This window comes from Clostridium puniceum (assembly GCF_002006345.1).
GTDB classification, from domain to species: domain Bacteria; phylum Bacillota; class Clostridia; order Clostridiales; family Clostridiaceae; genus Clostridium; species Clostridium puniceum.
This window is the reverse complement of the sequence record NZ_LZZM01000153.1, coordinates 1-57,671: the sequence shown is the minus strand read 5'-3', so window position 1 is coordinate 57,671 and position 57,671 is coordinate 1. Positions and strand designations below refer to the sequence as shown.

Genomic DNA, 57,671 nt, shown 5'->3' with positions numbered 1-57,671 from the left:
CCTAAAACTCCTGCAATAGCAAATATAATTGCTAAAACAATAATTCTACTTCTGTCTTCTCTAGTCATAACTACTCCTTATCTGCATTATCTGCAGCTACTTCATCTTTATTCTTATAATGATATGTTGGCACAATTTTTTGCATTTGATGTTTAATTTCTGCTATATCATCTAATCCTAATAAATTTTCTAACTGCTCAAGTTTTTCTTTTAACGTATCCATATCTTCAAAGGTTGGTTTACCTACATATATTTTTTTATGAACTGTATCTTCTAAACCTTCTTCACTCATAAGAAGTTCTTCATATAACTTTTCTCCAGGCCTAAGCCCTGTAAATACAATTTTAATGTCTTTATTTGGCTCAAGACCTGAAAGTTTAATTAAATCACATGCTAAATCATAAATTTTAACTGGTTTACCCATATCCAAGACAAATATTTCTCCACCTTTAGCAAAGGCGCCTGCTTGAAGTACTAATTGAGCTGCTTCTGGAATCAACATAAAATACCTAATTATTTTTTTATGAGTTACAGTTACAGGTCCGCCACTTGCAATTTGTTTTTTAAATAAAGGTATTACAGAACCATTACTTCCAAGCACGTTACCAAATCTAACTGCAACAAATTCGGTTTTTGATTGCTTATCCATAGCTTGAATAATCATTTCACATAATCTCTTTGTTGCTCCCATAATGTTAGTTGGATTAACAGCTTTATCTGTTGAAATCATAACAAATCTTTCTATATTAGCTTCACTTGCTTCCAAAGCTAAATTTAATGTTCCAAATACATTATTTTTTACAGCTTCTTTAGGACTATCTTCCATTAACGGTACATGTTTATGAGCAGCTGCATGGAATACAACATTCACTTTATATTTTGTAAATATTTCATGTAACCTTTTCCTATCTCTAACAGAACCAATTAATACAGTAAGGTTCATATCTGGGAAATCTTCCTTAATTTCATTTTGAATGTCATATACATTATTCTCATAAATATCAAATATTATAAGTCTTTTAGGATTATATATAGCTATTTGTCTACAAAGCTCTGACCCAATAGATCCGCCTCCGCCAGTAACTAATATAGTTTTTCCTTCTATATAATCAGAAATCCCCTTACTGTCTAATTGAATAGGATCTCTTCCAAGTAAATCTTCTAAATCAACATCTTTAATTCTACTAACAGTTGCATCACCACTTAGAATTTCATACATCCCAGGTATTATTTGCAATCTACAATTAGTATTTTTACATATCTCAATTATTTCTGATTTATTTTTAGCATCAAGAGACGGAATAGCAATTAAAATCAAATCAATTTCTTGATCTCTAACAATATAAGGAATATCATGTCTATTCCCTTCTATTTTAACGCCAGATATCCTTTTCCCAAGCTTATTTTTATCATCATCTATAAGCACTATAGGATTATACTTTAATTCCCTTCTTGCCATCATTTCATTAATAATCATGGTACCAGCTGACCCTGCTCCAACTATCATTACTCTTCTTTGATCTGATGAATATTTAAATGGTATATATAAAAGTGTTCTTCTATATACTCTATAAAGTATCCTATAGCCTAGTACAAAGAAAATACTCAATAATATTCCTACTACCGAAACGTTTAATGGTATAACTGAGCCAAAAAACCTAGTATAGCCAATAGATACTATACCAGCTAAAATATTTCCTCCAACACCTAATAAAAATTCATCTGTGCCAGTTAGATGCCAAAGGCTTTCGTACATTTTAAATAAGTAAAAACATATTAAATAAATTAAACTTACAACTATACAATCATCAGTATATATCTTTGCAATTAGTGTAAATTTCCCACTATCTGTTATATTTATAGAAAAAAGATAAGCCAAATTTACCATAAACATATCAATTATCATAATTATCAATGTTTTCCAGCTTTTCACTATAATTCCCTCCAATCTAAGAATCCTTATTAATCAATAAATGTTAAATTTTGATTATCACCTTATCTTATTAAAGATTCCAATTAATGCCTTAGGGAAGTAAATCATCCCTTTACATTGAATAAAATATCTAACATTATTTTTATCAATTTTTTGCATTTTGTAGTTCTTTAAATATTCTCTCACATCATTTCTATTTAAAAATTCAAAAAGATCCTTATGAAAATTTAAATCTCTTCCAAGTACAGAAAAAATATGTGATATTGAATACGGAATCTTAAATTCAAGTAAAAACTTTTCTATTTCATTTAAGTTTCCATATTTTCTTATATACTCTAATAAATCAACATATGAGTAATAACAATCAAGATGCTTTAATGATACATTTTGGGTAACTGAGTTTCCCCAGATAACATAATATGCTAAAATTTCATTTACACTTACTACTTTATTAGCATACAATAATGCTTTTACAATAAAGATCATATCTTCTCCATATTTTCTTTCACTATCAAAAAAGAGATTATTCTCCTTAACAATTGAAGTTTTATATATAGCACTTCTCATTCCTATAGTTATATCATCACTTAATTGTTTTAATGCTGCTTTTTTTCCACTAATGAATTCACTTAAACATTTCGTTCTATTTTTCACTAAAACTTCTCCATCTGCATCAACTTCACTATAATCACAAAAAACGATCTCAGCTTGTGTTCCTTCAGCTTTTTCATACATAAGCTCAATAAATCTAGAATCAATATAATCATCTGAATCTAAAAATGTTATATACTCACCAGCAACTTCTTCAATTCCTTTGTTTCTTGCTACACTAACTCCTGAATTATTTTGAGTTATAATTTTATAATTTACATCTGTTTTTTCAAGCAGGTCTTTTGCTATATCAATACTTCTATCTTTAGAACCATCATCTACAAGTAAAAGTTCGAAGTCTTTATTGGTTTGATTTATAACAGACTTTATACTTCTTTCAATGCATTCTTCTACATTATAAACAGGAGTAATTATAGATACCTTTATCAAAACTATTCGCTCCTTTTATTTGTCTATAGGTTTTATCCTACAATTTGTTTACAAAATTTCAACAGTTTATATATTAAACTATTTAAAATTTTGCAATACTACTTGAATTATACTAATATTAACACCTATATGCAATATTTAGTCATTTTTCTTAATTAAAATTTCATATTATATAGAAGTTTTCAACTTCTTAATTGTCTTAGCATGCCATACTCTATCTTCTTCTTTAGGAAGTGTCATGTAATCTCCATATAACTGAGTTAAAATAGCATCATAATTTTTAGGAGCATTAAAATAATCTCCTTCAAATTCAACTTTTATTAACTCAAAAAAATCCTCTTTTTTATATATGTATTGACTCCAAACAGTGTCTAATCCATATCCCATATGTTCAGAATTTTTATCATTCCATCTAATTAAAAAATCAAATAATTTTTGTCTTCTTTTTGTTGGTAAAATTAAAACTACAACTTTATAAATAGAATGTGTAAGCTTATTTTTTAAAGTTAATTCCTCTGGTTTTTCCCTGCACCTTACAAAACTTTTTAAAACAAAATTGCTGATTTTTCTTTGTAGATTATACACCCACATTTTCTTAGGCAAGCTATCATAAGGCAAAACATCTACAAATAATCCATTATGCATCTTCTCATTTTCCACAATTTTTTCTTCTATATATAAAGTATTATTATATCTAATTTTACAAGGCACTTGATAAATATCATAATCAAAATCATTTTCATGAGTTTGTAAAAATAAATGTGTTGGTAATTCGGTCTTAACTACACTTAAAAACTTTTCATAATCTTCCCTAAGCATTCCTATGTCAATATCATCATCCCAAGGAATAAATCCTTTATGCCTTACTGCACCTATAAGTGTTCCTGCATCTAGAAAATATCTAATATTATGTTTATCACAAATAATTGCTATGTCTTTTAAAATGCTTTTCATTATTAATTGGGCATCCCTTAAGCCTAAGTCTTCATAATTTGAATAATCGTTGTTCATTTTTTTCTCCTTATAATATACATACTACCCTTTATTATATCAATGTAATTCCAAAACTCAACAAGTACATATACTATTCCTTCTAAATTGATATATAATCTAGAGTAAATTAATAATAATATGCTGCTTAATTAATTTGTTATTTTTTGAATATGATTAATTTGTATGTTATAATTTATTACGCATTAACCATATATATATTCCAATTAATAATATACAGTTAACAATTAAATTGTGAGATTCTTTTAGAATTTTATTAAATTTATCCACTAACTTTGTATAGATTTTTAATTAGAACTTATATGTTAAATAAAATTTTTTTAAAGATTATAAAAGATTGGAGAATATACGAATGGAAAATACCAACGATTTAATCAGTGTTATTATACCTGTATATAATGTTGAGAAATATTTGTCTCAATGTATAAATAGCATTTTAAATCAAACTATTAAAAACCTTGAAATTATTTTAGTTGATGATGGTTCCTTAGATGATTCTGGCAACATATGTGATGAATTTTCTAAAAAAGATAATAGAATTGTTGTTATTCATAAAGAAAATAATGGATTAAGTTCTGCTAGAAATGCTGGACTTGAGATAGCTAAGGGAAACTATGTTGGTTTCGTAGACAGCGACGACTGGTTAGACGAAAATATGTATGAAACTCTACTAAAATTAATAAAAGATACTAATTCAGACATATCTTGTTGTAGATTCTTTAAAACTGCTGATTCCGAAGAAAAAATCCCATCTATTAATGATGAAATAATTCAATCTTTCAATAATATTGAAGGCTTAAGTAATTTTTATACGGATTTATATACTCAAACAGTGGTTGCTTGGAATAAATTATATGCACGAAAACTTTTTGATAATGTAATTTACCCAATAGGTAAGATTCATGAAGACGAAGGGACTACTTATAAGTTATTTTATAAAGCAAATAAAATAACTTATACTAATAAATCTCTATACTATTACAGAACAACACCTAACAGCATAACAACTAGTAAATTTAATAAGAAAAGGTTAGCTATTATAGATATTTATGATGAAAAGATTAAATTTATTAAAAACATAAATAATGATAATCTTTACGCTAAAACACTTAAGTGGTATTTATTCACGCTTATTAATTGTTATTTGGAATGTTCTAATAATATGGAAGATGGTAGAGAATATTTAAACTCTATAAAAGTGAAAATTTCTGAAGCTTATAAAAGTTATAGTAAAACAAATGAAAAGCAGCTTCATTGGATAATTTTATTTTCTGTCTTTAGATTTAATCCTAAACTATATAAAACCATTTTAAGTTATATAAAGTCTTAAAATAATTTATGCAAATATGGATATTTCATAATTAAAAAATTAAACTGAATATATATTACTAAAATTACGAAATTGTATTGATATAATATGATGAATGGATAAAATATGAAATTTCTAAAATATATATGCTACAAATAATCTATATACAACTAAGTCTCACGACTTAATTTTCACAGAACATTTATATTCTCAATATAAATGTTGGAATATATGAATTTTATACGTAGTAAATTTATGGGGGTACTATTCATGTTAAAAAAATTTTTTAAAACTTTTATTCTATTTTCAATGATTCTTCTATTTAGTAGTTCTATTATTAAAACTACAGCATATGCCGTAGAAGAAAATCTAAGTACTAGTTCAACTCCTTCTACTCAAAAAAACACTGAAACTTCTAAAGCTACAAAAGATACAGTGTCTTCTAATGACAATTTAAATAAAAACTCTAGTAATTCATCCTCTACAACTAATACTGATATTAATAAAGACTATAACTCAAATAATAAAGCAAATACCGAAATAGTAACTGAAGAAAAAAAAGAAGAAGTTATAGATTATGACTGGAAAACTATAGATAACAAAATATATTACATAGTTAATAATAAAATTTTAGAAACTACTGGTTGGTTTATGGAAAAGGATATTAATCCAAATATCACTCGAAAAGACAAGAATTACAAAGCTAAATATTATTTAGATAAAGACTTTTCTGTAGTGATTGGATGGAAGCAAATAGAAAATATTTGGTATTACTTCGATGTTCAAGGCATAATGCAAACTGGCTGGATTTTTAATAATGGCTGGTATTATCTAGATTCTTCTGGAGAGATGAAAACTGGCTGGAATAAAATTGGTATGGATACTTATTATTTTAATAAATACGGACAAGCTACTGTTGGTAAAAAATTAATAGATTCTAAATGGTATTTTTTTGATGAAAGAGGACGTCTTGAAAAAGGTTTTTTCGATTATAATGGAAAAACTTATTATTCTGATAATTCTGGAATAATGGTTACGAATCAATGGATAAATAAGGGTAGTCATAAATTTTATATTAAATCTGATAGCACTATTGCTATTGGAGATATATTCATAAATGGACTTATGGAAAACTTTGATGAACGTGGTTATTTAAAAGGCTATGATAGTGATGCTAAAAATGATTTATATGTACATTTTTTAGATGTTGGAAATGCTGATTGTGAATTCATAAAATTACCTAGTGGCGAAACTGTTTTAATCGATACTGGTGATACAATAACAACTAAAACACTAATAGATTTCTTAAATACTCAGAATCTGAAAACCGAATTTTTGGAGTCAAAAAATGATGGACAAACTTCAATAAATAATGAAATTGATAATGATAAAACAACTAACATTCTTAAAACTATTGATAGTAATACTAATAATAATGTTGCTAATAATACATCAACTTCTACTAAACTTAATAATGGTAAGGGTGTAATAGACTATGTAATTCTTACACATCCACATTCAGACCATATAGGTGGTATGATTGAATTAATGAAAAATTTTAATATAGGAAAAGTAATAACACCTAAATATTTTGAATTGAAAGACTATTCTCCTGGTACTACTTCTATAGATCAATCAAAAATGGATATTATCAAATATGATTATCAAATATATAAAAATACAATGGATAATATATCAAAAAATGGATTGACTGTAGTCCAAGCTGAACCTGATTCTTATATCGACAGTGAACATATTTTACAATTTCTTCACCTTGATAAAGATTATTCTAAGCTTGAATCAGATCCTTACTATACAGAATACAATGCTTTCAATGATAATTCTGCTATTGTATATTTAAATTATTATGATTTTCAATGTCTTTTTACAGCAGACATTCAATGGAAGGCTGAAAATGATTTTTTCAATCGCAAAGCTTTAAAAGGTAATACAGTAGATATATTAAAAGTTCCTCACCATGGTAATGTAGGTTCTTCCTCTTATACGTTTGTCGGTTATGTAAATCCTGCCATAGGTATTATTCCTAGAGCTAAGGAAAGAATTAATACTACTAATGAACCTTATGATGTTTTAACTACTTGTGGTGTTAATATATATGAAACAAGTTTAACAAATGGAGTTTCAGTATATGTTACTAAAGATAATTGGAATATTGAAACTAAATAAATTCTTAAAATATAAGGATATTAGAAAATTATTAACTTGTTACTTTTCTAATATTCCTTATTGCTTTACTGATTAATAAAATTAATTAAATGTCTTATTGTAATATATGAAACTATTGTCCATAAAATTAATCCCAGCAAGAAAGACTTAATAGGTTTTCCTGCTGGTGTATTTTGAATTATTATATAGTTAAATAAAAGTATTAATTTGATTCTTATATCTGATAGAAGCTTCCAATTCAATAAATATTCTTTCTAACCCTTAACTCCACTATCACTTACCCCCTGCATAAACCACTTTTGAGCTATAAAAAATAATATTAATAATGGCAATACAGTAATTGTGCTTGCTCCCATTATTTCGGGCCATTTTATTCCGTAAGCTCCCCCCTGAATAAAGAATTGCCTAAGTCCTGCTGAGACTAAAAAGTTTTCTGGACTTTTAGTTATAAGAGATGGATACATATATTCATTATAATATGTTACAAAGCTTATTAAACCAAACGTTATAAATGTTGGCTTTGTTAATGGAAACATAATCTTTAAAAGTATTTTTAAATGAGATGCTCCATCCATTCTTGCTGCTTCTACCAAACTTCTGTCTACTTGTAAAAATGCCTGTCTAATTAGAAATATTCCAAATACATTTACAAGATTGCTTATTATAAGTCCAGTTAAGGTATCAATTAAATTTATCTGCGCAAGTATCATATAACATGGCACGTATGTGACTGCTGAAGGTAGCATATATGTTGCCATTATTAATGCAAACAAAACTTTCTTTCCTATAAACTTAAACTGAGTTAAAGCATATGCAATCATAGCTGCACTAATCACTTGAAACACAACTTCTATAGACGCAACAAATAAACTATTTCCAAGATATATTTCAAAAGGTGCTTCTTTAAATACTTGAACAAAATTACTCCACTGTGGTAATTCTGGAATCAACACTGGTGGAAAATTAAACATTTCGTCTTTAGTTTTAAGTGCACTACTTATCATCCACAAAAAAGGAAAAAATGTAATTATACTTATACCAGTCAATATTAAATGTTTTGTACATTTTATTAAAGTTTGTATTAAGGTTGTTTTATTTATAATTTTTAAACTGATTTCCAGATCTTCCATTTCTCCAAGATTCTTCTTAACATTTGTATCCATTATTCTCTATTCCCTTCCCCAATAAAATTTAAATAAATACACTAAAAGACTTCACTTAACAATTTACAATAAAAATCGAACACTATTTTATAAAATTACTTTTATATTTAAAACTGTATAATTTCTATATTTATGAGTTTTTATTAAAGCAGCTTAATAATGAACCCATTTTCTCGAAGCAATAAATTGAATTCCTGAAAGTATACTTATTATTACCAATATGACAGTAGCCATAGCTGTTGCTTGTCCCATATTAAAATTTTCAAAGGCAGTTTGATAATACATATATAGTATAGTTCTTGTACTCCCTGCTGGTCCTCCTTGTGTTAAAACTTGAATTTGGTCATAAGCTTGAAGTGAATTAATTGTTGTTATTATACTTAAGAAAAATGTAGTCGGTGATATAAGTGGCAATGTTATGCTTATAAATTTATTCCACATATTTGCTCCATCAATTGCTGATGCTTCATATAAATGCTTTGGAACCTTCTCTAAGGCTGTCAAATAAAATACCATCGCCCAGCCAAAGCCTTTCCAAACTGTAACAATTATAACTGCTAGCATTGCTGTATCTGAACTCTGTAACCATTGTGATTTAGGGAAGTTAAACAATTGCAATATATAATTAGCGAAACCATATTTAGGTTCAAAAATCCAGCTCCAAACTATAGATATAGCAACTGTTGGCGTTATCCAAGGAGAAAATATTATGGCTTTGTATAGAGCTGCTCCTTTAATATTCTTCTTTAATATCATAGCAATAGCCAATCCCCCAACAATTGTTGGTACTAAAGTTCCAAGTGTAAATATAAAAGTGTTTTTTAATACACTATAAAATGCACTATCAGAAAACAAAGCTTTATAATTATTGAATCCAACCATATCATAAGTAGAACTCATATAATCCCAATCAGTAAAACTCATAAATATAGCCTTAATCATTGGCCATATCCAAAACACTCCAAGAGGAATTACAGCCGGTAAAATAAACATTAAAACACATGAAGTTTTGCTAATTTTTCTTTTGATACTACTTTTAATTCCCACGAACATCACCACCTTTTAATTCAGTTAATAGTTATGGATTAAACTTCGCTGGAAAAGTTCTTCTAACAAAATATGAGACGAAATATCACTTTTCAAAAGAAGTTTCTTTATCTTTTTATAATGTAAATTGTTCTTACATCCTTTTCACTTTTTTCATCTATGATTTTATAAAGCTTCTCACTTCTTTCTTCTGTATATATTTTCACAACACCAAACAATTTATTTCTTTAATGTTAACTATTAACTGTTACTTGTTAACTGTTTGAATTGCCTCTTGAGCAATTTTTTGAGCTTGATCTAAAGCTTCTTTAGCTGAAACATTTTCTATTTCAACTTTATCTGCTGCATTCTTAAGAGCATCAATAATTTTCCCATCTGTAGGATCTATAAATACTTTTGTAGCATGAATTGCTTGAGCTATTGGAACTGCTGCTTGAGGATTTTTCTTTACATATTCCGTAAACTCAGGAGTAGATGCGCTTCCTTTATTTACTGAAATATATCCTGAAGCTATTGCCCATTCTGCACTTACCTTTGCAGATGTGAAATACTTAATAAATTCATATGCACCTTCCTTTTCTTCATCACTAACACCTTTAGGAATAACTAAAAGTCTTGCTTCTGCAACTGGTTTTGATTGTTTACCTACTTTAAATGCTGGCTGTTCATATGCACCTAATTTATTAAAATCAAGGTCACCTTGATCTCCTGATGAACCAGTATATCCAGCTGCTTTATCTTTCATAACATCATCTACTGTTGAGTACCAATACTCCCAACCTTGTCCACCAGAATGAATTTTCATAACTTTATCTTCATGAATCCACTTTCTAAAACTGTCCCAAACTTCAATCCATTCTTCTGAATTGATTAATACTTGTTTTCCATCATCACTTAATATTTTTCCACCATTACTTAAAGCTGCATCAATTAAATTCTCTTCACCCCACATAGGTTCCCATCCATAAAATGAAACTTCTATTCCATCCTTTTTAGTAAGCTTTTTAGCCACCTCTGCAAGTCCTGTCCATGTCTTTAATGAATCTTCATTAATTCCAGCTTCCTTGAAGGCCTGCTTATTATAATATAAAACTTGTGTCGTACCGTATATAGGAAATGCAAATAATCCATCATCTTTCTTACCACTTTCTAAAAATGATTCTAAGTAATTTTCTTCTTTAAAATCTGTATCCTTACTTGTATAATCACTTATATTTGTTAATAAATCTTTCTTTCCAAGCATATACGCTTTATCTGCTTCTAATAAAGCAAGTGCTGGACTTTTCTTAGCAGCTATTCCAGCTTGTAAATTTTTAAATGTGGTCTTGTAATCATCTTGAGCTACACCTTTAACTTCATACTTATCTTGAGAATTATTAAAATTAGTAATTATCTTTTTCATATTTTCATCAAGCTTACCACCAAGACCGTACCAATATTCAATTTCAATTTTTCCACTAGCAGTTTTTTTAGGTTTCTGAGCTGCACTTGCACCTCCACATGCAACTATACTTCCTGCTAAAAGTGAAACTAATCCAATAATACAAATTTTTTTTATAAATTTATTCATAAACTTACCTCCGTTTTTATTATTCAATTGGAAATATATCGAAAATATATAGTAACTCACTGACCAAAGTTCATTTTTTGAACAAATTTATATTAGCATTGTTCATAGTTCAACTCAATATGTTCAATGAAAATTTCCATAAAAAACACTTAATTTATATTATTCAAATTTAATACAAATATTTTTATTTAAGATAATTTAAGTATTTATTCTCTAGTCTAGTTTAAATAAAATGTTAAAAAACAATATCTTCACTGTAATTTTCTTATTTATGTATTTCCATATATGGTCAATAACATTTCTAAATTTGATGTAATGATTAGTTTCTCAAATAAATTATTCCAATTTTTTATACTACAAAAAGAAAGAAGTCCAATATCTATAATATTATAAATACTGAACTTCAATCTTGATTCATTGAAATCTTTAGTTTAAATATATTTTAAATTGTTAATAAAAGGGCTAATTAATTAATTTGCTATGCAAACTAAGTTTGATTTAATTTTTATTAAACTTGTGCACCTTCTCCGTGATGTTGAGCGGCTACTTCATCAGCATAAGCCATAGCATCTACCTTCTTGAAGAATGGGAAGTATACTACAAGACCAATTACTAAGAATAATGCTTGTGCAATAGCATAGCTAGGACCACCGATTATAAATCCTGAGAATATAGGTGGAACTGTCCAAGGTGGCATTGTTGCTCCCATTGGCGCAAGAACCTCTGACGCAATTGCTAAATAAAGTAATGTTGCATTTATTACTGGTGTAAGTATAAATGGTACTCCCATTATTGGGTTCATTACTATTGGAGTACCAAATAATATTGGCTCATTTATATTACATAAGTTAGCTGGTAATGCTAATCTACCTAATTGTTTGTATTGAGCAGACTTTGCAAATAACACCATAAGTATAGCAAAACCTAGTGTATGACCACTACCTGCCATATTAATGAAGTTATCATAGAATTGCATAGTTACTATATGAGCTCCATGAGCAATATCTAAAGTTCCTGCTTTTTGTAAAAGTGCATTGTCTGCAGTATTAGCATTTAATAAACCTGTCACTACACCACCAATTGTAGCACCACCATGAATTCCGAAGAACCATAAGAATGGAACAGAGAAAGCTATAAGTATAACTCCTGGTAATGAATCTGATGCACCTTGTAATGGTACTTGAAGAACTTTATAAATGATATCTAGTAAAGAACTGTTAAATGCAAACTTACAAATAGCATAAACTACATCTGCTGCTATTAATATGATTGTAGCTGGAATTAAAGCTGAGAAAGCATTTACAACACCTTGTGGAACACCTTCTGGCATTTTTATTGTGATGTTTCTCTTTACTAATGAACAATAACTTGATGCAACAAGTAAACTTATTATAATTGCAGCAACCATACCTTTTCCATCTAAAACATTTGTTGGAAGAACTCCACTAACTGCAACTGGAGCTGCATCTTTTGCTGGTGAAAACATAACAAAATTATTAGTAAGAAGCACAAATACACTTAATGAAAGTGCTGATGGTGCGAAAGGTTCAATTCCTTCATTTTTAGCATAAACATAAGCCATACCTGTAACTGATACTAACGCCATAATACCCATTGTTGCGTCTTTTACTTTGAATAATGGATCATTCCATGCTGCTCCAAAAGTAGCTGTAAAGAAGTCTGTAACTGCTGGAATTGGGAAGCAAGCAATCAATAAGAAAATAGATCCAATGATATTTAATGGTAAAGTATATAATACACCATCTTTTAATGCTTGAACACCTTTTAAATTAACGAATTTCATTACCACTGGAACTACTTTTTCGTTCAATGTTTGATTCAATGACATAATATTTTTCCCCCTTATAATTAAATTATGATTATAATATGAATAATTACAAACAAAAAATTTGCTATTATTACCTTTTATAAACTCTAGCAATTAATTATTTTTTATTACTACAGTTTTTTGATTAATTTTAATGTATAGGTTTTCTCTAAGGCTGGTGAAATATATTTTCACTGCTATTTCACCAAGTTATATCCATTAATACACGAATTATAATTAATGAATATCTTTTACCGTTCTAAACGATTATCATATTATCTATTTGCTGAACAACATAAACTTTACTTATTTATTAATTTTAATGCTAAATCTAAAACTTTAGCTCCATTCATCATTCCATAATCAACCATTGGTATTACTTCTACCGGGATTCCTTTTGGTTCACAAAGACCCTTTGCTTTTCCTAAAGTATAACCAACTTGTGGTCCAAGTAATGCAACATCCATGCTATCTAAATGTCTGTCCATTTGTGCTTCTGGAAATGCTACAATTTCTGCTTCTATTCCTTTAACTTTGGCTGCTTCCTTCATCTTATTAACTAATACACTTGTTGACATTCCTGATGCACAAAATAATTTAATTGTTACCATAATATTTTCCTCCTCAATTTATAATTACTTTTAAATTTGTACTTGATATTAATTTTTTTCTTAATGTATATAATATCATCACTTACATTATTTGTAAATGACGTTATTCTCGTTATTTGTATTGTTTGCTATTTTATCAAATTGTTTACTACTTTTCTTAATTCAATAATTTGTTCAATTAGATTTTTTTCTGTTATAGATGTCATTAAATGATCTTGCGCATGAACAAATAAAATTGAAAAATCAATTTTTTCTCCCGCAGCCTCTTTTTGAAGCATTTCTGTTTGAGCATCATGTGCCTTTGCCAATGCATCATTTGCTAATCCTATTTCTTTGTCAGCCTCTTTATATTTTCCTTCATTTACCAAATTAAGAGCCATGTAAGCGTGATTTTTGCAATCACCTGCATTGATTATAATATTCATAATTGCCATTTCTAATTGTTCCATTTAAGTTCCTCCATTTATGCTTTATTGCTTTACGCCTTTATATAAAGCAATACACGTGCCAAACACTATCAAACATTTATAAAAAACTTTTGGAACTTATAGATAAATATTTTATAGAAAACTTAAAAAGCCAATACAATAGCCATTTATAACTGATATTCATAAATTTATTTTTATTTCTATTTTTTTATCAATGATCTCATTTTTATTTTTCCTAAATAACTGTTTACTTAAATTTAATAGTGTTTTATAATTTATATGTAGTGTTTTATTTACTATAAATCATATTCAAACACTAAATATGTTATGTTTTATTTGAAATTCAAATAAATTTTATTGTTATTTTTAATATATAATTTAGTTAAAACTGATAATTAGGAGGATAGATAATGACTAAAAAAGAGTTAATTTACCAAAAACTTCTTTACTTAAACTCTTCTGATGGTATAGATACTCAAACTCTAGCATCGTTAGTTAATATGTCTAGAGCAAATTTGAGTCACGAATTAAATGAACTTTGTAAGGAAGGCAAGTTATATAAATCATCTGGAAGACCTGTATTATTTTTTCTTTCCGAAAATAAAATTACAAGCAAGGAATCCCAATTAGACTTACTGGCTAAAAATAATATTTCTCTTAGAGATTCTGTTGAGCAGGCTAAAGCAGCTATTTTATATCCTCCAAAGGGTATGAATTCTTTAATTCTTGGTAGTACAGGCGTTGGAAAATCTATGTTTGCTTCTTTAATGCATAATTACGCTTTAGAAATGAAAGTAAAAACAGAAGATTCTCCATTTATAGTGTTTAACTGCGCTGATTACACTAACAATCCTCAATTGCTCACTTCACAACTTTTTGGTGTAAAAAGAGGAGCTTATACTGGTGCGGAAGTTGATAAGGTTGGCTTAATTGAACAAGCTAATGGTGGAATATTATTTTTAGATGAAATACATAGACTACCGCCAGAAGGACAAGAAGCTCTCTTTATATTTTTAGATAGTGGTACTTTTAGAAGAATTGGAGATTCTGAAAGTAGAACTTCAGATGTGTTAATAATTTCTGCTACAACAGAAGATCCAACTTCTGCTTTATTAAATACTTTTACTAGGAGAATTCCCATTGTAATAACTATTCCTTCTCTTAAAGAAAGAACTTTAGATGAAAGATTGTTTTTAATTAAAAGCTTCTTCAAATATGAAAGTATTCGTTTAGACAAAGAAATATATGTATCCTTAAATTCCCTTAGAGCTTTACTTTCTTATGATTGTCCTAACAATATAGGACAGTTAAAAAGTGATGTTCAGCTTCTCTGTGCAAAAGCGTATTCGGAATTTTTAACAAATTTGAAAACTGATGTGCGAATTCATAGTAAAGTCTTGCCTGCTTACATTAAAGAAGGACTTTACAAAGAAAAAGAACATAGGGTTCTATGGAATAAACTTATGAGTGAAGAAATTGAATATTTTAGATTTAATGGTTCTAATGAAGATACTAATACTATCTTTAATAATGGTGATAACACTATTTATGATTTTATAGAGAATAAACTAGAGAAATTAAAATCTTTAGATATTTCTGACATTGATATTGAAAATATTTTAGAAAAAGATATTGCAAAACATTTCAATAAAAATAATTCTGAAGTGTCTGAAGAAATAAATAGAAAAAATCTATTAACTATTATTGATGAAGACATATTGAACTGTTTTGATAAAATAATAAACTATGTGGTGCAAAAACTTACTATAACTTTTGATAACAATTTATATACAGCCTTTGCTTTGCACATTAATACATTAATAAATAGAATTAATAATGATAAGATAATAATAAATACTAATTTAAATAAAATCAAAGAACTTTATCCTTTAGAATTTTCTATAGCTCTTGAGATAAAAGAAATGATTGAAAACCATATTGACAAGTCGGTCCCAATTGATGAAGCAGGTTACTTAACTTTGTTCTTAATCCAAGATAATACTTTTAATGATGTATCTCATGATAAAGTGCGAGTTATACTTATTGCTCATGGTGAATCTACTGCAACTTCAATGGCTGATGTTTCCAATAGACTTCTAGGTGAAAATTATGTAATACCAATAAATGCATCAATTGATGTTGCTCCATCAACAGTATTAGAAAGTCTAAAGATTGGAATAAAAGAAAATCCAACTTCAGCTGGTTATCTTTTATTAGTTGATATGGGATCTTTAACAACTTTTGCGGATGTAATAAGAACTGAATTTAAAGTTGAAATTAAAGTGATATCTCTTGTTTCAACTTTACATGTATTGGAGGCTGCAAGAAAAGCGCTTCTTGGTTCAACATTAGATGAAATTTATAATGATGTACTTATGGTTAATTCTTATGTAGAAATACATAAGAATTTAAATGGTAAACAAGTAAATGAAAACAAGGTATTAATAGTAACAGCTTGTTTAACAGGAGAAGGTGCTGCTATTGCAATAAAAAACTTTTTAACCAGTAATCTTAGAATAAATAATGATTATTTTGAAATTACTTGTTTAAATTGTTTAGATAAAACCTTCTTCAAACAAAAAATTCTTAATCTTCAAAAAGAAAATGAAATATTATTCATAGTTTCATCTTTCCCTATAGATTCACCAATAAAACAATATACTATGTATGAAGTGTTTAATATGCATGTACTAAAAGAACTTCAAGCAAAAATCGATTCAAAAACTGCTATGCTTAATATACCTAAAATAATAAAAGAAAATATATACAACATAGATGGTGTCGAATTGTTTAATGACGTGACTAGACTTTTAAATACATTGCAAAACAAACTTTCTATTAAATTATCGGACGAAAATCTTGTTGGTGTAATTCTACATTTATCTTTTGTTATAGGACGATTAAGAAATGAGGATAATCCAGCAACTTATCCTATGAAGGATGATTATATTTCTGAAAATCTTGATTTATACAATATAATAAAAGAAAACTTAGCTTTTATTGTTAATAAATATAAAATAAATATTATAGATGACGAAATATGTTACTTAATAAATCTTCTATCAAATTCAGAAGATAAACGTATCTAGAAAAACTTCTTTAAAACGTAAGCGTTATAGTATAAAATTCCAACGCTTACGTTTTATTATTAATTTTCAAGAAACTTATTATGTAATCTCTTTCCTATGCTTTCAATCATATATAATACTGGTATTTGTGTGGTTATATCACTTATTCCCAACTTTTCTTGTTGAACGTAATAAGATATATTTAAATCGGATATTTTAGATATTGTACAATTTTCGCTATTAGTTATACTTACAACAGTACTTCTTTCTCTTTTTAAGTTGCTTATATGGTCAATAATAGAAATTGTTTCTCCTGATACTGATACTGCTATTATTACAGAATCTTCGTAGAACTTATAATTTCGTGGAAAATATGGATCATCTATATACATAGCAAATTTTCCTATTGATGAAAAGTATCTCGCAGCATATTTGCATAATATTCCAGATGTTCCTGCTCCTATAAATATGACATTACTTGCCTCTTTTATTAAATCACATAACGTGTTTAATTTTTTATCTAATTCATCATTATCTAATTTTTTGAAAAAATCTACTATTATAGAGGCGTCATTCTTCACTTTGCTACTTTCATTTTTCTCCATGTTCATCTTCAATTTTACTTTGAATTCTGAATATCCTGCACAATTAACTTTTTTGCAAAATCTTAATATAGTTGTTGTTGATACATGTGCTTCATCTGCCAACTCTCTAATTCTCATGTAAATGACTTTTTCACTATTTTTCATTATGTATCGATATAATGATAATTCTAAATCATTTAAATTTTGAATAATTTCATAATTAAACATCGTTAATTAACACCTCTTCCTTCCTCAATACGTTTACTTAATTATATCCTACTTACTAAGTTTTTTTAAGACATTCTAAAGAAAATAATGCACATTAAATAAGGTATTTTACTTTTAGATTTGAGGCTGTTAATATAATAATTTTCTTAAAATTCTTCTCCATTAGTTGCAATTACTTTTTTATACCAGTAAAATGATTTTTTCTTACTTCTTTCAAGAGTTCCATTTCCATCATTATCTTTATCAACATAGATGAAACCATAACGTTTTTTCATTTCACCAGTCCCAAATGATACTAAATCAATACATCCCCAAGGCGTATAGCCCATTAAATCAACACCATCAATTTCAACTGCTTTTTTCATTTCAGCAATATGTTCAGCTAAGTAATCAATTCTATAATCATCATTACATGAACCATCTTCTTCTTTTACATCAATTGCTCCAAATCCATTTTCAACAATAAATAATGGTTTTTGATAACGTTCATATAATGAATTCAAACCATAACGTAAGCCTACTGGATCGATTTGCCATCCCCAATCACTTGCTTTTACATATGGATTTTTCACTGCTTTAGAATATCCTGACATTCCATCTCCAGCAGATTCATTATCTGATTTTACAGCTGCTGACATATAATAACTAAATCCAATATAATCAACACAACCTTCTTTTAAAATTTCAGCATCCCCTTCTTCCATATTGATATTGTATCCTTTTCTTTGCCAGTCCTTAATTGCATAGCTTGGATAGTATCCCCTACAATGAACATCTCCAAAAAGATATCTATCATGCATTGCTTCTACAGAAAGCATCATATCATCTGGATTACAAGAATATGGGTAAACCGGTACATATGCAACCATACACCCAATTTTGAAATCTGGATTTATTTCATGTCCGCGTTTAACAACTAATGCACTAGCTACAAGTTCATGATGGACAGCTTGATATGTTACTTCTGCTCTGTTTTCGCCTTCTCTAAATACAATTCCTGAACAAGTGAAAGCAAATAAGTCATAACCCGTTTCTGCTTGATTATTTATTTCATTGAAAGTCATCCAATATTTAACCTTATTTTTATAACGTTCCATTACCGTTGTAGCATACCTAACAAAGAATTCTATAACCTTGCGGCTTCTCCATCCACCGTAGTTCTTAACTATCCCATAAGGTATTTCAAAATGTGATAATGTAATTACAGGTTCAATTCTATACTTAAGCATTTCATCAAACATATCATCATAAAATTTTAACCCTTCTTCATTTGGTTCAAGCTCATCACCATTTGGAAATATTCTAGACCAAGCAATTGAAGTTCTAAAGCATTTAAATCCCATTTCTGCAAACAATTTTATATCATCTTTATATCTATGATAAAAATCAATTGCCTCATGATTAGGATAATTTAATCCTTCAATTACTCCATCTGTAATTTGTCTTGGAACTCCATGTGCTCCAGCTGTCATTATATCTGCAGTGCTAGGTCCTTTTCCACCTTGATTCCATCCACCTTCTAATTGATGAGCTGCAACTGCACCCCCCCATAAAAAATCCTTATTAAAAGCCATATTTAAAATTCCTCCTTAAATTTGCATTATAATAACTTTTGCTTTATTATCCCTATTTAGTAACATATGAAACTTGATAGGTATTTATTTTTTTAGAAACATATTATTTTTTACCTTTATAATTTTTGCAATTAAGATATTTTTTATTACTATTATTTTACGCTAATTATTTATGATGAAATAATACAAGTTAATCAATACTGTTATAATTACTCTTCAAACCCAAATTTATAAATTTAAGCTCTTATAAATTGCTTTAGCAACTCCATCATTATCATTAGTATCTGTTATATATTTTGCTATTTCTTTTATCTGTTTAACAGCATTTCCCATAGCAAATGATTCTGTAAATTCTGAAAACATAGAATTATCATTAAAACTATCCCCAATAACCATAACTTCCTCTCTTTTTATACCCATTTTATCCGCAACTTTAGCTAATATGAGCCCTTTTTGTGCTTCTTTATTATTTATTTCTATATTTTTAGTAAAGGTCGAAGAAATAGCAAGGCTCCCTATGGCTTCTAATTTCTTTTTTACATTTAATGTAGTTTCTTCATCATTATAAAATGCAACAAATTTTCCTATTCTAATATTACTATTTAAAAATTCATCAATATCTTGAATATATTTTAAATTCACAAAATGTGGATGTGATTCAGCGAATTTTATAGCCTCTTCAAAACTAGTTTTTGGATCATAAGCTTTAATTCTATATGCAACCTCTGTCAACGCTTCTTCCTTATTGTTAACAGTATATAAGCCTTCATTTGTATAAATTTCAGCTATGATATTTTCTTTTATTATCATATCTATAATTTCACGTGCTTCTTCTCTTTCAATATAAATTCCTTCTAAAACTTTTCCTTTTTCATCTATGTATTCTCCACCATTTAAAACTATACATTGACATATTAAGCCACATTCATCAAGCAGTGGCTTCACATCTTCATACATTCTCCCTGTAGCAATTGCAAATTTTATACCCATTTCTTCCGCCTTTTTTATGGCTTCTAAATTTTCTTTGGATATTTTATGTTTACTATTAAGCAATGTTCCATCCATATCTGATGCTATAAGCTTTATCATATTTTAAATTCCTCCATATTAACGCTAAACTATTCCAATATTTATATGAATATATTATATACTAAAATAAATGGTTATTATCATTTTTTAAGTCAATAATATTTTTCTTCTTTTTACACGAAAAAATGCACAACTTAAGATATCTTCTCAAATTGTACACTTAATTTAGTTAAATTAACTTCAATTTAAATGATACTTTCTTATAATAATATCGTAAACAAAATCTACTGCTGAACCTATTGCCAAAGTCAACATTATAGTACCAATACCAATTGGTACTTTTAATATAAAAGCAATTACAATACAAGTTATATCTATTGATAGCTTAGCTTTCCTAATACTGAAATCCTTTTCTATAAGTGCGACCATAAAATCATCTGCTGAAGTTGCTGGCAATTTAGGAATTAAATATATAGCTAATCCGACACACATTAAAAACATTCCTACTATAAATATAATTATTTTACTCAATAAATTTTCAGCATTTAAATCCTTAATCACCTCAACCCACATACTCGTTGATATTGCCATAATAACTGAAGTCACTAAAGTAATAACTCTTGGTAATCCCTTCCTAACAAATGCTGCTAAAATAACTACTATTAGAGATACCCCACTTATAGTTAAGAATATGCTTACACTCAATAAATTACTTAAAGCAAAATTTATTGAATCATATGATCATGCTCCCATACCAGATTTTACTGTTAGTGATACACCTAACGTCAAAAGCAAAATTCCAAGCAAAAAAATTATATATCTTTTGTAATCTAATCTCATTAATCTACTCCTACTCTTAGATATATTAAAATAAAGAATAAGTCAGTATATCTTATCAAATTCTAAAATTTAAGTAAAATGTAACATTTTAAAAAAGACTAGAAAGTTCCCTTTCTAGCCTTTAACATTACTTTTATTAAAGCTCTTCTCCATTGCTTTCAATTACTTTCTTATACCAATAGAAACTCTTCTTTCTTGATCTACTAAAATCACCGTTTCCATCATTGTCTTTGTTAACATATATAAAGCCATATCTCTTTTTCATTTCACCTGTTGATGCACTTACTAAATCTATACATCCCCAAGGTGTGTATCCAATTAACTCAACTCCATCATTTACAGCTTCCTTCATTTCTTCTATATGTGCTTTTAAATAATCAATTCTGTAATCATCATTTATTGAACCATCTGCTTCAACTTCATCCACAGCACCTAATCCATTTTCCACAACCATTAATGGAATTTGATATCTATTGTATATATTATTAAGTGACCATCTTAATCCCTTAGGATCAATTTGCCATCCCCAATCGCTTGCTTTAAGGTATGGATTTTTCACTCCACCCATTATATTTCCAGAAGTTTTTTCTAATTTGGGATCTGCACTTGCACAATTTGACATATAGTAGCTAAATGTATAGAAATCTACACATCCTTCTTTTAATATTTCCTCATCATTTTCTTCCATCTTTATCTCAACATTATTATCTCTAAAATATCTCTTTGCAAAACCTGGATAAGCACCTCTTACTTGAACATCAGAGCATAAGAAATTATTTAAATTATCTCTTTCTTGAGCTAAAAATACATCTTCTGGATTACATGTGTATGGATATGCTGTCATATATGCAATCATACATCCTATTTTAAATTCTTTATTAATTTCATGTCCTAATTTAACAGCTTTGGCACTTGCGATAAATTGATGGTGAAGAGCTTGGAATCTTATTTGTTTACTATCTTCAGTTTCTTTATCAAATGCAAGTTCACCACCATCATTTAATAAAATTCCACCACCCATAAATGCACCAAATGGCATAGTCAAACAATTTATTTCATTAAACGTTAACCAATATTTTACTACATCTTTATATCTTTTAAATATGGTTTCACAATATCTAACATAGCAATCAATAACTTCTCTTGAAGCCCATCCATTATACTTTTTAGTTAATCCAAATGGAGTTTCATAATGAGAAATTGTAACCAATGGCTCAATGTTATATTTTTTTAATTCTGCAAAAACATTATCATAGAATTTTAAACCTTCTTCATTTGGTTCTAAATCATCACCATTTGGGAAGATTCTGCTCCAATTTATTGACATTCTAAAAGTCTTAAAACCCATTTCACCAAATAATTTTATGTCTTCTTTATAATGATGATAGAAATCTATTGCTTCATGACTTGGATAATATGTTCCTTCTTCAAGTTCTGGTGTTATTCTTCTTGGAGTAGTATGAGTACCTCCTGTCATGACATCAGAAGTACTTAGACCTTTTCCATCTTCTTTATATCCACCTTCAAATTGGTTTGCAGCTGTTGCTCCTCCCCATAAAAAATCTTTTGGTAACCCTTGAAATTTACTGTTAATCAATTTTTATTCCTCCCAAATATAGATTCAAAATCTATAATTAAACGATTTATCTCTATTTTTATTTTGTTTTTATTATTCTTTGTCAACTTTAATTTTTTTATTTATTTTTCTAATAAATTTATTGTTTCTTTAAATTGAGGTAAATGTTTTTGATGAGCTACTAACATTTCATTTAATAATTCTTTCGCAATTTTACCGCTTGGGACTAACGGATTTATAGTAAATGCATGAAGTGCTTTATTATAATTTCCTGTAACTGCTGCTGAAATTGTTGTTTCTTCCATCCCCTTCATTATTTGCACCATTCCTCTTGATGCTGGATCAAATTTACCAAAGTTAATCGGCTCTGGCCCATGAGATGTTATTATACTTGAAACTTCTACTATTGAATCATATGGAAGATCTTCTAACGCTCCATTGTTTTTTGTGCTAACTACCATAGTAGTTCTCTTATCATTATAAATTGAAGCAATTAGCTCACATGCAGCATCACTATAGTGAGTTCCTCCACGTTTAGTTAATTGTTCTGGTTTATAATCAAGATTTGGATCTTTATATAATTCAAATAATTCTGCTTCTGTTTTCTTTACTACTTCTGCTCTAGTTTCACCTTTTTCAAATTCTTCTAGTTCAGATTTTAACATATCATCTGTAATATAATAGTATCTATGATATGGACAAGGTAGTATTCCTAAATCTTTAATTTGTTCATAATTAAACTTAATATCTTTTATATTAGCAACACCAGCATCTTTTTTTTCTTCTGCTAAAGCTGGATTATATAACTTTTCAATTACTTCTGTTGTCTTTTCATTACCTTGTTTGTCCCATACTCTATGCCAATGGAAATGATTTAAGCCTGCAAATTTAAAGAACAGTTCACTTGAAGGTACACCTAATTTTTTTGCATCATCTTCTATACAGTTAATTGGAACATTACATAATCCAACAGTTCTATCCCATCCACCATATTTAATAGCAGCTTCTGTTACCATTCCTGATGGATTTGTAAAATTAACAAGCCATGCATCAGGGCATAATTCTCTCATATCATCTATTATGTCTAAAATCACTGGAATTGTTCTAAACGCCTTAAACATCCCACCAGCACCATTAGTTTCTTGTCCAATTATCCCATGACTTAAAGGAATTCTTTCATCCTTTATTCTTGCATCTAAAAGACCTACTCTAAATTGAGTTGATACAAAGTCAGCTCCTTTTAATGCTTTTCTTCTATCTAAAGTTAAATTAACCTTCCAATCAAGACCTGCAGCCTTAACCATTCTTTGAGCCATAGCTCCAACAATTTCTAACTTTTCTTTTCCATCTTCAATATCAACAAGCCATAATTCTTTAATAGGCAATTCATCTTTTCTCTTTATAAATCCCTCTATTAATTCAGGAGTATAACTTGATCCTCCACCAATAGTAACTATTTTAATTTTTTTCTTTTTCATGTCTTATTTCCTCCTTAACATTTTATATTAAATGAATTTTGTACCATAATGACATTTGCAAAGACCAATAATTTTTTATAAATGCTTTAAATGAGTTTTTCTTATGTTATACTCAAAAAAATCTTTAATGAGTCTTTACTTGAAATATATCATAAATAATATTAAATTACTTTACTTTTTAAGTTTTAGTTACACATGCTACTTTTTAGTTACTTGTTTTTTCATAAAACAACTTGTTTTTTCATGATAATATTAAATAGAAGAAGATGGAGCAAAATTAATTAAAAAATTTTGCAACAGCTTCTTCTATGTGTGCCTTAAATATTAATTCATTTTTGATTGAAATTCCAAATTAATTTATCGATAAACGATTATTTTAATATTCTTCTTTATCTAAATCTTTAAATAAATTTTACTGCGCTGAGTTTTTACCTGCTTCTAATTCATTCATATAACTCTTCTTATCAATTATATTAAAGAATGGTAAATATATTAATGCACTTACAACTATTATCAATATTTGCACTAAAGCAACTCTCCACCCATCAACTCCACCTGCTAAAAAACCTGACATTAAAACTGGAGTTCCAAGTGGAACTATTGTTGTTAATCTTGGCACTACATTTATATACGTTAATATATATCCTAATATACTTGCAAGTAGTGGTGTACATATCCATGGAATAGCCATGTAAGGATTAAGAACCATAGGCGTTGCAAATACAATTGGTTCATTTATTCCACAGAAATTAGATAATACAGCTAATCTTCCAAGAGTTTTATATTGCTGACTTTTAGCTTTTAATGCCATATATATACAAAGCCCAAGAGTTGCTCCTGATCCTCCACATAAAGCATATACACTAAAGAAACTTCTATTAATAATATTAGGCAATTCATATAATGACACACCTGCATTCATTGCTTCTATATTAGCAGCAGTCAATGATGTCCATAATGGATAGAAAATAGGAAGTATTACTGCTGATACTCCATGCACACCAAAAAACCATAATATTTGCGCAAGTAATATTGCAAATAGGAATGAGAATATATTGTTACCAATAAAGGCTTCTAATGGCTTTTGAATTAGTGTATATATTAAAGTATGTATTCCATCTATTCCTTGGATAGGTAATAGTGTTACTACCTTGTTTAAAATCATAAATAACATAATTATAGCGAAACCTGGAACTAAGCCCAAAAATGATTTTGTAATTGTTGGTGGAACACCGTTAGGCATTTTAATAGCTAATCCACCATCTATTAATTTATTATAAATAACTGTTGATACTAAGGCTACAATAATAGCAACGAATAAGCCCTTAGCACCTAAATAATCAAAAGTAAACACATTTGCTGCTGGAACCTTTACACCTTCTGGTAATGTAATTTTATTTGCTTTTACAAAATTATTAATTATACCTGATGTATTTGAAATTGGTGTTATTGATAAGAATGTAAATAGAGAAATCATTCCTGCTACACCTGGATCTTTATCAAATTGTTTTGCAAGACTGTATGCTATGAAAAATACAGCATATACTGCAAGCATATCATTTGTAACCATATTCGGTATTGCTAGTATAGATTTTAAACCTATATTTGTTATAAATGCTTGATATGGTGCTATTGATAATGAATTTAATAATGAAAAAATTGCGCCTACTATTATAACTGGCATAATAGTCATAAAACCATCACTTACAGCCTTTAAATATTTATTGGATGCTATCTGATTAGCTTTTGGTATTACCTTTTCTTGTAAATATTCATTCATTTTTTATTCCCCCTAATAATTTATTTTTTCTTAATCTCCTCTTATTCTTATAATTTGATAATTATAAATAAAAACTTCTATGCTATTTCAGATTTTTAAAAACGTTTTCATAAAACTTATATTTAACACATTTGTTTTTATATTATTTATATAAAGCAATATTCATGCCAATTTTTATCTTCTTACAAAATCACTTTATCTTATCCTTTCCTTAGTATTTACAATGGTTTTAGTAAAACAAAAAGTGTTTTTTATAAATTAAAATCTGTTTTATTTATGAAAGATTTCCCAAACACATTACTAATGTGTTTTATTAACAATAATCTGTTATTTCTAGAATTTAAAATTTTTAATAAACAAACCCAATATTTCTTTGCATATATGCATTTAGAAATATTGGGTTTAACTAATTATATAACAAATAAAATATTGTATTTATTGAAAGGTGTTTATTTTTACTTATTAATCTTATGAATTTTGTGCTGCTTTTTCATTTGCAAGATTAATGGCATCTTGTTTCTTGAAGAATGGTAAATAAATAAAGAATGATATTACCATAACTACAATTTGTAATAATGCTGTTCTCCAACCACCTAATATGAATCCTGAAATTACTGGTGGTGTTGTCCATGGAACCATTACTCCTGTAAATAATGGAACTGCTCCTGAAGCAATTGCTAAATAAGTAATTAAACTATTTACCATTGGGGTAACTATAAATGGTATTGCCATAAATGGATTCATTACTATTGGTGTTCCAAATGTAACTGGTTCATTTATATTGAAACATCCCGGTACTACTGCTAATTTACCTAATTCTTTACTTTGTGCTGATTTTCCCAAAACTATCATGCATAATACAAGTCCTATGGTTACACCTGCTCCTGTCATATTAACGAAGTTATCTAAGAATTGTTGTGTTACAATATGACCACCATTTGCTACTGTAAGTTCTTTTCCACTAGTTATTATAGCTTGATTTTCTAATGTATTTGATGTTAATATTCCTGTCATAATTCCACCTACAATTGTTGAACCATGTACTCCGAACCACCATAAGAAAGGAATTAAGAAAGACATAATCAAAATTCCACCTAAAGAATCTGTCATTCCTTGTAATGGTGTTTGTATTGCTTTATATATAAAGTCGATGAATGTTGTATTAAATCCAAATTTGAAAATAGTATAAACTACTGTTGCACCTGTTATTATAACTGCTGCTGGTATTAATGCTGCAAATGAATTTGCAACTCCTTGTGGCACACCTGCTGGCATCTTAATTGTAATCTTTCTAGCCATAAACCATGAATATATTGCACCTACAACTAGACCTACAATAATAGCTGTAACCATACCTTTTCCACCAATAAGATCTTTATTGATAACACCACTTACAACTTCTCCTTTAGGGCTTACAACTGAAGAACTCATTGTTAATAAAAATACTACAATTGCTATGGCTCCTGCTGATAAAGGTTCGTGACCTTCATTTTTAGCATAAGTATAAGCTATACCTATTACCGCAATAAGTGCTATTATTTGGAACGAAGCACCATAAGCTGCAAATAACGGATCTGTCCAGCCTGATCCTAATATGCTAGACACCCAATCATTAAATGGTTGATAAGGAATTTGTGCAAGTAATAAGAATATTGATCCTACCATAATTATAGGTAGTGTGTACAAAATACCATCTTTTAAGGCAACAATACCCTTCATTCCAACGAATTTCATAATTACTGGTATTACTTTTTCATTCATAGTATTTCCGAATGATGACATAATAATTCCCCCTTATATAAATTAATTTGTTGTGTTATTATATTTAGTGTAATAATTACAAATATATCAGATTTATAATTATCACTTTAAAGTTACAGATTTCTATGTGGTTTAACGAATATGATGTTAGTTAGTGAAATCACATAGAAATTGCATAACTAATATAACCATTTTTGATTAAACGTTTTCTTTATTTTCTGTTTTCTATTTAAATTACTAGAAAATTAATTTGAATTATTATTTTCCAGCTAATTTTAATGCAAAATCCAATACTTTTTGTCCATTCATCATTCCATAATCAACCATTGGTATTACATCAACTGGAATTCCTTTTGGTTCACATATTTTTTTTGCTTTTCCTAATGTATATCCAACTTGTGGTCCTAATAATGCAACGTTTACACCATCTAGATTTTTGTCCATTTGACCTTCTGGGAAAGCTTCAATATCAACTTCTACGCCCTTTGCTTTAGCTGCATCCTTCATTTTGTTTACTAAAAGACTTGTTGACATACCTGCTGCACAAAATAATCTAATTTTTATCATAATTTATTCCTCCTCAAACCTCTAATGATTTTTTATAATAAATTTTTACTAGGTTTACATTTTTAATTTTTATCTAATTATAAATATTAGTTTTAGTATTTCCTTAATCTCTAATTTTATTTAACTAAAGTATTTACAATTTTCCTTAGTTCAATTATTTGTTCAATTAAATTCTTTTCAGTTATTGCTGTCATTAAATGATCTTGTGCATGTACGAATAAAACAGACATATCTATTTTTTCACCATTTGCTTCTTTATGAAGAAACATTGTTTGTTCATCATGAGCTTTTCCCAATGCATCATTTGCTAATTCTAACTCTTTATCTGCTTCTTCATATTTTCCTTCATTAACATTATTAAGTGCCATATACGCATGATTCTTACAATCTCCAGCGTTAATTATAATATTCATAATTGCCATTTCTAATTGTTCCATATTAAATCCCCCATTTTCTAATTATTATCGTTTTACTTCTAAGTTATATTAATTTATGATTATTAATTTTTACTGTATTTATTGAATAATAATATTATTATTTATATATTATACCCTTATTATTCACTTTTACTCATCAGCCAATCAATATTACATATTTACAGCATCATTTAATACTTTCTTACCATTCATCATTCCATAGTCTACACTATCTATTATTGAAATTTTTATTTCCTTCTCTGAATACTTTTTTTTGAATTTATCTAATAAATAGCCAACTTGCGGTCCTAGTAACAATACATCTGTATCGTTTTCATATTCCCAAAATTTTGATTCTGCTGTAGCTCTTATTTCTACTTCTATTTCTTTATTTTTAGCCTCCTCCTCCATCTTTGAAACTAACATACTTGTTGAAAATCCACCTGCACAAATTAATGTGATTTTTTTCATGATAATTTTCCTTTCCTAGATTATAATTTGAGTTTTTCTAAAAAAATAATAGTAATTAATTTAAATTTCTACAGCGAACCATTCATTATTAAATTGTTTTTTAATTTTGTTTTAATTTTCTTATGCCTATATATAGAGCAATAATGATGCCAAGTTTTTATCCTAAAATAAATTAATAAGTTAAGTAATGTATCCAAGCATTTGCAATGCATTATAATGAAAAAGAAAGGTTTTTAAAAAGCATAAATGTGTTTTACTTTTTAAAAACCTTTTAAAACACATTATTAATGTGTTTTATTATTAAAAAAATTCATTAAACAACATATTTCATCATCTGAAATAGTAATTAAATATTTAGTATTTAAAGATGCACATGCATTTTTTATTATTCTATATAAATTAAAATTATCTTTTATAAACTGATCTTTCCCTTGAAATTCATCTATAAATTCATTATCCTTAATCCTATCTATCATACAAGCTAAATGAAAAGTAATTCCAATAAGAATATTAGTACTTATATTTACATTTAAAGCTTCACTAACAGTTACATTAAACTTCTTTATATCTTTTAAGACTATTCTTCCATCAATATTTTTTAATTGATGATCTAGTGTTTCTTCCATCTTTATATATGTTTTTTCTATATCTATAAGTTTTTGAATTTGCTCAGTTGATTTTCCATCAATAATGTCATCCAACATAAATTGTGGATAATTGACCTCTAATTTAAAAGGACTTACAAAACATATCAATACGTACTTTCTTTTTAATTTCTCTATTCTTTCATAGATATTTTCTTTTCCTATAAAATTTACTGGGACTATTTCTATTAGATTTTTATCAAAATTTAAATTTCTCTCTAGTATTCCTTTTATTGTTTTAGCCCCACCTTCTCCAGTTGTACATACTGTCAATATTGCTAGCTTTTTATCTTGTTCCTCATCTGGTTTATAATCTAAAACATCATTGTCATACAAATTATTTACTTCTAAAGTTTCTCTATATATTTCATCTAACGAATATCCAATCATGGATTTTCTGGTTGCTTCTAATACATGAAGAGTGCTAACTAATGGTATTGTTCTAGTTTTTAAGTTAAATGAATTTTCTATTTCTCTTCCGAAAGTTGTAAGTGATCCCATATCTACTAAAAACAATATATCAGATTTTATTTTATGTTCTCTTATATATTCTTTAGTCTTCTCCAATATATTTTTAGGCTTTTCTTCTATAGGTGCATTAATTCCAATCGCATTTTGAGTTCCAAGAAGATTATTTACTGCATCTGCCATTGAAGTTGCTGTACTTAGTCCATGAGCTATTATTATTACTTTAACATCATTTTGTTTGTATTTAAAACTTTCACCATTATAACTTAAAAACATAGTTATAAATCCAGCTTCATCAATTGGCATATCTAAATCAAGTTTTTCATCTATCATCTTTAAAGCATCTAAGGATACACTAAATTCTTTCTTAAATTCTTCTCTTATACTATGTAATTTAGGATTTACAATCTTCTTATTCCTGCGTATTCTATCTATAGAATTACTAATATGAACTGATAAGCCATAATAAATTTTTTTATCTAACCTTATTCCAAGTTTTTCTTCACAAAACGCTATGACCTTTTCTATTACATTCATAACATCTTCTTCTACAATACTTTTTATATTATTAATGTCTACTTTATAACTAAAATTATTTACATACTTCTTGAAATAATCCCCTATGTCTCTTTCTATCTCTTCCTCAAGTTCAGTACCATGTATTCCTTCTTTCTTAAGTTCTTGAGTTCTCAAATCTAGCATTTCATAAATATTTTCATCACTTGTATTTTGTTCAAATATTATACCATTCTCATCCTTATCAAATATACAGTATCTTTTGTTTATATCAATAAGCTTATTCCAAAGTTTTCTATGCTCTGTTTCCTTATAAAGACCTTCTCTTATATATGTTGGTAAATCTAAACTACTTATTTTTATCTCATCTTTTCTGTTTGATAAAAAATCAGCATATGCTTTAGCACAGGCGAGTTGTATATCTGTTCTTAATTGACCTACATTATTTTCACAATCGTAAGACAAAAATGCTTTTATTGAATTTATAGACACCTTAATGCATTGCCCAAGTCTTCCAGACTCCTCCATCATAAATTGTTTAATAAGGTTGAATCTTTCCTCCATTCCTCTTTTCTTTAAGTTAGGTATTATTATAACCATAGGAATTCTTCGAGTAAATGTCTTCAATAGTGTTGTATCTGGATTTTCAGTAGTTGCCGTTATTATTAGCACATTTGCTTGTCTCTCACTTTCAGTTTCTCCAAGTCTTCTATATACGCCCTTATCCATAAAAGTGAAAAACATTTCCTGTCCCTCTGCTGGTAATCTATGCACTTCATCTAAAAATAAAATTCCTCCATCAGCTTTTTCTAATAAACCAACCTTATCACTCTCTGCCCCTGTATAGGCTCCTTTTTTTACTCCAAACAATTGTCCTAGTAGCAACTGAGGATTATTTGCATAATCTGCGCAATTAAATGTTATAAATGGACTCTCTAAGTACTTAACTTCCATTTCAACAGCATATTTGTGTATTAAAGAAGCAAAGGTTGATTTACCAACTCCAGTCTCTCCTAGTAACAAAATATTCATTCCATTAGGTGGATACAATATAGCTGCTTTTGCCTGCTCAATTGCTGAATATAAACTAGGATTTGACTCTGAAAACTTATTTATAATAGATAAATTTAAAACATTCTGCTCTTCAATAATTATAGGTTTAAACAACGTAGGTTTTCCTTTTATTTTTATAACTTTGCCTTCTATAACCAACTTGTTTAAATCATTACTTGCATTTGCTCTACTAAGATGCAATTCTTCTGCTATATCTGATGCTGATATTCCCTCTATATTAAATTCTACTAATTCTTTAAGCTTCGCAAATACTAAATCAATTCTCTTTATCAATTAATCTCCCCCTCTTTATACCTTTTCTCTAGTATTTAAATATTTCTTCCAACAAACTTTCACAATAAAACTTTTATTATATATGTTTCAATAAATAAACTACATATATTCATATTATATACATAGATTTAATATAGCAAATTTACAAAAACATATATATTCTTATTAATATTCTATTTAATATCTTTATAAAAACAATAATTATCTTTTCCTTTCTTTTTAGCTAAATAGACTGCTTTATCTGCATTTTCAAAAAGCTCTTTAAAAGACTCTCCATGTTCCGGATACTTAGCAATTCCTATACTTCCAGATACCTTATATTCTTTTGTTTCTCCTGTAAAATTACTTCTAAGTCCTTTAACTAACTCATCTGCTTTTTTATATAATAATTCTTCTGAACTTATTTTTTTTAAAAATACAACAAATTCATCTCCACCTATTCTACCAATAATTGAATCTTCTGAAAAAACTTCTGCAAGCATTGAAGAAATACTTCTTAAGACTGCATCACCAGCTAAATGACCTAAATTATCATTAACGGCTTTAAAATTATCTATATCTATTACAAATAATGCACTATTAGAATTTATGCCCTCATTTTCTATATACTCTTCAATCATGTTTTGAGTATTTCCTTTATTAAATAATTCAGTCAAACTGTCTCTTTGAGCCTTGAATAAAAGATCTTCACCTTTTATTTTTTCTTTATTAATATCAATTATTGCGCCTACTGCCTTGAATATGTTCCCCTTTTCATCAAACATGGCAGTAATTCTTATTTTACACCAAATATAATCTCCCTCAGTTTTTCTAAGCCTAATTTCCGTTTCTTCATATGTGTTTCCATTAATAATATTATTTAATAGTTTACCAAAACTTTTAATGTCTTCTTTATATATAATATTAGTTTCATATATTTTCTTACTTACCTCTTCCATGACTTGCAAAGAATTAAATTTCTTTTTCCAATTTTCAGAAAAATTAATGGTATCTTTAATAATATCCCATTCAAAAATTATATCTTCTGTTTGAGACATAATTATGCGATAACGCTCTTCACTATGTTTAAGTTCCTCTTGAATTATTTTAGATTCTGTTATATTTATTGCCACATTATAACTAAACACTTTACCATCTTTATTTTTAATAATTTGCCCATTATCTAATAACCATATAATGCTCCCGTCTTTTCGCTTAATTCTATATTCAACATTATATTTGTTAGATTTACTTAATTGTTCTTTTGTTTCACTAATTACTCTTTCACGATCATTTTCGTAAAATAAATCAATTATTTTTTTATTAAAAATTTCTCTAAATTCATGTTTTTCATAACCTAACATATTTAAATAACCACTACTTAAAAAATCAAAATAAAATTCTCCACCTTTTATTTTACATCGATGAACTCCACCTGGTATATTGGATGTTATAGATTGTAAATCTCTATTCTTAGTTTCTATATATTGCTTGTTTTTTTCTATGTTATCCATTAAATCATTAAATGCTTTAGCTATTTCCCCAAATTCATTATCTTTATTATATATAAATCTATCTCTATAATCTCCTTGTTTTATTTTTCTTATAACCTTTAATAACTCATATATTGGTTTTGAGAAATGATTAATTATAAATGTGTAAGAAATTATTGTAATTATCAAAATAAATATTAACAATATAACTATAGTAAATATATTCTTATCCCTAGGTGTATTAAATTTCTCCCAGTTAACAGAACTTAATACTATCCAGCCAGTATCATTAATCCTTGAGTAATGTCCTATTTTTTCAATTCCACCTATAGTATATTCTATTACACCATTATGATTATTATCAAAGTCTATTTTATCCCATTGTTCATATAAATTATTAGGGATAGTAATTTTATCAATACTCTCTGTTAAATTTTCACTATTACTTGATGCAACAACACCATTTCCATCCATTATTACTATTTTGCCATCTTCGAAAAAATTTACATCGTTTACAATTTTTTCGAAATAACTCATATTTATTACATTAGCTACAGCACCTATATATTCATTTTCAAAAAATATTGGGCTCGCGATTACTACACTTTTAGTTTTTTTATTGGGATATTCTTTTTCTACAATATTTGTCACAACTACTTCATTATGCTCAAGTTTTTGTAACTCTGCTTTTGATAGTATTTTAATTTTTCCAATATTCTCTTGATCACTAGATCCAATTACAACTCCTGTATTATTAATAAGTATTCCTGTATTCAAATAAAATTGTTGATTTTTTCTATTATTCAAAATGTCATTTACTTCTTCAGTAATATCTTGTTTATTTTTCTTATCTGCTTTATTATTTGGATCAATTAGAAAATCTTTAACTAATGGTATACCTGCAATAATTTTAAGATCACTTATATTTTGATTAAAGAAATATTCTAAATGCATAGCTTGATCATGAGCAGATGCAATAACATTTTCTTCAATCAATTCCTTATTCTTAGCATTAAATTTTGCAATACATATACTTGTTGAAATAATTACAGGAACTATTCCTAATATAATAGAAAAAATTATAAATCTCCTTCTTATATTCATATTTTCCCTCCTATAATCATTTAATGGAAATATTAAAGATTTTTCTCTAACACACAAATTAACTTTCCTTTCTATTTTTATAGCCTTACTCACATTATCACGATTTATGAAAGATATTATACATTAATTTTATCAAACTTTTTGATTATTATATATATTTTTTTATAATTAGAATTTTATAAAGAAAAATCTCTCTACTAAATCTATTCAATGTTTTTTACTATATACATTATGATTTTTAAAATTAAATAAATTAATAGCTCTAGTTCATGAAAAATTCCATAATTTCAAGACTCATTTAACAAAAAAAGTGCTAAACAAGCCATTCTAACTCAACTTGTTTAACACTTTAATATTACTTTTTAATATTATTCAACCGCTGCAATTTCTGGTTGTTCACTTGTTTCTTCTTCTGGCGCTTTTGCTACAAAGTATACGCCTCCTATAACCATTATACTACATAAAATTGTTTTTAAATCTATTGCACGTCCATTAATGAATACATCAAAAACAATTGACCAAACAACATATGTTATATTTAAGCCCATAGCTTTAGTTGCTCCAATTTTATAAATTGCATTATAGTAAAATAAATATGATATTGTTCCTGATAATGCAGTTGCTGCAATCCACCAAATTATGCTTGTCCTTAAAATCTCAAAGCTAAGTCCTATACCTCCAACAATTGGAATTATTAACAATCCATAAACGACTGCTGATGTTAATTGCCTTATTTGAAGTGCATATTCTGAAGATACTTCATCCCCCTTCATTCCATATGCACATATAACACATTCACTCCCCCATCCAAATACACATAGTAATGCACACAAGAATCCTACGATACTAGTTCCAGCTTCACCTGCTGAATATCCAATTATTGATACTCCTATAATTGCAAATATTAATCCAAGCCATGCTTTTTTATTCATTTTTTCTTTTAATATAAAATATGCTAAAATTGCTCCAACTGCTGGATATAATGATGAAATTATAGCTGTATAAGATGGCCCAATAAGTTTGACTGCAACTAAATATCCAGTCATTCCAATAGGACCTCCCATAAGTGCTGCTAAAACAACGAATAAAGCACTCTTAGTTTTCATAGATCTAAACAAATTTCCTAGCTCTTTCTTAAATGCAAGATATATAAATGTCCACACTGTTGAAAAAGCATCATGAAAAAATGCTGTTATAAATGGTGCTAAAAATGCTGCTCCTTCTGGTAAAAATGGACTCATTGCAAGTATTATTGCCATTAAAACTGTATCTAATCCCCAAGTAATAGCTGAAGTTATTCCACTCATTACGCCAAGTTTATAATTGCCTTTATTGATTTCCATAAAAATCCCCCTCAATATAATTTTATTTTATTACATAATAATTATCACTTCTAAATTTCACTACTTAATTTTCTATATTAGACTTACTTATAAAGATTTTTTCATAGTAAAAATAATTAATATAATATAATAAATTTAACATAATTTCGTTCAGATTTATTAAGTTCATTTTGTGAACATATTCATATTAACATTGTTCATTGTTCATGACAATATGTTCAGATAAAAAATAATAATTTATTTTTTAATATAAAAATAGCATAAAAAACAATATCTTTTTATTTATTATTGTCTTCTATGCTACAAACTTTTCTATTTATTATTGATATATTAAAGTAATATATAGTAATTCCACTTAATTTAACAACTTAAAATCTATAGGTAATATATTCTCAAAATTTACCTTTTAAGTTTTAGTTTCACAAGAACTTTATTTGTTATCTCAAAAAATACTTCATCCTTAGTAATTGTAAGTATACACAAATAAACTAATCCACATATTAGAACTTCAAATACACATGCAATAAGTGTATTATCTACAAAAAATTTTATTCCGAATGTTATTGGTATAAACACTAAAGAATAATAGAAATATTTAATATTTTCATATTCAAATAAATGTATATCTAGTTTTATAACCTTTTTAACCATTCTATATTCTAGTATTAATATAATTATATTAGCAATAAGAGTAGTTGCTATAGCTGTCACCATGTTAAAGTTTCCTGTAATAGTTAATGTTACATTAAATATCAAATTAATTACTCCACCAATTAATACTAATATGGCATCATCTTTTTCTTTTCCATGAAGGTATATTATTTGATTTGCTATTACGCTTTCAATTCCAATGACTAACATATGTATTGCAAATACAAACATTACTGGAACTGCGCCCAAGAAATCTTTTCCACCAAAAATATATATTGCTTCTTTAGAAAGGCAAAACAAACCTATAGATGCTGGAAATAAAACTATAAAGTATATTCTTACTACTTTTTTTAATAATATTAAATACTCACTTCTCGATTCTTTTCCTAAATAATTAGAAAGCCTTGGCATAGTAACCTGAACTAATGTTAATAATAATGTACTTATTATGCTCGCTACCCTTTGAGCCATATAATAATAACCAACAGCTGTAGTTCCCCCTGGACTGTCTTTTAACATTATTTTATCAAGTTGAGTATATAAAACACCAGTACTAGTAAGAATTACTACATAAAGCATAGGTTTTATATGTTTAAGAATTTCTAAATTAGAAAAATCAAACTTTAATTTTTTCTTCACATATATAAAACTTATTATGTTATTTATGAAGTTAAACCCTACAACTAAATATAAATAAAATATAAAGTCTTCCTTTTGTCTAACAAACAATAAAATTATTGCTGAATATATTATTCTAACTGCCATTGTTTTAATAGCGATAAAATCATAATTTTCTACCGCTTCATTAACCCATTCCACATAAAACATATTAAAAACTAAGTTAAAGCCTAAAACTATACATGTATAAAAATATGGTTGATTTTTATAATAAATGGCTACAAATATCATATATGCAACCGATGCAATAACATTTGTAATAACGGTGAAAACAAATAAACTTGTAAATGTCTGACTGAGTTTAATTTTATCATCACGAACTTTGCTTATTTCTCGTAAACCATATTGATAAATCCCAAAACTAGCAAATATCAAAAAATATGCAGTTAAAGAATCTCCATACCCCATGTATCCATATAATTCATCTCCAAATGATCTACTAACTAAAGGTATTACTAATATAGGCAAAATTATATTGAATAAATTTAACATTGCTTTAAAAATTGCATTCTTTGAAATTGATTTAGCCATTTTTCCTAGCCTCCATAAATAAAAGCATATTAAAAACTATCTATGCTCTTATCACTTTCTTTTTTCACTTTTTCAATTGTACATTTAACGCTATTTATTGTCAATTAACTTTACAATTTTATATATTTTTTTGAAATTTATGGACTTTATTGTGATTATTAGTTATAATTAAACTAACATTTGTTAGTTTTAAATTAAAATTTTATTATTGCTGTATTTTTAAAAGTTTTTCAAACTCTATAATAGTATATTGATAATTTGTGTATAAATAATAAAATTACTATCGAAAGTTATTTAGAAACTTTCATACTAAAATTTTAAATTTACTTATTTATATATGAATAATTGTTAAAAATTTTAAAATACAGCCAATAACATTTAACAAGGAGTTTTTATGAATACAAAAGAAAAAATTATCCATGAATCCTTAACACTTTTTTCAACAAAAGGCTTTAATGCCATATCTGTTAGAGATATTGCCAAAGCAGTTGGAATTAAAGCAAGTTCTCTTTATAATCATTTCAAAAATAAACAAGATATTTTTGATACTATAATTAGAAGGTATTCAGAGCGTATAAATAAATTTTTTTCAAGTGTAAAAATGGAAACTGATACTCATGGAATTATACTTAATGATATTAAGTGGACTAAGGATCAATTTTTTACTAAAAGCTTAGATATTTGTAGATTTTGCTTACAAGATGAATATATGGTTAAGTTTAGAAAATTGCTTACAATAGAACAGTTTAACAACTCTAAAATAGCAGATTTATATCATAAATTATTTATTGAGGATGTACTTAATTTTCATTCAAAAATATTCGAATCCCTAATTAATTCAAATATTTTAATAAAAAAAGATCCATATACTTTAGCTATCCAATTTTACTCTCCAATCTTTTTATTATTTTATAGACATGATTCTATAACAGATAAAGAGCTTACGTCATTAAAAAAACACATTAGTCAATTTAAAGATATGTATACATTGAAAGGATGATATTAGTGAATATTGCTATTATTTATGGAACTACCAGAAAAGCATGCACATATAATTGTGTTCAAATGTTATTAAATAGTCTTAGACTTACTATACGTATAAATGTTAAGGAATTTTTTTTAGAAAAAGATTTCCCTAATTATTCTGATAAATTTTTTTCATGTTTTATAAATAATGAAGTTACTTATCCTAATTCTAATTCCATTGAATACCTTACAAAATCCCTTAATAATTCTGATTTAATAATACTTGCATGTCCTGTAATCCAATGTAATATGACTACAGAACTAAAATCACTTTTGGAACATTTATTTTACAAATCTATTGAATATAATACAAAATCTATTATGAATAATAAGATTGGTTTAGTGATATCCACTACCTCAGGTGCTGGATTGTCTTATATCACTAATAACTTAAAAAAGAATTTAATTTTCTGGGGAATACATAATGTATTTAGATTTTCTAAAACTCTTTACGAAATGAATTGGGAAGATGTAGATTTAAAAACAAAATTCAAAATAAACAAAAAAATTTTTAAACTCTCTAATAAAATATTGAATATATACTTAAATTCATCATATAATAAAACAATATCATATAAATATCAATCTATTTTTAAAAATAAATATAACAATATAATCGATGTTAATTTTCATAAAAAGCGTACATATACTCATGATATAAGAAACATTCACTAATACATATCTGATTATAATAAAAGTTTATGCATATAATTCATAAATATTGTATACAGAATACACTCTAATAAATAAACTACGCATACTTATTTACAAAACGTAATCTCATTGTATACTATATTAAATAAAATCATAGTAATATATTTTAACAATAAAACAAAGAGTACTTTAATGATTAAATTTTACATTAAAAGTACTCTTTTCTATAACTCGAAATATTCTTAAATTGCAGAAAAGTTCCGTATTGCAGCATAGCTGCTCTTTTATAAGGTGTATATTTTAAGTGTTTTTTTAAGGTATTCTAAATCTCCAAGTGAATCTATTTCAAATATATCGTTTGATTGTATTTTTTCAATATATACATTCATATCATTAATATTATCTACAGCAATATTATCCCAATATATATCAGTTGAATTATTTATTTCGACAGCTTCTTGAACTTTTTTGCATATTAATCTTGCATCTTTTGCTATCCAAAAAGATGCTCCTGACATTATAAAATTAGGTTCATCCCCTTCTTTTCCAATATCAACTCCAAATATCTTTCCTGAATCATCATATTTCAAAATCCATTCATCTATTAAATTTTCTTTACAAGCTGAATAATATACTGATGTGTTTGGTTTCGTCTTAGGCAAAAAATTTCTTGTTATGTAATTATCCGCATCTATAACCAATGCATCTTCAAGATATTCTCTAACTAAATACATTGTATAAATATTATTATAAACATCATATTTATCGTTAACTACTTTTATCAAATCATATTTTTTAACTAAATCATCAAATTTTTCATTTAAATAACCAGTTAAAACTATAATTTCATCAATCCCAACTTCTTTTAAATTAATTATCTGTCTTTCAAGCAAAGACATTCCATTAACTTCTATTAAAGATTTGGGAGTATTTTCAGTCAGTGGTCTTAATCTAGTACCCATACCTGCTGCCATTAAAATTGCTCTCATATCACACCTCGAATTCAATTAAACTATCTAAATATTCTTTAGCTCTATTATATCTATCTATTCCATAAGTACCAAAATCATCACCTTCTGCCTCTTTAATCAAAGTCCAAACTGCCCATAAAGTATCTTGACATATTTGGTGAATTAACATTCTTCTTCTAGAAGCCTTGTCTGCTTCTTTTCCTTTAAAATACAATCTAAACATTAACTCAATATCATCTTCTGAAAACTCATTTTCTAAGGACAATGCTGCTAAATCCCACATATCATCATTGATTCCACTATACTCCCAGTCAATTAAATAAATTCTACCTTCAGTATCCTTCACAAAATTTTCAGAAACTAAATCATTATGAGAAGGTACAAATACTCTTTTACAGGCTTTTAACTCTTCTTCAAGAGCCATTACTTTTGCTCTTACTTCATCATAATCATCAAAAAAACTTCCTCTATCTTTTCTTAAAATATCCTCATATTTTTCAAGTTCTCTAAACGGACTAAATTCATTATCCATATGAAAATCCTTTGATTCATGTAAATCTCGTAAAATATCAGTGACTTGCTTCAAGTTTTCTTCCTTTTTAATACTTCTATGAGTTAGTGTTTCCGCATTTTCTATAAATTTAGATATCTTAATACCTGTTTCAAGATTAAAATAAGGTACTTCTACATTATATCCCTTTTCTGATGCAATTGCAGAATTAAACATTTCTGTGCTTCTATTGATCATCTGCTCTGTACCAGTTCCTGCAACTCTTAATATGTATCTGTTTCCCTTAACACATATTTTATAATTTTTATTTGTCATTCCGCCTGCTGGTTCAACTTCTGTAACATCGTCCTCCTTAACCTTTAAAGATTCACAGATAATATTCTTTATATTATTTATTTCATAACTAAGTTCTCTCCTTCTTATAGTCGGATAAAGATAATTTTTAATCTTTTCATATTCCCTATTACTATCTGCATCTCCCCAAGCAAGATCGTCTATTTTAACAAATCCAATATTATAATTTCTAGCTACATCCAAAAGTACATATTCATAATTTAAGTAAGGATTAACATTTCCTTTAAATTCTTCTAACATCATTGTATATAATTTATAAGAAATCTTTGTAAGCCCTATCATTTCACCATCAATCCTATTAAATTGATGAATATCCTTAGACATCTTAAATAAATGGTTGTCTCTTATTTCAACAAAAGCCTCATCACCAGAACCACTTTCATTAGTGAAAAGTATACAATCACGATTCACACTTTCTACTAATTCCTTAATAGCCCTTTTTTCAAAAATCAAATCATTTTCTATAAGTAAAAAATCATCATCAATATAATCCTTAGCTAAAGATAAAGAATGCATAGTTCCAGTCCATTTATAAGTATCACTTTTTACTAAAATTATATTCTTACTGCTTTTAAAACACTCTTCATAAAACTGACTTTTATAACCAACCACAATAACAATTTTAGTTATTCCATTTTCTTTTAAAATATTTAAAGTTCTATCAATCAGCTTAAAATCTTCTATTTCAAGCATTCCTACTGGCCTATCAAATTCTTCTGTTCTACCTGCTGCAAGTATTACTGCTTGTTTTACAGCTTTTTTTTCTTCTTCATGAAGCTTCAATCTAGTATTTTTTGCCGATGCAATATTTTCTTCTAAAAACTTCATTCCTTTTTCAGTTACCTTATACAAGGTTCCTCTATTATTAGTAATTCTATCTATAAAGCCATCTAGAGTAAACTCTTTCAACACCGCATTAACTTTACCAAGAGACATATTTGTCCTTTTAGCTAATTCCCTTTGATTAATATTAAAATTATCATTCAATGATTTTAAAACTTCCAATTTATCCTCTAACATAATACCCTCCATCAATTTTATTACAATAAATAGATATAAATCTCATTCTTTAAATATAATTGTTGATAAAAACGTAAAACCCTCTTTGTTCGAAATATGAACTATATTTATTATATTCCCTAAAATTGTTGATGTCAATTATGAATTTCCAATTTTATCTTTTAAATTTGGATGATTAACAAGCAAATAAGCAGAGTTGATACTGCACATAGCAATATCAGCCCTGCTTTAATATTAGTAAATATCAGCTAAATAATTAATATATTTTTATTGTAATCACAATTTATATTTAATACATAATTCCGTCTGCGCCAAAATTATATATTCCATCATCAATATACATACTTTGACTAGTTATCATCTCACCTTCTGGTGTGAAATAATACCAATGTCCATTTAAACTTAACCAGCCTTTTTGCATAACTCCATTTAAACCTAAGTAATACCATTTATTATTTTGATTTAACCATCCAGTTTTTACTGCTCCTGTGCTTGGATCTAAATAATATGTCTTACCACCAACTTCTTTTCTCCATCCTGTTGCCTTATATCCTTTTGAATTTAAGTAGTAAGATACCCCTTTAGTGGTTATCCATTTATCTTTAACTTGTCTACCTTTATTATCAAAATAGACAGTCTTTCCATCTACTTTACCCCATTCTTCATACTTACTTAAATCCACCCAAGTATCATCAATATCATCATAGAATACATCATCATCATCATCATCTGTATCATCTATAGGCGAATCTGTTCTATAAATCTCAAAGTTATAAGTTTTACTCTCACTTCCATCTTCTGAGGTTACCTTTATTTCCATATCAGTCTCTTGTGACCCCTTAAGATTTATTGTTATTGGACTTCCTGTGTATTTTGTTCCATTTACAAAAATTCTAGAATTGGCCTCTTCTGCAACTGGTGAAACTTTAAGTTTATTTATAACTTGATCTACACGTATTTTATTTGGATCTTTATCCGGATCAAAAGTAAACTCTCCATTATCTGTTATTACATTTTTCAATAATGCACTAGCACTTCTTTCATCATTTTTAATTGTAAGATTATAAGTTTTAGTTGTAACTCCATCTTCTGCAGTAACAACTATATTAATATTAGTAGTTCCAGTAGAAGTTAATGGAAATTCAAAAGCTTCTCCTGAAGTTAAACCATATTCATCTCCAGTTTCAGCAATAGTTGCTGTAATATCCTTAACCTTACTATTTGCTGCTGTTACAGTTATAGCTGATGAGGTATCAATTTTAGGAACTGTAACAGTATAATTAGTTTTGTCAGTAGAAAAACCACTAGTTCCATCTGTAGATTTTATACTTCCATTACTTGCCTTCATATTAGTTAATGAAGCATCAGTAGACTTTGTAACAGTAGGATCCGTTTGATCTGGGTTTTTAGCTACGTAAAATGTATACTTTTCTCCTAAAGGATATGCTGTAGTACTTTTTACTTCTGTTGTTTCAACACCATCTTTTACTACATATTCGATTTGATCATAATAAGCTTGAACTATTATTTTTTTGTAATTTGTTACATCAACATTAATTCTTGCATCTTTATCTACATTTGGAATCTCAGTTACATTATCACTTTGAGTGCTTGTACCACCCCAAGCTTTTATATACTCTCTTCTGACACCAGTTTTATTAACTGTATTTGGGCTATTAAGATCAATATAAACATTATTAATCGTATTATCTTTAAAATTCAAATTATAAGTACGTCTGCTTGCATCAAAATCTATTTTGTCAGCTTCACTAGTTCTTCCTGGCTGAGTTAAATATGCAACAGTACTATCAACGCTAAAATTTACTGTACTTGTCTCTGTATTATCTATAGGCTTAACAGTTAATTTATAGATTGCTAAAGGTGAAGTTCCTTCCTTTATATTACCATCCTTGCCTTCATATACTTCTAGCCATACTTCGTTAGAAGTTCCCTTATTAAATTCAACATATGGAGTCGTTTCTCCATTTATAATTCTAGAACTTACAACCTGGCTATTATCATAGTGATTACTCAATTTAAATGCCACATTCCCTGTGGTTCCCAAAGTTGGTACCATAGCTATCATTTGAGCTCTTTTATCTATATTTATTGTTCCTTTATACGTTGTTACTCCATTTTCAGTTGATACATAGAAATGCTTGTCAACATATGCTTCAACAGTACTATCTGCATTATAATATAACTTTTTAATTCCAGCATCTCTTAATGTATAGTCTTTATTAGCTGATATTGTATTATATTTTAGTTGTATAGAATATGCCTTAACAACATTTTCACCAGTATCAAGTATTTTAGCCACGATCAAATCTGATGATGTCAAATTAGTTAAAAAACCTGAGATTGTATTACCATTTGTGCTTATATTACTGGTATCATCAACACCATTTTTAAATATTTTAGCATTGTCTATAGATAACCCATTAAAAGTCATTGAATATTTCAATGTCATAACTGCATCTGATATAGCGAAATTATATCTAAGAGGACAGTTTGCATCTGCTACACCGTTTTCTGTAAATAAGAACGGATACTTATTATCCTTTGGAGTTGTACTTTCATTATATTCCTTCATAGTTTTAACAAGATAAGAATCAAAAACCATAGGATTGATTTTTCCTTGAAGAAACTTATTTGCATGTTGAATAGTCATTTCCGCTGATCCTGTTTTAGATGGATAATATTCATCCTCTAGATATTGATAGTCATCTATTTTTTTAGTTGTATCGGTAGGATATGCAGGATCTTGCTTACCTTTGTTAAATATTTGCTTTTCTCTTATTCTATATTTAATTATATTAACACCATAAGGTAATCCATATATTGTTATACCAATTTTTTTCTTATTGTTTAAATCAGTAATTAACTCGGTTCCTTCGCCAATTTTTGTTCCAATAACAGACAACTTATCATTATTTTCTTGTAAAGTTGCTCCATTCAACTCAATTCCATCAATATTAGTTACTATAACTTCTTGTTCAACTACTCCCTTTTGACCAATTGCTATATCACCTAGAGTCTTAACTTGATAATCAACTGATAATGTAAAACTACTATATCGATTATCTGTAGCATATTCAGTTTGGCTAACAGTACTAATACTGCCACCTGATTCGCTAGATGCGCCACTTACTTGTATTTGTGTCGTCATAGCATTAGCAGCTTTTCCATTTGAACCTATCTGCATTGGTAAAAATGAAATTATACTTGCAAATACTATAGATAATGCAACGAACCTTTTTCCTATTTTCTTCATTCTTGTCACCCTCCTAAATTGTGTATTTAATTTTAATCTTAATGTTGGAATTAATTAATCTATGTTATTATGTTACTTTTATCCCCTTGTTCCAATGGTAATATAATATACCACATTATTTATATCGAACCATTTAACTCTATCTTTAGTAAATTGGGAATATTCATTTAAATTATTATTTATATTAATAACTCCATATTTATGTAAACAATTTTTTTTAACTATTCCTATTTTTTAACTAGAATTTAAGTATAAAAAACCTTCCATTATATAATACATCTGTATATATAATGGAAGGTACTTTTATTTAATTTTTTACTCTAAGATTTTGCTTTAAATGATTTCTTACACTTGGGACATGTAATAGTTATATGTCCTTGACCTCTTGGCACACGTAATCTTTGCTTACAATCTGGACAATTAAAATACTTATGAGTTTTGAAATTTTTTGCTGCACCTAATTTCTGCTTAGACCATTTAATCACAGAGTTTTCCAACTTCAGGTATTTATAATTTTCACGTTGACGTTTAAATATATTTTTTGAAAACATTCTATAAATACATATAATCGTTGGAATATACGCTATAACGGATAAAATCGATAAGGATTTGGGTAGAAGACCTACTATTACTAATAGTAGTAATGATAAAAAAAGCAATGCCTTTGATAGATTATCTCCTCCATATCTTCCATACATAATTTTTTTTAACCAATTCATTTTCCCACCCCGCTTAACTAGAAATAAAAATCTAACTTTTAATTGCACTTTTTAATATGTATATGTTGAAATTCATATTTTACATTATTAATAATTTAATTTTAACAAATTCTGAAGGGAAAAGTGATGCTTCGAAAGTGAGAATCGAAATTTTACATTTTATTCTTCGAATCCTTTCATACAGTGAATTTTATATTTGTCCAGCAGAACTCTCTCTTTGAACTTCAACTTTGATTGTTAACTGCAATCTATATACTATTACTTTAAAATATAATCTAATATGACAAAAGTATCAATGTATATAATATAAATAATATATTAATTTTTTATAAAACTTGTTATCACTTCATTATATTTTAATAAATTTTATCTTAAACTCAAGTTTAGCCTTAAAACTTCAAAATCATATATATAATAAAATGCGTATCAATAGCACATTGATACGCATTTTATTATATATATTTACACTGCTGAAGATATTGCATTTGCAATTGCACCGGCTTCTAAGTCTTGATAAGATGAAGATGCACATTTTTGTGCTTCATCTGGATTGGTTATAAAACCACATTCAATTAAGACTGCTGGCATAGTTGTATTTCTACAAACAAATAAATTACCATCCTTAGCACCTCTATTTATTGCTCCAGTGCTATTTGTGATAGTTGTTGCAAGAGATGTTGCCAAGTTCTTACTTGCTGATAGCCTTAAATCACTGTACGATCCACCAAAGCTGTCATCCTGTACTTTTGAGCTATAATAAACTTCAACACCGCTAGCTGCTGCTGAGGCTGAATTATGGTGTATACTTACAAATAAATCAGCACGAGCATTATTAGCAATATTCACTCTATTTGTAAGACTTTCAGTTACACTTGCTGTTTCTCTATCTGATGAATTTCTTGTCATAATAACCTTATAGCCTTGGGCTTCAAGCTTTGCTTTTACTTTAACTGCAACCTGCATATTCAAGTCTCTTTCAGAATATGTGACTCCATTATTAGTTGCATAAGCTCCATCATCTCCACCAAAGTTATGTCCTGGATCTATAACTATTACTTTAGTTGAAGCTCCTGGTACTTTTTCGCCTCTTTTTCCATCCTTATCTATCTTCCAACCATTCACAATGATATCTTTAGCCATAATTCCTGTGATTGGATCTAAATAATATGTATCATTTCCGTATTTCACCCAACCAGTCATTCTATCACCGGAACTTTTCAACCAGTACCAGTCATCACCAAGTTTAGTCCATCCTGTTGCCATTATTCCATTTGAATATAAATAATATGAATTACCATTTACCTTAATCCAGCCCGTCATCATTTCTCCACTAGGATTAAAGTAATACCATTGTCCACTAATTTGAAACCAACCAATTCTCATGGCACCACTTGCATCTAAAAAGTATTTCTTATTATCAATCAATTTCAAGCCTGTTGTCATAGTTCCATCACCTTGAAGATAATACCACTTATTGCTATCTCTAAGCCATCCAATCTGCATTGATCCACTTGAATTCAAATAGTACCAATTATTACCTAACTTAGACCAACCTTTGGCCATAGTACCATTACTGTATAAGTAATACCAATTTTGATCTGGCTTAATCCAACCAGTTGCCATACTCCTGTCCGATTTATAATAATACCACTCTCCACCCTCATATTTCCATCCAATTGATGATGAAATATTTGTGCTATTATCTACAGAATTTTTTATTGGTTCAGTTGCTTGTAATCCTGTTGGAATATTTACTGTGTTTGTTGTAGTTTTATCAACTTCTGACTTTGTTACCGTATTCGTTCCTGTACTTGAAGTTGTTTTATTTGTGGTTGAATTTGGTGTTTCTGAAGTTTTATCTTTGTTATCAACAGCTTCAGTTTTTGTTTTAGATATAATTCCTGCTGAACTCATTAGATTATCATAAAGCTTATTAACTTCTTCACCATACGTAAGACTTGGTGCCCATTTTCCACCCAAATCATTTACGGTTACTGCTTTACCTTTAATAGTAATAAAATGTCTTGGATCATATGTACTGCTTCTTGGATATCCATCAGCATCTGCATAAAGTGCTAAGTGATCTAAATGTGCTTGTACACCTTCATCCCATGAGTCAAATTTTTGATGAGCATTTGGATCAGTATCAGAACCACCAACTACAGTTTTCATTCCACAAGGGTTTTTGTAACTATCATTTAAAACGCCACCAAACTTACCATATCCAGTTTCTTTAGCTGCTTGTACATATGCAATAGCTGGATTAACATTTCCATGATCTTTCGCATACTTCCAATATAACTGTGCAAGTCGAATAAAATTATCAGTTGCACCGTTAGATTTAGCCCACTGCTCTGCTTGCTTTACTGTAACCTCTGTTTGAGATATTATTTTGTTATCTGTTGTACTTGCTTGTGCATTAGCTTCTGGTATTAATAATAAAACCATTGCAAAAACAAACATAAATCTAGTCAATCTCTTAATAGTCTTCAAAACAGTTTTCCTCCGTTCTGCTTAGTTTTACTTAGTATAAGGGTTGTTTCAATAGTAAATACTAGTGTAAAATATTTGTCTTACTTTAATATAATACAAATAATTATTTTATTTTAGGTACTTTATACGACAAATAAGCCTTATTTTTTTACAGGAAAATACTCCTTTTATTTACACAAAATAAATATTAAGTTAAATACTTATTGATTGGCAACTGAAGTTAAAATTAATTGTAAGAAAATTCTTAACTCAATATAAAAGATAAATTGCATAATTGCATACTTAAAGTTAAAAGTAAGAGCCCAAACTCTCTAGTTGGGCTCTCAAACTTTCTACTATATGTTGGGATACTTAAACTGACAGTAATGTTATACATTAACTATATTTCCCGACTTTATTACTATAATAATTTATAACTCAATTATATGGGACATTATCAATCTTTAATTTAAATGTTCCCAGCAATAACTTCTGCTATAGCTTCCGCTACTTTTTGCTGACTAGCTGGATCTGCACATCTTATTGCTTCTTCTTTGTTTGTTATAAATCCTGTTTCAACTAATACTGCTGGCATATTTACATTTCTACATACGCGTAAATTTTGATCACGTCCATGCCTGTTATATAAATTAAGCTTATTTGCAATATTATCAACTATAAGAGTAGCCATTTTTTTACTTTTCTCTATTTTAGCATTGTCTGTTTTTCCTCCAAAACTAGCATCTTGAGGAGTACTAGTATAAAGACCTGTTACTCCATATGCTGCTGCTGAAGTGAAAGAATCATGATGTATGCTTATGAAGAAATCAGCTTTAGCATTATTAGCAATGGTTGCTCTTTTATCAAGGCTTGCCACTTCTTCTAATGTGTCTCTGTCATTTTCATTTCTAGTCATTACTACATTATAGCCTCTTTTTTCAAGTTCTGCTTTAAGTTTTGATCCAACTTGCATATTTAACACAGTTTCACTATATGTTACTCCATCTATTGTAGATACAGCACCACTGTCTCCACCATAATTATGACCTGGATCTATAACAATAGTCTTCTTACCATTTGAACTATTTCCGTTTGTAGGATTAACTAATGGATTATTATTTCCGTTATTCGTATTGTTTTCACTAGATGAATTTTTTCTTTTTCCATCAGAACCAATCTTATAACCTTCAATTGTAGTATTAGTAACTAATCTTCCTGTAGCTGAATCTAAATAATATGAATCTCCATTAGATGTAATCCAACCAGTTGCCATAGCTCCACTTTCTTTTAAGTAATGCCATGCTCCACTAAGACTAATCCAGCCCTTAGCCATTGCTCCAGTATCATATAAGTAATAACTATTTGTGCCATCTTTAATCCAGCCTGTTGCCATGGTTCCATCTTGATTAAAGTAATACCAATAATTATTTTGACTTATCCAACCAGTTACCATTGCTCCGCTGCCATTAAACATATATGTCTTGCTATTTATTTTATTAAGACCAGTTATCATACTTCCATCACCTTGGAAGTAATATGAATTCTCATCTTCTTTAAACCAGCCAGTCTTTATTTTCCCGCTTTTCTCAGAATAGTACCATTTGTCATTTAATTTAAACCATCCATCTTTTGTTGCCATAGATCCGGAATCTTCTAAATAATATAACCCTGAGCCATCATATTGAATTCCAGTTATCATCTCTCCAGAATTATTAAAAAGATACCAATTGTTATTTATTTTCTTCCAGTCTTTTACTAACATTCCTGAAGAATCAAGATAATACCATTTTCCATTATCATTCTTCCATCCCGTTATCATTTTCCCATCATCATTTAAATAATACCAATTCCTATCTGGTTTAATCCATCCAATTGCTTTTGTATTATCTGATTTATAATAGTACCAAGCTCCTTTTTCATTTTTCCAACCAATATTTGATGTTATACTTGGAGTATCATCAGTAGGTTTATTTATTACTTGTGCTTGATTTTCTGCAATAACATCTGTTGCAGTTAATGGATTTGGTTTAGTTTCACTCTTCCCTGGATTTGGGACTGCATTTGATGTTCCATTAGTATCATCATCTTTATTATCTTCTTGATCCTTTTCATATTCTACTCCAGCAAAATCCATTAAATCTTGATAAAGCTTACTTACTTCCTCACCATATGTAGCACTTGGAGCCCATTTCCCACCTAAGGAATTTACCGTCTTTGCATTTCCTTTAATTGTTACATAGTGTCTTGGATCATAAGTATCACTCTTTGGATATCCTTTAGCTCCTGCATATAAAGCTAAATGATCCAAATGTGCTTGTACACCTTCATCCCAGGTTTTGAATTTTTGGTGAGCATCTTTATCAGTATCTCCTCCACCAGCTGCTATTTTTAACCCACATGGATTCTTATAACTTTCATCTATAACACCACCAAATCTTCCATATCCAGTTTCTTTTGCAGCTTGTACATATGCAATGGCTGGATTAACATCACCACATTCAGGTGAATATTCAAAGTAAAGATCAGCAAGGTCAATAAATGTATCTGTTGCTCCCTTCGATTTAGCCCATTTTCTCGCATCCTTTGCAGTAACTTCAGTGCTTGATATTATTTTAAAATCAGTTGTTGTTGCTTGTACATTTAATGTTGGAATTAAAGCTAATAACATTCCGAACGTTAAAACAAAGGTAATAATTTTCTTTTTTATTTTCAAAACAGTCTGCCACCTCCTATATTAAATTCTAACAAAAAAAGTTATAGCATTAAAGGGAATTTTGAAAAATTATAGTTTTTTTTAATATATATTCACAATTATTCTTATTAAAAATAATTTTACTCTTTTAGGTATGTTTCACATACCTGGTTAAAATCTAATATTCATTCATTTTCATCTTAAACGTATATTATAATACAAAAAGGTATAAATCCTTTTTGAATACACAATATAATGTAAAAAAAATTCTTTTTTAAACGTGTTTGATCTTTTGATGGAAAATCATATTATTTGATTTACAAAAGCCTTATTCTTAATATGTAATCTCCCAACATTTTTCCTTTTTACCGAATATTTTTCTTTAGTTACATTTACATACTAGATACTAAGAATCTTTAAATATTTCCATAATTTTAATGAAATTTGCTTCTTTTTTTATAAAAGCCTCAACAATGTCTGGATCAAAGTGTGTTCCGCTTCCCTCCATAATAATCTTCTTAGCTTCATCGTGTGTAAATGCTCCCTTGTAAATTCTCTTATTGACAAGAGCATCATACACATCACTAAGTGCCATAAGCCTCCCTGATATAGGAATTTCTTTCTTTGATATACCCTTCGGGTATCCCGATCCATCCCATTTTTCATGATGTGTTAATGCAATTTCTTTAGCTAAAGTCAAAAAGGATTCTTCTCCAAGTTCTTTTATACCAACCATTAACGATTCTTCACCATAAATTGTATGCATTTTCATTTCTTCAAACTCTTCCTCTGTTAATTTTCCTGGCTTAAGAAGAATCTCATCTTTCACTCCTACTTTACCAATATCGTGTAATGGTGCTGATTTATAAAGCAACTCAATATATTCATCTGTAAGTACACTCTCATATTCTTTATTCTTTTGCAGCTCCAATGCCAATTCTCTGATATATTCTTGTGTTCTTTTTATATGCTGACCAGTCTCAGGATCTCTTGTTTCAGCTAAAGCAGCAAGACAATATATTGTGGCAGAGTTTGTTCTTTCAATTAGTTTGGTTCTTTCTTTTACCTTTTCTTCCAGAATACTATTTTGGCTTTCTAATACTAGACGCGCCTCTTCAAGTCTAAGCTGAGTTTTAACCCTAGCTTTAACTTCAACAATTTCAAAAGGCTTAGTAACATAATCCACTGCTCCCAAGAAAAAACCCTTAGTTTTGGAATCACTATCGGTTATTGCTGATAATAAAATAACAGGTATATGATTTAAAACTGGATTTTCTTTAAACTTTTTTAAAACCTCATATCCATTCATCTCTGGCATCATAATATCTAATAGAATTAAATCTGGTTTTTGTTCTTCAATTAACTCAATAGCAACTAATCCATTAATAGCAACAATTAATTCATATTCATCTTGAAGTGCTTCAACTAGAATATCAATATTCATTTCTGTATCATCTACTATCATTATTGTTTTTTGTCTGTCCATTATTTTACTCCTTCACAATATTTATCAATTCTTTAACCAACTCTTTAGCTTCTTTAAAACGATAGCGATCTACAAGTTTTTTTATTTCGCTAATTTTAATCATAAAACTTCTATCTTCGGCATTAGATACTAAATAATTCATATCTTCCTTTATTTCTTTAGCACGAGCTTTCTGTAAATCCTCCAGTAATTTAGTTAAAACCTCATATATATCAAAATTTGAACTTAATTGTTCTTTTTCTAAATCCTTCTGAGATACAAAATCTGCAATTCTATTTAAAAGCTCTTCATTTAAAGCATAAAGCTTTGTAAGCTCTTTATTTAAACTCTCATCATCATAAGACTCATATTGCTCTTCAAACTGAACAATAAATTTATTAAGTTTCATGGCTCCTATATTACCTGTAACACCTTTAAGACTATGAATGAATCGTTTGATATTATCATATTTTCTATTTATCCTCATATCAGAGAATTCACTTACTAAATTACTATAATTATCATGGTACCGCTTTAATAAATCATAGTAGAAATTTTCTTTATTCTCTAATCGAGTTAATGTTTTATTAAAATCTAAAACTTCAAGTTCTTTATTAACAATTTTCTTTAAAGATTTCTCAGTATTTCTAATAATATTGCAACCTAGCCATTTAGCTAAAGTTTCAAATAAGATCTCTGGATCAATTGGTTTTGAAATATAATCATTCATGCCCGCTTCAATACTTTTTTCTCTATCACCCTTAAGTGCATTTGCAGTCATAGCTATAATTGGAAGCTCTGAACTTGAATAGGTTTCTCTCAAAATTTCTGTTGCCTTGTATCCATCCATAATTGGCATTTGCACATCCATAAGAACAACATCAAATTTATTAGTACTAACATATTTAATTGCTTCTTCACCATTATTTGCAATAGTTACCTGAATACCAGCCTGTTCTAAAATATCCTTTGCAACTAATTGATTAATATCATTATCTTCTGCAACCAATATTCGTTTGTTTTTAAGTGCATTTTGAAACTTAATATGATCTTCTTCATTAAAATCCCTCTTCCCCTCTTTAGTTATAGTTCCTTTTAAAGCATCCATCACAGCATCAAACATTAATGATTGATTAATAGGCTTAATAAGAAAATTCTTAACACCTAATTGATTTGCTTGATTATAATAACTTTCTCGTCCAATTGCACTTACGAATATTGTTTTAGGTACTTTAATTTCAGTGTTAACTACCAGCCTTTTATATAAATCAATCCCTGATAATTCTGGTAAATTAAAATCAATAAAAAGTAAATCAAAATTCTCCTTTTCTAATAATTCAATAGCTTCAAAAGGATCTCTAATTGATATTACCTCAAGTAAAAATGAACGGAGCATACGTTCAAGTATCCTTAATGAAGTTTTATTATGATCTATAACTAATACTTTTTTCCCATGTATATCAGGATAATTTTCATAGCTTGGCTGTGTTATGTTTGCAATTTTATCAAATTGAATAATAAAGTGGAAGGTTGAACCCTCACCATATTCACTTTCCACCCATATTTCACCATTCATTAGTTCAACAAATTGCTTTGTAATTGTTAACCCAAGACCTGTCCCACCATATTTCCTTGTCGTAGAATTATCTGCTTGGGCGAATGCTGTAAACAACCTTCCTATTTGTTCCTTTGTTAATCCTATTCCTGTATCTGCAATACTAAAATGTAGCTTAACTTTATCCTCCTGCTCTTCTGATAATCTAACTGCAACATTAACCTCTCCTTGAGTCGTAAACTTAATTGCATTTGTAATCAAATTAGCTATTATTTGTTCCAATCGGAGTGAATCTCCTTTTAGTAAATCTGGTACCCCTTCCCCTATGTCAAAATTAAGGTCAATTCCCTTATTAGTTGCTGACGTTGTATATAGAGTGGATACATTCTCAAATACCTTATCTAAGTTAAATTTAATATTTTCTATTTCTAATTTTCCAGCTTCTATTTTTGAAAAGTCTAAAATATCATTAATGATCCTAAGTAATGTCTTTGATGACCCTTCTATTTTGGAAATATAGTTCCTCTGAGAATCATTTAAATCAGATTGATTTATTAAATGTGTAAGGCCCATAATTGCATTCATTGGTGTTCTTATTTCATGACTCATATTGGCCAGGAATTGACTTTTAGCTAAACTTGCTTCTTCTGCCTCTTCCTTAGCAGCCTTAAGTTCAACTTCACTCTTTTTTATTTCAGATATATTTTGCAATACACCTATAAACCTTATAATTTTTCCAGATTCATCTTCATTTATAGCTTGCCCACTAAATGAAAGCCAAATGCTGGAATCTTCCTTTAATCTAAACTCTGTATAAAAAATCTCCCCCATTACTGGTAACTTATTTAAAGTGAAATGTTTTCCATTCAATATATCCTCTTCATAGACATAATTTTCAAAATTCCCATCACATTGAATCCAGTCACGATCTTCTATAATACATTGCTCATATTCTGGTGCATTAATTAGCTTAAGAAAAGCACTGTTAACCACAAATACATTATTAATAAAATCTACATCATATACACCAATATTTGAAGCTTCCATAGCTATTCTAAATCTATATTCTGAAATAGCTAAATTATTTGTAACTTTAGTTAAAGCATTAGTTCTCTCTGCCACTCGACACTCTAATTCATCATTTAAAACAGTTAGATGTTTTTCAACTTTTTTACGCTCTTTAATCTCACTATTAAGTACTTGTAAATTATTGCGAATATTCTTAGCCATTTTATCAATAGTATTGGCAAGTATCCCTATCTCATCTTTACTTCCTTTAAGATCATTTGGAATTTCAATAAAATTTATCCCATTAGAGCTCTCTATAAGCTCCACCATACGAGTCAATGGCTTTGTAACAAAATTTGTTATTTTATTTGCAGCAATAAAAATTAAAATAGAAATAACACCGGCACCACAAAGAAAGACAAACAATAAAACTTTCATTGCATTTTTAAAATCTCCATGTTCTTCTATACGTGTAACTAGATATAAATTTTCAGTATTAGATATCTTACCATAAACTAAATTATTAGAAGCATCATTTGAATTTATAGACTTTATTTCCACCATTTCATTACTATTGATATCATTTTTAAAGCTTTCAATATCAAATTCTGGTGTTTGCTCTTTATTTGAGCTAACTATTACATTGCCAAAAGAATCAATAATCCATATTTTGCTCAGTTGTCCAATCTTTGTTTTACCTAATGATGCAACTACTTTTTTAATACTAGTATTAATACTTATTACACCTTGTACGTTATCATTGTTATCTGTAATTTTTGCTCCCATAAAAATTATATATTCACCTAATTTTTCATCGAAAACTGCTTCTGATTTAAAGGTATCACTATTTCCCTCTAATAGTTTCTTTTCATAATAATCTGGCACTTTAATATTATGTCGATTATTTTCATATTCTTCACCAGTTATTGATTTATATTTAATGGACATTATTATATCCCCATGTTTTCGCATTTGATTATCAATTTCTTTTTTAATAACAGAAATATCACCATTTTTAAATGGTTCTGTACTTCCAAGTAATTCCAACAATTTACTTTGGTCATCAAATTGATCCCCCAAATACTGTATTTCACTACTAATAACATGATCACCCATGTCACCAATAATTGGATTCATTGTTACATTCATTTGAAAATATACAAAAATACTTGACACAATTAAAATAACAAACATAAGCAAAGCATAAGTTACTCTAAGTTTATGTTTATATGATTTATTAATAAAATTTGTTTTAGACAAAAAAATCACTCCTATTCATCTTTATAAATATTTAAATTATTTATAATTAAATAATAAGATAGGATAATACAAATTTCTCGTTTATCAAATTCCATACTCAAAAATCCAATTATATATTTCTAACTTCCACACAATATAATGTTTTATAACATAACTTTACCATATATTTTTCAAATATGTAATCCAAAGACCACAATCTTCATATTTTTTCCCTTTACTAAGCCAAAAGTAAATGTTTTAGCATTTATATCATAATTAAATCTCCTATAGGAATATTAATAATCATTACTATATATTTATATATAGTAATATTTCCTTTTCTAATAAGTAATTATATCTAGTCTATAGTAAATATTTTATACACTGAATTTTATATTAATTTAACATCTTTTTTACATAATTCTTTAATTAAGGTAATAACCATATTGTATTATAA

Annotated in this window: 38 protein-coding genes (1 of these 38 running past the window's edge); 5 read left to right on the top strand and 33 right to left on the bottom strand. The window is 28.0% G+C overall.

Translation table 11 applies throughout. The annotated features are described in order from the left end of the window. The 4 genes from CLPUN_RS11915 to CLPUN_RS11900 all read right to left on the bottom strand — a co-directional run. Window positions 1-68: the start of an O-antigen ligase family protein gene (locus CLPUN_RS11915; RefSeq protein WP_077847499.1), read on the bottom strand. It extends 1,426 nt beyond the left edge of the window; the window shows 68 of its 1,494 coding nt (coding positions 1-68); its start codon is at window positions 66-68; the stop codon falls past the left edge of the window. A 2-nt stretch (window positions 69-70) separates the two neighbouring features. Then, on the bottom strand, window positions 71-1,933 hold the full coding sequence (locus CLPUN_RS11910; RefSeq protein WP_077847498.1) for a polysaccharide biosynthesis protein: 1,863 nt from the start codon (window positions 1,931-1,933) through the stop codon (window positions 71-73). A 57-nt stretch (window positions 1,934-1,990) separates the two neighbouring features. Beyond that, window positions 1,991-2,974 (bottom strand): glycosyltransferase family 2 protein, encoded by a 984-nt coding sequence (locus CLPUN_RS11905; protein WP_077847497.1) that lies wholly within the window; start codon window positions 2,972-2,974, stop codon window positions 1,991-1,993. Window positions 2,975-3,142: 168 nt separating this feature from the next. Then, a complete protein-coding gene (locus tag CLPUN_RS11900; protein ID WP_077847496.1) occupies window positions 3,143-3,985 on the bottom strand; it encodes a LicD family protein in 843 nt (280 codons plus the stop codon). A gap of 352 nt (window positions 3,986-4,337) precedes the next feature. Between CLPUN_RS11900 and CLPUN_RS11895 the strand changes: the two genes are divergently transcribed. Next, window positions 4,338-5,315, top strand: coding sequence for a glycosyltransferase family 2 protein (locus tag CLPUN_RS11895; RefSeq protein WP_077847495.1), 978 nt, complete (start codon window positions 4,338-4,340; stop codon window positions 5,313-5,315). Between the two features lie 249 nt (window positions 5,316-5,564). Then, window positions 5,565-7,481, top strand: coding sequence for an MBL fold metallo-hydrolase (locus CLPUN_RS11890; RefSeq protein ID WP_077847494.1), 1,917 nt, complete (start codon window positions 5,565-5,567; stop codon window positions 7,479-7,481). Between the two features lie 254 nt (window positions 7,482-7,735). Here the strand turns inward: CLPUN_RS11890 and CLPUN_RS11885 are convergent, their stop codons facing one another. From CLPUN_RS11885 to CLPUN_RS11860, 6 genes are all read right to left on the bottom strand, one after another. After that, window positions 7,736-8,644 carry a carbohydrate ABC transporter permease gene (locus tag CLPUN_RS11885; protein ID WP_077847493.1) on the bottom strand — a complete coding sequence of 303 codons (909 nt, stop codon included), beginning with the start codon at window positions 8,642-8,644 and terminating at the stop codon, window positions 7,736-7,738. A gap of 153 nt (window positions 8,645-8,797) precedes the next feature. Beyond that, the gene (locus CLPUN_RS11880) at window positions 8,798-9,637 is read right to left on the bottom strand and encodes a carbohydrate ABC transporter permease (protein WP_423237296.1); all 840 of its coding nucleotides are present in this window, start codon (window positions 9,635-9,637) and stop codon (window positions 8,798-8,800) included. Between the two features lie 301 nt (window positions 9,638-9,938). Further along, window positions 9,939-11,261, bottom strand: coding sequence for an ABC transporter substrate-binding protein (locus CLPUN_RS11875; protein WP_077847491.1), 1,323 nt, complete (start codon window positions 11,259-11,261; stop codon window positions 9,939-9,941). Between the two features lie 508 nt (window positions 11,262-11,769). Beyond that, on the bottom strand, window positions 11,770-13,110 hold the full coding sequence (locus tag CLPUN_RS11870) for a PTS sugar transporter subunit IIC (protein WP_077847490.1): 1,341 nt from the start codon (window positions 13,108-13,110) through the stop codon (window positions 11,770-11,772). A gap of 281 nt (window positions 13,111-13,391) precedes the next feature. Beyond that, the gene (locus tag CLPUN_RS11865) at window positions 13,392-13,700 is read right to left on the bottom strand and encodes a PTS sugar transporter subunit IIB (protein WP_077847489.1); all 309 of its coding nucleotides are present in this window, start codon (window positions 13,698-13,700) and stop codon (window positions 13,392-13,394) included. 128 nt (window positions 13,701-13,828) lie between these two features. Further along, complete coding sequence (locus tag CLPUN_RS11860; protein WP_077847488.1) at window positions 13,829-14,149, bottom strand: PTS lactose/cellobiose transporter subunit IIA; 321 nt, start codon at window positions 14,147-14,149, stop codon at window positions 13,829-13,831. A gap of 389 nt (window positions 14,150-14,538) precedes the next feature. Between CLPUN_RS11860 and CLPUN_RS11855 the strand changes: the two genes are divergently transcribed. Next, window positions 14,539-17,217 (top strand): sigma-54-dependent transcriptional regulator, encoded by a 2,679-nt coding sequence (locus tag CLPUN_RS11855; protein ID WP_077847487.1) that lies wholly within the window; start codon window positions 14,539-14,541, stop codon window positions 17,215-17,217. Between the two features lie 59 nt (window positions 17,218-17,276). On the opposite strand, the gene CLPUN_RS11850 is transcribed toward CLPUN_RS11855, so the two are convergent. From CLPUN_RS11850 to CLPUN_RS11780, 15 genes are all read right to left on the bottom strand, one after another. After that, window positions 17,277-18,008: a MurR/RpiR family transcriptional regulator gene (locus tag CLPUN_RS11850; RefSeq protein WP_077847486.1), complete on the bottom strand. Its 732-nt coding sequence runs from the start codon at window positions 18,006-18,008 to the stop codon at window positions 17,277-17,279. A 146-nt stretch (window positions 18,009-18,154) separates the two neighbouring features. Next, window positions 18,155-19,582, bottom strand: a complete 1,428-nt coding sequence (locus CLPUN_RS11845; RefSeq protein ID WP_077847485.1) for a 6-phospho-beta-glucosidase — start codon at window positions 19,580-19,582, stop codon at window positions 18,155-18,157. A gap of 228 nt (window positions 19,583-19,810) precedes the next feature. After that, window positions 19,811-20,671 (bottom strand): Cof-type HAD-IIB family hydrolase, encoded by an 861-nt coding sequence (locus tag CLPUN_RS11840; RefSeq protein ID WP_077847484.1) that lies wholly within the window; start codon window positions 20,669-20,671, stop codon window positions 19,811-19,813. A gap of 180 nt (window positions 20,672-20,851) precedes the next feature. Next, window positions 20,852-21,340, bottom strand: a complete 489-nt coding sequence (locus tag CLPUN_RS11835) for a DUF6198 family protein (protein ID WP_479723535.1) — start codon at window positions 21,338-21,340, stop codon at window positions 20,852-20,854. Window positions 21,341-21,587: 247 nt separating this feature from the next. Beyond that, on the bottom strand, window positions 21,588-23,048 hold the full coding sequence (locus CLPUN_RS11830; RefSeq protein WP_077847482.1) for a glycoside hydrolase family 1 protein: 1,461 nt from the start codon (window positions 23,046-23,048) through the stop codon (window positions 21,588-21,590). Between the two features lie 101 nt (window positions 23,049-23,149). Next, the gene (locus tag CLPUN_RS11825; RefSeq protein ID WP_077847481.1) at window positions 23,150-24,505 is read right to left on the bottom strand and encodes a 6-phospho-beta-glucosidase; all 1,356 of its coding nucleotides are present in this window, start codon (window positions 24,503-24,505) and stop codon (window positions 23,150-23,152) included. 412 nt (window positions 24,506-24,917) lie between these two features. Next, window positions 24,918-26,285 carry a PTS sugar transporter subunit IIC gene (locus CLPUN_RS11820; protein WP_077847480.1) on the bottom strand — a complete coding sequence of 456 codons (1,368 nt, stop codon included), beginning with the start codon at window positions 26,283-26,285 and terminating at the stop codon, window positions 24,918-24,920. Between the two features lie 468 nt (window positions 26,286-26,753). Further along, window positions 26,754-28,067 (bottom strand): PTS sugar transporter subunit IIC, encoded by a 1,314-nt coding sequence (locus CLPUN_RS11815; RefSeq protein ID WP_077847479.1) that lies wholly within the window; start codon window positions 28,065-28,067, stop codon window positions 26,754-26,756. 237 nt (window positions 28,068-28,304) lie between these two features. Continuing rightward, complete coding sequence (locus CLPUN_RS11810) at window positions 28,305-28,613, bottom strand: PTS sugar transporter subunit IIB (RefSeq protein ID WP_077847478.1); 309 nt, start codon at window positions 28,611-28,613, stop codon at window positions 28,305-28,307. Window positions 28,614-28,729: 116 nt separating this feature from the next. Then, window positions 28,730-29,050: a PTS lactose/cellobiose transporter subunit IIA gene (locus CLPUN_RS11805; protein WP_077847477.1), complete on the bottom strand. Its 321-nt coding sequence runs from the start codon at window positions 29,048-29,050 to the stop codon at window positions 28,730-28,732. A gap of 150 nt (window positions 29,051-29,200) precedes the next feature. Next, the gene (locus CLPUN_RS11800) at window positions 29,201-29,500 is read right to left on the bottom strand and encodes a PTS sugar transporter subunit IIB (RefSeq protein WP_077847476.1); all 300 of its coding nucleotides are present in this window, start codon (window positions 29,498-29,500) and stop codon (window positions 29,201-29,203) included. A gap of 284 nt (window positions 29,501-29,784) precedes the next feature. Continuing rightward, on the bottom strand, window positions 29,785-32,472 hold the full coding sequence (locus CLPUN_RS11795; protein WP_077847564.1) for a sigma-54-dependent transcriptional regulator: 2,688 nt from the start codon (window positions 32,470-32,472) through the stop codon (window positions 29,785-29,787). 176 nt (window positions 32,473-32,648) lie between these two features. Further along, window positions 32,649-35,051: a sensor domain-containing diguanylate cyclase gene (locus CLPUN_RS11790; protein ID WP_077847475.1), complete on the bottom strand. Its 2,403-nt coding sequence runs from the start codon at window positions 35,049-35,051 to the stop codon at window positions 32,649-32,651. A 368-nt stretch (window positions 35,052-35,419) separates the two neighbouring features. Next, window positions 35,420-36,394, bottom strand: a complete 975-nt coding sequence (locus tag CLPUN_RS11785; protein ID WP_077847474.1) for a DMT family transporter — start codon at window positions 36,392-36,394, stop codon at window positions 35,420-35,422. 399 nt (window positions 36,395-36,793) lie between these two features. Next, window positions 36,794-38,254, bottom strand: a complete 1,461-nt coding sequence (locus tag CLPUN_RS11780; protein WP_077847473.1) for an oligosaccharide flippase family protein — start codon at window positions 38,252-38,254, stop codon at window positions 36,794-36,796. A 394-nt stretch (window positions 38,255-38,648) separates the two neighbouring features. On the opposite strand from CLPUN_RS11780, the gene CLPUN_RS11775 reads away from it, so the two are divergent. Further along, the gene (locus tag CLPUN_RS11775; protein WP_077847472.1) at window positions 38,649-39,254 is read left to right on the top strand and encodes a TetR/AcrR family transcriptional regulator; all 606 of its coding nucleotides are present in this window, start codon (window positions 38,649-38,651) and stop codon (window positions 39,252-39,254) included. Window positions 39,255-39,259: 5 nt separating this feature from the next. After that, window positions 39,260-39,955: an NAD(P)H-dependent oxidoreductase gene (locus CLPUN_RS11770; RefSeq protein WP_158078757.1), complete on the top strand. Its 696-nt coding sequence runs from the start codon at window positions 39,260-39,262 to the stop codon at window positions 39,953-39,955. Window positions 39,956-40,218: 263 nt separating this feature from the next. Here the strand turns inward: CLPUN_RS11770 and CLPUN_RS11765 are convergent, their stop codons facing one another. The 8 genes from CLPUN_RS11765 to CLPUN_RS11730 all read right to left on the bottom strand — a co-directional run bounded on the left by CLPUN_RS11765 (window position 40,219) and on the right by CLPUN_RS11730 (window position 57,235). Next, a complete protein-coding gene (locus tag CLPUN_RS11765) occupies window positions 40,219-40,923 on the bottom strand; it encodes a sugar phosphate nucleotidyltransferase (protein ID WP_077847470.1) in 705 nt (234 codons plus the stop codon). Between the two features lies 1 nt (window position 40,924). Then, entirely contained in the window at window positions 40,925-42,790 is a 1,866-nt protein-coding gene (locus CLPUN_RS11760; protein WP_077847469.1) for a phosphotransferase, read from the bottom strand. Window positions 42,791-43,079: 289 nt separating this feature from the next. After that, the gene (locus CLPUN_RS11755) at window positions 43,080-46,064 is read right to left on the bottom strand and encodes an N-acetylmuramoyl-L-alanine amidase family protein (protein WP_077847468.1); all 2,985 of its coding nucleotides are present in this window, start codon (window positions 46,062-46,064) and stop codon (window positions 43,080-43,082) included. Between the two features lie 320 nt (window positions 46,065-46,384). Continuing rightward, on the bottom strand, window positions 46,385-46,783 hold the full coding sequence (locus CLPUN_RS11750) for a hypothetical protein (protein WP_077847467.1): 399 nt from the start codon (window positions 46,781-46,783) through the stop codon (window positions 46,385-46,387). A 462-nt stretch (window positions 46,784-47,245) separates the two neighbouring features. Then, entirely contained in the window at window positions 47,246-49,276 is a 2,031-nt protein-coding gene (locus CLPUN_RS11745; RefSeq protein ID WP_143329041.1) for an N-acetylmuramoyl-L-alanine amidase, read from the bottom strand. A gap of 448 nt (window positions 49,277-49,724) precedes the next feature. Further along, window positions 49,725-51,968, bottom strand: coding sequence for an N-acetylmuramoyl-L-alanine amidase (locus CLPUN_RS11740; RefSeq protein WP_077847466.1), 2,244 nt, complete (start codon window positions 51,966-51,968; stop codon window positions 49,725-49,727). A gap of 385 nt (window positions 51,969-52,353) precedes the next feature. After that, window positions 52,354-53,433, bottom strand: a complete 1,080-nt coding sequence (locus CLPUN_RS11735) for an HD-GYP domain-containing protein (RefSeq protein WP_077847465.1) — start codon at window positions 53,431-53,433, stop codon at window positions 52,354-52,356. 4 nt (window positions 53,434-53,437) lie between these two features. Then, the gene (locus CLPUN_RS11730; RefSeq protein WP_242954119.1) at window positions 53,438-57,235 is read right to left on the bottom strand and encodes a response regulator; all 3,798 of its coding nucleotides are present in this window, start codon (window positions 57,233-57,235) and stop codon (window positions 53,438-53,440) included. Between the last annotated feature and the right edge of the window lie 436 nt (window positions 57,236-57,671).

Excerpts from the sequence above, each read along its gene's own strand:
- CLPUN_RS11895 (WP_077847495.1), top strand. The coding sequence starts at position 4,338 with ATGGAAAATACCAACGATTTAATCAGTGTTATTATACCTGTATATAAT.
- CLPUN_RS11880 (WP_423237296.1), bottom strand. The coding sequence starts at position 9,637 with ATGTTTATTTTACCGGCTGTAATTCCTCTTGGAGTGTTTTGGATATGG.
- CLPUN_RS11735 (WP_077847465.1), bottom strand. The coding sequence starts at position 53,433 with ATGGACAGACAAAAAACAATAATGATAGTAGATGATACAGAAATGAAT.
- CLPUN_RS11840 (WP_077847484.1), bottom strand. The coding sequence starts at position 20,671 with ATGATAAAGCTTATAGCATCAGATATGGATGGAACATTGCTTAATAGT.
- CLPUN_RS11900 (WP_077847496.1), bottom strand. The coding sequence starts at position 3,985 with ATGAACAACGATTATTCAAATTATGAAGACTTAGGCTTAAGGGATGCC.
- CLPUN_RS11790 (WP_077847475.1), bottom strand. The coding sequence starts at position 35,051 with ATGAATATAAGAAGGAGATTTATAATTTTTTCTATTATATTAGGAATA.
- CLPUN_RS11785 (WP_077847474.1), bottom strand. The coding sequence starts at position 36,394 with ATGGAAATCAATAAAGGCAATTATAAACTTGGCGTAATGAGTGGAATA.
- CLPUN_RS11865 (WP_077847489.1), bottom strand. The coding sequence starts at position 13,700 with ATGGTAACAATTAAATTATTTTGTGCATCAGGAATGTCAACAAGTGTA.
- CLPUN_RS11755 (WP_077847468.1), bottom strand. The coding sequence starts at position 46,064 with ATGAAGAAAATAGGAAAAAGGTTCGTTGCATTATCTATAGTATTTGCA.
- CLPUN_RS11800 (WP_077847476.1), bottom strand. The coding sequence starts at position 29,500 with ATGAAAAAAATCACATTAATTTGTGCAGGTGGATTTTCAACAAGTATG.
- CLPUN_RS11875 (WP_077847491.1), bottom strand. The coding sequence starts at position 11,261 with ATGAATAAATTTATAAAAAAAATTTGTATTATTGGATTAGTTTCACTT.
- CLPUN_RS11870 (WP_077847490.1), bottom strand. The coding sequence starts at position 13,110 with ATGTCATTGAATCAAACATTGAACGAAAAAGTAGTTCCAGTGGTAATG.
- CLPUN_RS11850 (WP_077847486.1), bottom strand. The coding sequence starts at position 18,008 with ATGTTTAATTATGAAATTATTCAAAATTTAAATGATTTAGAATTATCA.
- CLPUN_RS11825 (WP_077847481.1), bottom strand. The coding sequence starts at position 24,505 with ATGAAAAAGAAAAAAATTAAAATAGTTACTATTGGTGGAGGATCAAGT.
- CLPUN_RS11885 (WP_077847493.1), bottom strand. The coding sequence starts at position 8,644 with ATGGATACAAATGTTAAGAAGAATCTTGGAGAAATGGAAGATCTGGAA.
- CLPUN_RS11805 (WP_077847477.1), bottom strand. The coding sequence starts at position 29,050 with ATGGAACAATTAGAAATGGCAATTATGAATATTATAATTAACGCTGGA.
- CLPUN_RS11855 (WP_077847487.1), top strand. The coding sequence starts at position 14,539 with ATGACTAAAAAAGAGTTAATTTACCAAAAACTTCTTTACTTAAACTCT.
- CLPUN_RS11860 (WP_077847488.1), bottom strand. The coding sequence starts at position 14,149 with ATGGAACAATTAGAAATGGCAATTATGAATATTATAATCAATGCAGGT.
- CLPUN_RS11810 (WP_077847478.1), bottom strand. The coding sequence starts at position 28,613 with ATGATAAAAATTAGATTATTTTGTGCAGCAGGTATGTCAACAAGTCTT.
- CLPUN_RS11820 (WP_077847480.1), bottom strand. The coding sequence starts at position 26,285 with ATGAATGAATATTTACAAGAAAAGGTAATACCAAAAGCTAATCAGATA.
- CLPUN_RS11765 (WP_077847470.1), bottom strand. The coding sequence starts at position 40,923 with ATGAGAGCAATTTTAATGGCAGCAGGTATGGGTACTAGATTAAGACCA.
- CLPUN_RS11750 (WP_077847467.1), bottom strand. The coding sequence starts at position 46,783 with ATGAATTGGTTAAAAAAAATTATGTATGGAAGATATGGAGGAGATAAT.
- CLPUN_RS11890 (WP_077847494.1), top strand. The coding sequence starts at position 5,565 with ATGTTAAAAAAATTTTTTAAAACTTTTATTCTATTTTCAATGATTCTT.
- CLPUN_RS11815 (WP_077847479.1), bottom strand. The coding sequence starts at position 28,067 with ATGTCATCATTCGGAAATACTATGAATGAAAAAGTAATACCAGTAATT.
- CLPUN_RS11760 (WP_077847469.1), bottom strand. The coding sequence starts at position 42,790 with ATGTTAGAGGATAAATTGGAAGTTTTAAAATCATTGAATGATAATTTT.
- CLPUN_RS11845 (WP_077847485.1), bottom strand. The coding sequence starts at position 19,582 with ATGGCTTTTAATAAGGATTTTTTATGGGGGGGTGCAGTTGCAGCTCAT.
- CLPUN_RS11780 (WP_077847473.1), bottom strand. The coding sequence starts at position 38,254 with ATGGCTAAATCAATTTCAAAGAATGCAATTTTTAAAGCAATGTTAAAT.
- CLPUN_RS11775 (WP_077847472.1), top strand. The coding sequence starts at position 38,649 with ATGAATACAAAAGAAAAAATTATCCATGAATCCTTAACACTTTTTTCA.